Origin of the sequence: Pelosinus baikalensis (genome assembly GCF_020819555.1) — a bacterium.
GTDB lineage: Bacteria > Bacillota > Negativicutes > DSM-13327 > DSM-13327 > Pelosinus > Pelosinus baikalensis.
In genome coordinates this window covers 1-44,148 of sequence record NZ_JAJHJB010000040.1, presented here as the reverse complement: position 1 = coordinate 44,148, position 44,148 = coordinate 1, and the positions used below count along the sequence as shown (strand labels likewise).

Annotated in this window: 46 protein-coding genes, 1 other RNA gene and 1 riboswitch; of the genes, 37 read left to right on the top strand and 10 right to left on the bottom strand. The window is 36.2% G+C overall.

Annotation, left to right across the window (positions count from 1 at the left end; translation table 11 throughout):
* Window positions 1-169: 169 nt before the first annotated feature.
* From rnpB to LMF89_RS20705, 16 genes are all read left to right on the top strand, one after another.
* An RNA gene (rnpB, locus tag LMF89_RS20780) (RNase P RNA component class A) lies at window positions 170-522 on the top strand.
* A 217-nt stretch (window positions 523-739) separates the two neighbouring features.
* Entirely contained in the window at window positions 740-1,063 is a 324-nt protein-coding gene (gene trxA / locus LMF89_RS20775) for a thioredoxin (RefSeq protein WP_007936594.1), read from the top strand.
* Window positions 1,064-1,287: 224 nt separating this feature from the next.
* Window positions 1,288-2,286 carry a putative heme d1 biosynthesis radical SAM protein NirJ2 gene (gene nirJ2 / locus LMF89_RS20770; protein ID WP_229536749.1) on the top strand — a complete coding sequence of 333 codons (999 nt, stop codon included), beginning with the start codon at window positions 1,288-1,290 and terminating at the stop codon, window positions 2,284-2,286.
* Between the two features lie 73 nt (window positions 2,287-2,359).
* Complete coding sequence (locus LMF89_RS20765) at window positions 2,360-3,457, top strand: hydrogenase small subunit (protein ID WP_229536748.1); 1,098 nt, start codon at window positions 2,360-2,362, stop codon at window positions 3,455-3,457.
* Window positions 3,458-3,484: 27 nt separating this feature from the next.
* Window positions 3,485-5,383: a nickel-dependent hydrogenase large subunit gene (locus tag LMF89_RS20760; protein WP_229536747.1), complete on the top strand. Its 1,899-nt coding sequence runs from the start codon at window positions 3,485-3,487 to the stop codon at window positions 5,381-5,383.
* Window positions 5,384-5,409: 26 nt separating this feature from the next.
* Window positions 5,410-6,111: a Ni/Fe-hydrogenase, b-type cytochrome subunit gene (gene cybH / locus LMF89_RS20755; protein WP_229536746.1), complete on the top strand. Its 702-nt coding sequence runs from the start codon at window positions 5,410-5,412 to the stop codon at window positions 6,109-6,111.
* Window positions 6,108-6,593: a HyaD/HybD family hydrogenase maturation endopeptidase gene (locus tag LMF89_RS20750; RefSeq protein WP_229536745.1), complete on the top strand. Its 486-nt coding sequence runs from the start codon at window positions 6,108-6,110 to the stop codon at window positions 6,591-6,593. The genes cybH and LMF89_RS20750 overlap by 4 nt, the downstream gene beginning before the upstream one ends.
* On the top strand, window positions 6,586-6,969 hold the full coding sequence (locus LMF89_RS20745) for a hydrogenase expression/formation C-terminal domain-containing protein (RefSeq protein ID WP_229536744.1): 384 nt from the start codon (window positions 6,586-6,588) through the stop codon (window positions 6,967-6,969). Before LMF89_RS20750 ends, LMF89_RS20745 begins: the two co-directional genes overlap by 8 nt.
* Before the next feature lie 115 nt (window positions 6,970-7,084).
* Window positions 7,085-7,240 carry a DUF1540 domain-containing protein gene (locus LMF89_RS20740; protein ID WP_229536743.1) on the top strand — a complete coding sequence of 52 codons (156 nt, stop codon included), beginning with the start codon at window positions 7,085-7,087 and terminating at the stop codon, window positions 7,238-7,240.
* A 100-nt stretch (window positions 7,241-7,340) separates the two neighbouring features.
* Window positions 7,341-7,643 carry a hypothetical protein gene (locus tag LMF89_RS20735; protein ID WP_007954312.1) on the top strand — a complete coding sequence of 101 codons (303 nt, stop codon included), beginning with the start codon at window positions 7,341-7,343 and terminating at the stop codon, window positions 7,641-7,643.
* The gene (gene aroH / locus LMF89_RS20730) at window positions 7,591-8,109 is read left to right on the top strand and encodes a chorismate mutase (RefSeq protein WP_369412666.1); all 519 of its coding nucleotides are present in this window, start codon (window positions 7,591-7,593) and stop codon (window positions 8,107-8,109) included. Before LMF89_RS20735 ends, aroH begins: the two co-directional genes overlap by 53 nt.
* A gap of 30 nt (window positions 8,110-8,139) precedes the next feature.
* Window positions 8,140-9,078 (top strand): glycosyltransferase family 2 protein, encoded by a 939-nt coding sequence (locus LMF89_RS20725; protein WP_229536742.1) that lies wholly within the window; start codon window positions 8,140-8,142, stop codon window positions 9,076-9,078.
* A gap of 163 nt (window positions 9,079-9,241) precedes the next feature.
* Window positions 9,242-9,388, top strand: a riboswitch (cyclic di-AMP (ydaO/yuaA leader).
* Between the two features lie 4 nt (window positions 9,389-9,392).
* Complete coding sequence (locus tag LMF89_RS20720; protein ID WP_229536741.1) at window positions 9,393-10,061, top strand: C40 family peptidase; 669 nt, start codon at window positions 9,393-9,395, stop codon at window positions 10,059-10,061.
* Between the two features lie 274 nt (window positions 10,062-10,335).
* The gene (locus LMF89_RS20715; protein ID WP_229536740.1) at window positions 10,336-10,758 is read left to right on the top strand and encodes a Fur family transcriptional regulator; all 423 of its coding nucleotides are present in this window, start codon (window positions 10,336-10,338) and stop codon (window positions 10,756-10,758) included.
* A gap of 12 nt (window positions 10,759-10,770) precedes the next feature.
* Complete coding sequence (locus LMF89_RS20710) at window positions 10,771-11,499, top strand: metal ABC transporter ATP-binding protein (protein WP_229536739.1); 729 nt, start codon at window positions 10,771-10,773, stop codon at window positions 11,497-11,499.
* 9 nt (window positions 11,500-11,508) lie between these two features.
* On the top strand, window positions 11,509-12,357 hold the full coding sequence (locus LMF89_RS20705; protein ID WP_229536738.1) for a metal ABC transporter permease: 849 nt from the start codon (window positions 11,509-11,511) through the stop codon (window positions 12,355-12,357).
* Here LMF89_RS20705 and LMF89_RS20700 read toward each other — a convergent pair.
* Window positions 12,334-13,263 (bottom strand): Na/Pi cotransporter family protein, encoded by a 930-nt coding sequence (locus tag LMF89_RS20700; RefSeq protein WP_229536737.1) that lies wholly within the window; start codon window positions 13,261-13,263, stop codon window positions 12,334-12,336. The two genes, LMF89_RS20705 and LMF89_RS20700, sit on opposite strands and share 24 nt — an antisense overlap.
* A gap of 355 nt (window positions 13,264-13,618) precedes the next feature.
* Between LMF89_RS20700 and yyaC the strand changes: the two genes are divergently transcribed.
* Both yyaC and LMF89_RS20690 read left to right on the top strand, forming a co-directional pair.
* The gene (gene yyaC, locus LMF89_RS20695; RefSeq protein WP_229536736.1) at window positions 13,619-14,179 is read left to right on the top strand and encodes a spore protease YyaC; all 561 of its coding nucleotides are present in this window, start codon (window positions 13,619-13,621) and stop codon (window positions 14,177-14,179) included.
* Between the two features lie 276 nt (window positions 14,180-14,455).
* Entirely contained in the window at window positions 14,456-14,914 is a 459-nt protein-coding gene (locus LMF89_RS20690) for a sigma-70 family RNA polymerase sigma factor (protein ID WP_007954301.1), read from the top strand.
* An 11-nt stretch (window positions 14,915-14,925) separates the two neighbouring features.
* On the opposite strand, the gene LMF89_RS20685 is transcribed toward LMF89_RS20690, so the two are convergent.
* Window positions 14,926-16,479 (bottom strand): recombinase family protein, encoded by a 1,554-nt coding sequence (locus LMF89_RS20685; RefSeq protein WP_229536735.1) that lies wholly within the window; start codon window positions 16,477-16,479, stop codon window positions 14,926-14,928.
* 217 nt (window positions 16,480-16,696) lie between these two features.
* Between LMF89_RS20685 and LMF89_RS20680 the strand changes: the two genes are divergently transcribed.
* From LMF89_RS20680 to LMF89_RS20650, 7 genes are all read left to right on the top strand, one after another.
* Window positions 16,697-17,764, top strand: a complete 1,068-nt coding sequence (locus LMF89_RS20680; RefSeq protein ID WP_229536734.1) for a hypothetical protein — start codon at window positions 16,697-16,699, stop codon at window positions 17,762-17,764.
* A gap of 258 nt (window positions 17,765-18,022) precedes the next feature.
* Window positions 18,023-18,211 (top strand): hypothetical protein, encoded by a 189-nt coding sequence (locus LMF89_RS20675; protein WP_229536733.1) that lies wholly within the window; start codon window positions 18,023-18,025, stop codon window positions 18,209-18,211.
* Window positions 18,212-18,462: 251 nt separating this feature from the next.
* On the top strand, window positions 18,463-18,651 hold the full coding sequence (locus LMF89_RS20670; protein WP_229536732.1) for an aspartyl-phosphate phosphatase Spo0E family protein: 189 nt from the start codon (window positions 18,463-18,465) through the stop codon (window positions 18,649-18,651).
* Window positions 18,652-18,793: 142 nt separating this feature from the next.
* Window positions 18,794-19,141, top strand: a complete 348-nt coding sequence (locus LMF89_RS20665) for a hypothetical protein (protein WP_007954295.1) — start codon at window positions 18,794-18,796, stop codon at window positions 19,139-19,141.
* Between the two features lie 523 nt (window positions 19,142-19,664).
* Window positions 19,665-20,123 carry an OmpH family outer membrane protein gene (locus LMF89_RS20660; protein WP_229536731.1) on the top strand — a complete coding sequence of 153 codons (459 nt, stop codon included), beginning with the start codon at window positions 19,665-19,667 and terminating at the stop codon, window positions 20,121-20,123.
* Between the two features lie 542 nt (window positions 20,124-20,665).
* Window positions 20,666-20,995 (top strand): hypothetical protein, encoded by a 330-nt coding sequence (locus LMF89_RS20655; protein ID WP_229536730.1) that lies wholly within the window; start codon window positions 20,666-20,668, stop codon window positions 20,993-20,995.
* A gap of 141 nt (window positions 20,996-21,136) precedes the next feature.
* Window positions 21,137-21,319, top strand: coding sequence for a sigma factor-like helix-turn-helix DNA-binding protein (locus LMF89_RS20650; RefSeq protein ID WP_369412665.1), 183 nt, complete (start codon window positions 21,137-21,139; stop codon window positions 21,317-21,319).
* On the opposite strand, the gene LMF89_RS20645 is transcribed toward LMF89_RS20650, so the two are convergent.
* Window positions 21,308-22,771 (bottom strand): recombinase family protein, encoded by a 1,464-nt coding sequence (locus tag LMF89_RS20645; RefSeq protein WP_229536729.1) that lies wholly within the window; start codon window positions 22,769-22,771, stop codon window positions 21,308-21,310. The genes LMF89_RS20650 and LMF89_RS20645 overlap by 12 nt on opposite strands.
* A 252-nt stretch (window positions 22,772-23,023) precedes the next feature.
* Here LMF89_RS20645 and LMF89_RS20640 point away from each other — a divergent pair, with 252 nt between their 5' ends.
* The 4 genes from LMF89_RS20640 (at window position 23,024) to LMF89_RS20625 (ending at window position 24,852) form a co-directional block, all read left to right on the top strand.
* A complete protein-coding gene (locus LMF89_RS20640; RefSeq protein WP_229536728.1) occupies window positions 23,024-23,191 on the top strand; it encodes a hypothetical protein in 168 nt (55 codons plus the stop codon).
* A gap of 601 nt (window positions 23,192-23,792) precedes the next feature.
* Entirely contained in the window at window positions 23,793-23,933 is a 141-nt protein-coding gene (locus tag LMF89_RS20635) for a hypothetical protein (protein ID WP_007954289.1), read from the top strand.
* A 335-nt stretch (window positions 23,934-24,268) separates the two neighbouring features.
* Window positions 24,269-24,415, top strand: coding sequence for a hypothetical protein (locus tag LMF89_RS20630; protein ID WP_229536727.1), 147 nt, complete (start codon window positions 24,269-24,271; stop codon window positions 24,413-24,415).
* Window positions 24,416-24,501: 86 nt separating this feature from the next.
* Window positions 24,502-24,852 carry an ASCH domain-containing protein gene (locus tag LMF89_RS20625; RefSeq protein ID WP_229536726.1) on the top strand — a complete coding sequence of 117 codons (351 nt, stop codon included), beginning with the start codon at window positions 24,502-24,504 and terminating at the stop codon, window positions 24,850-24,852.
* 50 nt (window positions 24,853-24,902) lie between these two features.
* Here LMF89_RS20625 and LMF89_RS20620 read toward each other — a convergent pair whose 3' ends face one another.
* Window positions 24,903-25,415 (bottom strand): hypothetical protein, encoded by a 513-nt coding sequence (locus LMF89_RS20620; RefSeq protein WP_229536725.1) that lies wholly within the window; start codon window positions 25,413-25,415, stop codon window positions 24,903-24,905.
* A gap of 223 nt (window positions 25,416-25,638) precedes the next feature.
* Here LMF89_RS20620 and LMF89_RS20615 point away from each other — a divergent pair, with 223 nt between their 5' ends.
* Together LMF89_RS20615 and LMF89_RS20610 are read left to right on the top strand one after the other, a co-directional pair.
* A complete protein-coding gene (locus tag LMF89_RS20615) occupies window positions 25,639-27,168 on the top strand; it encodes a hypothetical protein (RefSeq protein ID WP_229536724.1) in 1,530 nt (509 codons plus the stop codon).
* Window positions 27,169-27,230: 62 nt separating this feature from the next.
* Window positions 27,231-27,575 carry a DUF2116 family Zn-ribbon domain-containing protein gene (locus tag LMF89_RS20610; protein ID WP_229536723.1) on the top strand — a complete coding sequence of 115 codons (345 nt, stop codon included), beginning with the start codon at window positions 27,231-27,233 and terminating at the stop codon, window positions 27,573-27,575.
* A 291-nt stretch (window positions 27,576-27,866) separates the two neighbouring features.
* Here the strand turns inward: LMF89_RS20610 and nadE are convergent, their stop codons facing one another.
* Complete coding sequence (nadE, locus tag LMF89_RS20605; RefSeq protein ID WP_229536722.1) at window positions 27,867-29,771, bottom strand: NAD(+) synthase; 1,905 nt, start codon at window positions 29,769-29,771, stop codon at window positions 27,867-27,869.
* 467 nt (window positions 29,772-30,238) lie between these two features.
* Between nadE and ybaK the strand changes: the two genes are divergently transcribed.
* The 4 genes from ybaK to pckA all read left to right on the top strand — a co-directional run bounded on the left by ybaK (window position 30,239) and on the right by pckA (window position 35,040).
* On the top strand, window positions 30,239-30,718 hold the full coding sequence (ybaK, locus tag LMF89_RS20600; RefSeq protein ID WP_229536721.1) for a Cys-tRNA(Pro) deacylase: 480 nt from the start codon (window positions 30,239-30,241) through the stop codon (window positions 30,716-30,718).
* Between the two features lie 35 nt (window positions 30,719-30,753).
* On the top strand, window positions 30,754-31,422 hold the full coding sequence (locus tag LMF89_RS20595; protein ID WP_229536720.1) for a B3/B4 domain-containing protein: 669 nt from the start codon (window positions 30,754-30,756) through the stop codon (window positions 31,420-31,422).
* 56 nt (window positions 31,423-31,478) lie between these two features.
* Window positions 31,479-32,984, top strand: a complete 1,506-nt coding sequence (gene thrC / locus LMF89_RS20590) for a threonine synthase (RefSeq protein ID WP_229536719.1) — start codon at window positions 31,479-31,481, stop codon at window positions 32,982-32,984.
* Between the two features lie 496 nt (window positions 32,985-33,480).
* The gene (pckA, locus tag LMF89_RS20585) at window positions 33,481-35,040 is read left to right on the top strand and encodes a phosphoenolpyruvate carboxykinase (ATP) (RefSeq protein WP_007954265.1); all 1,560 of its coding nucleotides are present in this window, start codon (window positions 33,481-33,483) and stop codon (window positions 35,038-35,040) included.
* A 36-nt stretch (window positions 35,041-35,076) separates the two neighbouring features.
* Here the strand turns inward: pckA and ligD (LMF89_RS20580) are convergent, their stop codons facing one another.
* The 5 genes from ligD (LMF89_RS20580) to LMF89_RS20560 all read right to left on the bottom strand — a co-directional run bounded on the left by ligD (LMF89_RS20580) (window position 35,077) and on the right by LMF89_RS20560 (window position 40,696).
* Window positions 35,077-36,006, bottom strand: coding sequence for a non-homologous end-joining DNA ligase (ligD, locus tag LMF89_RS20580; protein ID WP_229536718.1), 930 nt, complete (start codon window positions 36,004-36,006; stop codon window positions 35,077-35,079).
* Window positions 35,999-36,817 (bottom strand): non-homologous end joining protein Ku, encoded by an 819-nt coding sequence (gene ku / locus LMF89_RS20575; RefSeq protein WP_229536717.1) that lies wholly within the window; start codon window positions 36,815-36,817, stop codon window positions 35,999-36,001. Before ku ends, ligD (LMF89_RS20580) begins: the two co-directional genes overlap by 8 nt.
* A 23-nt stretch (window positions 36,818-36,840) precedes the next feature.
* Window positions 36,841-37,842 (bottom strand): non-homologous end-joining DNA ligase, encoded by a 1,002-nt coding sequence (ligD, locus tag LMF89_RS20570; protein WP_229536716.1) that lies wholly within the window; start codon window positions 37,840-37,842, stop codon window positions 36,841-36,843.
* Between the two features lie 103 nt (window positions 37,843-37,945).
* Window positions 37,946-39,826 carry an oligoendopeptidase F gene (pepF, locus tag LMF89_RS20565; RefSeq protein WP_229536715.1) on the bottom strand — a complete coding sequence of 627 codons (1,881 nt, stop codon included), beginning with the start codon at window positions 39,824-39,826 and terminating at the stop codon, window positions 37,946-37,948.
* Between the two features lie 90 nt (window positions 39,827-39,916).
* On the bottom strand, window positions 39,917-40,696 hold the full coding sequence (locus tag LMF89_RS20560) for an N-acetylmuramoyl-L-alanine amidase family protein (protein WP_007954257.1): 780 nt from the start codon (window positions 40,694-40,696) through the stop codon (window positions 39,917-39,919).
* 151 nt (window positions 40,697-40,847) lie between these two features.
* Here LMF89_RS20560 and LMF89_RS20555 point away from each other — a divergent pair, with 151 nt between their 5' ends.
* Together LMF89_RS20555 and mnmL are read left to right on the top strand one after the other, a co-directional pair.
* Window positions 40,848-42,620, top strand: coding sequence for a B12-binding domain-containing radical SAM protein (locus LMF89_RS20555; RefSeq protein ID WP_229536714.1), 1,773 nt, complete (start codon window positions 40,848-40,850; stop codon window positions 42,618-42,620).
* The gene (gene mnmL, locus LMF89_RS20550) at window positions 42,610-43,551 is read left to right on the top strand and encodes a tRNA modification radical SAM protein MnmL/YtqA (RefSeq protein WP_229536713.1); all 942 of its coding nucleotides are present in this window, start codon (window positions 42,610-42,612) and stop codon (window positions 43,549-43,551) included. Before LMF89_RS20555 ends, mnmL begins: the two co-directional genes overlap by 11 nt.
* Window positions 43,552-44,148 lie beyond the last annotated feature (597 nt).

Here is a 44,148-nt window from a genome sequence, read left to right as displayed (position 1 = left end):
GTTGTCGAGGGAAGGTCTAATATCTAACATTATATGGATTTCCATAATATGGACGGCATTTAAACTTGCAATTTATAATGGTATAAATATATCATAAATCATTTGACTAAATGAATGATATGTGATATAATTGATTTCTTGTTAATTGAATGACAAAAATATAGTGTTGTGAGTAGGAAAGATGATCGCGGATGCCCATAAAGCATACGAGGAAAGTCCGAGCTCCATAGGGCAGGGTGCTGGATAACGTCCAGCGAGGGTGACCTTAGGGAAAGTGCCATAGAAATGTAAACCGCCAGCTATGCTGGTAAGGATGGAACGGTGCGGTAAGAGCGCACCAGCAGTCAGGTGACTGGCTGGCTAGGTAAACCCCACCTGGAGCAAGACCAAATAGGGAAGGGATGAAGCTGCCCGCTGAACCTTCCGGGTTGCGTCGCTAGAGCTGTCAGGTAACTGTCAGACTAGATAGATGATCATCACCGTGTAAGCGGTACAGAACTCGGCTTATTGATTACTCACAACTTTATGCAAATGAAACCTTTTCTATTTTCAATATAGAGAAGGTTTTTTTATTTAATGCCATAAAAGAATGATTATTAAATGAAAATAAAATTGATATGATAAAAAATATCTGATGAGTATTGACTTTTAATTTGATATTTTCTATTATATAAATAAGATAGTAATGAAAATTCAATAATGGTGAATAATAAAATAAAAATATATTGGAGGTTACATAATGAGTGTTTTAAATATTACAAGTGAAAGTGATTTTAAAGAAAAATTATCTCAATCAGGTAAACCTGTACTTGTAGATTTCTGGGCTTCTTGGTGCGGACCATGTAAAATGGTTGCTCCGGAACTTGAAGCTGTTGGATCAGAGTATGAAGGCAAAGCTGTTGTTGTAAAGGTCAATGTGGATGAACAGCAGCAACTGGCTAGTGAATACAATGTTATGGGAATTCCTACTTTGCTTCTCTTTAAAGATGGTGTAGAAGTCAATCGCATTGTAGGGTACCGGCCACGTAAAGATTTAATGGATGCTATTGATAAGGTGATCTAAAGCTTTAGAAGAGGCTTCAAATGGTGAAGTCTCTTTTTTTTGCAATCATATCATAATATTGTAGAAATTTATATTGTCTAAATCTTATTAATTTGCGATAATATGAAGAGGAATAGGATCATCCTATTTATAGTATGCCTATTTCTTATTGCTACTAAGTGTGTATGTTTTTTATTGGACAAGTATACTGTATTATAAATTCGTTATCCGGAAAGGAGTTATATATGATTATCTCATGGAATACTACCCAGGTCTGTAATATTAGCTGTCTTCACTGCTATCGTGATGCAGGAAAGAAAAGGCCTGATGAACTAAGTACAGAAGCAGGCAAAAAATTATTAGATGAAATGAAACGTGCTGGCTTTAAAATTATTATTTTAAGTGGTGGCGAGCCTTTAATGCGTCCTGATATTTATGAATTAATTTCTTATGCTAAAAGTATTGGCTTAAGACCAGTGCTTGGTACGAATGGAATCTTAATTACTAAGGAAGTAGCTATAAAACTAAAAGAAGCTGGACTTGGCGCAGCTGGCATTAGCCTTGATAGCCGCGATAAAAATGTTCATGATAAGTTTCGTCAATCCGAAGGAGCTTGGGATAAAACCATTGCGGCGATGGGGGCTTGTCGTGAAGTAGGACTTCCTTTCCAGATTCATACAACTATCACAACTTGGAATGAAAAAGAAGTTACCGATATCACAGATTTAGCTGTTGAAATAGGGGCCATGGCTCACCATATTTTCTTCTTAGTTCCTACTGGTAGAGGAAAAGATATTGAAGATACGACATTAAAAACAGAGCAATATGAAGCTGTATTAACACGGATTTTGGAAAAGCAAAAAGAGGTACCGATTGAACTTAAACCTACTTGTGCTCCTCAGTTTATGCGTATTGCAAAGGAACGTAATATTCCAATGCGCTTTACCAGAGGCTGCTTGGCAGGTACGGCTTATTGTGTGATCTTACCAAATGGCGATGTACAAGCTTGTCCTTATTTACCGATCAAAATTGGTAACGTAAAAGAAACCGATTTTGATGTAATATGGCGTGATAGTGAGATGTTTAATCGATTGAGACATGAGCCACTAAAAGGTGGCTGTGGAACCTGTGGCTATGATGGTATATGCGGTGGCTGTAGGGCTCGAGCATATTATTACTATGATGGCGACTATATGGCAGAAGAGCCATGGTGTAATCATGGAGTTCGAGAAGAGAAGAAATAAAACTTTTATCTGCGTTTATTAAGACTTGGCGCATAGGCGCCAAGTCTTCTTGTAAAATGAGAGGGGGATAATTGTGAAAGATGTGGAATCTTTATGGGATTTATTTCAAAGAAGAAATGTAAGCCGGCGAAACTTTTTAAAAACTTGTGTTACGATAACTGGAATTTTAGGGTTATCACCAAGTCTGATTTCGGACGTGGTGTCTGCCGCAGAGAAGCAGCCGCTAGTCCCCGTTATTTGGTTACATGGACATGAGTGTACGGGCTGTGATGAAGCCTTCATTCGTTCCCAAAGCCCATTTGCATCAGATGTTCTTTTAAATATGATTTCTATGGAGTACATGGATGTTTTAGCTGCTGCTGCAGGTGAGCCGTTAGAGCATCATTTGCAAGAGGTTATGAAGAAATATAATGGTAAGTATTTGTTGGCAGTGGAAGGTGCAGTGCCTTTAAATGACGATGGTATCCATTGTATGGTTGGGGGTAAAACCTTTGTAAATAATCTTAAAGAGGTAGCTAAAGGAGCTGCTGCAATTATTGAAGTTGGTTCATGTGCAGCTTGGGGAGGGATTCAGGCTGCAAAGCCAAATCCTACAAAATCCGTATCTGTTAGTGATGTTGTTAGTGGAAAAACCATTATTAAAGTACCGGGCTGCCCGCCGATTCCAGAAGTGATTACGGGTGTGATTATGCATTATACGTTATATGGACAGATTCCACCTCTTGATAGTAAAGGGAGGCCTAAACAGTTTTTTGGCAATCGAATTCATGACACTTGCTATCGTCGTCCTTTCTTTGATTCAGGTATGTTTGTGGAAAAGTTTGATGATGCGGCAAGTAAAGCTGGCTGGTGCTTGTATAAGGTAGGGTGCCGTGGACCAGAAACTTACAATTCATGCGGAAATCTGCGTTGGTGGAATGGGCTTTCTTATCCGATCCAATCAGGTGCACCTTGTATAGGTTGTTCTGCTAATAATTTTTGGGATAATGATCCCTTTTATAATCGTATGCCCAATATTCCTGTTCCCAATGCAATTGTGAATGCTGATCAAGTCGGAATCGTAGCAGCAGGAGCACTTACGGCTGGAGTGATTGTTCATGGTGCACTTTCTACGATTCAACATAAAAGGCATCATAAAGAAACCCATGAAACAGAAAAAGATAATGAATAAAGTATATGTATGTGAGGAGGATGCCTTGTGAAACGTGTTGTTGTTGATCCAGTAAATCGAATAGAGGGTCATTTGCGGTTAGAAGTAGTTGTCGATGAAGCTACGGGTAAGGTGCAAGAAGCATTATCTAGTGGCACTGCATGGCGCGGTATTGAATTAATTCTTAAAGATCGAGATCCTAGAGATGCATGGGCCTTTGCTCAACGAATTTGTGGTGTATGCACCACCATCCATTCTTTAAGCTGCTTGCGGGCCGTAGAGGATGCTTTGGGTATTGAAATCCCTAAAAATGCCAACTATATTCGAAATATTATTGAAGCGACGCAAATGGTGCATGACCATATTGTACATTTTTATCATTTGCATGCATTAGACTGGGTTAGTCCTGTAGCAGCTTTAAAAGCAGATCCAGCTGCGACAGCAGCGCTGCAAAATACAGTACTAGAGAAGTATAATCTGAATGTGAAAGGTCCTATTGAATTTGATACAGAAGCATATCCTAAAGAATTTCCTAAGGCTACGACTGTGTATTTTCGAAGCATTCAAGATAAAATTAAAAAAATTGTGGATAGTGGTCAGTTAGGTATTTTTTCTGCACAGTGGTGGGATCATCCTGATTATGATGTTTTGCCACCAGAAGTTCATTTGATGGCAGTTTCTCATTACTTAAATATGCTTGATAGACAAAGGGATATCGTTACTTCTCATGTTGTTTTTGGTGGTAAAAATCCTCATCCTCACTATGTAGTTGGCGGTATGCCTTGTTCTATTTCTATGAATGATATGAATGCGCCAATTAATACAGAACGTTTAGCAGTGGTTGATGCATCTATTAATATGACTATTGCTTTGAATAATTATTTTTACATACCCGATATACTTGCTATTGGTGAGATCTATGTTAAACAGGGTTATGTTGATGGTGGTGGTTTGGCAAAAGAAAGAGTAATTGGCTTTGGTGATTATCCTGATGAAAAGTATTCAGGAACTTCCAATGGCGATTTTCATAAAAATTTACTGCTACGTTCAGATGGAGTGGTAGAAAATTTTGTTCAAGGTGTAGATAAAGCGATATTTTATCCTTTTGAAGCCAAAGATCTTTCCGATCCCGATGTATTAACAGAAGGGGTTGAACATTCTTGGTATGATTACCCTGAAAAAGATAAAGATTTACATCCATGGAACGGTGTGACCAATCCTAAGTTTACCGGGCCTAAAGAAGGGAGTAAAACGGATTGGAAGTATCTTGATGAGAATGGTAAATATTCTTGGATTAAGACGCCTAAATGGAGAGGGAAAATGGCTGAGGTTGGACCTCTGTCTCGTTATATTATTGTATACACAAAGGTGAAACAAGGAATTATTACAGAGCCTACTTGGGTAGAAAAAATGATGGTTGATCAAGTAGATGCAGTATCTAAAATGTTAAATCTACCGCCAGAAAAATGGTTGTTATCCACGGTTGGCCGTACGGCAACAAGAGGATTGGAATCACAAGTAATGGGATATATTAGTAAATATTATCTTGATAAATTAATAAACAATATTAAAGCTGGTGATACTTCCGTTGCGAATACGGATAAATGGGAGCCTAGTACTTGGCCGAAAGAGGCTAGAGGCGTAGGGCTTGTAGAAGCACCTCGTGGTGCATTGAGCCATTGGGTGATTATTAAAGATGGAAAAATTGATAATTATCAAGCCGTTGTACCATCTACGTGGAATGCGTGCCCGAGGGATAGCAAATCTGGTTATGGTGCCTATGAGACAAGTATGATGGATACTAAGGTAAAAATTGCAGATAAACCATTAGAAATCTTAAAAGTTATTCATTCATTTGATCCTTGTCTGGCTTGTGCTACTCATTTATATGATGCTTCTGGGCGCGAACTAACGGTTGTGCATAGTGATCCTTATTTGAGACTTTAGGAATTGGTAGGTAAGGGGGGAGTATAGTGAAAGTTCGTACTGTAGCAGTTTATTACGTTTTTACCATTTGGACGAGAATCTTTCATTGGTTAATGGTAGGTGCTATTGCGGTTTTATTCTGCACGGGCTTATACATTGGGAATCCTTTTTACATTGGTAGCCAAGGGGTAGAGCCAACTTTTGCGGTTAGCAACTGGGCGTCAATGTCAAACATCCGTTTTATTCATTTTGCTGCAGCTTACATACTGATGGCATCGTTTATATTTCGAGTTTATGGTTTTATCCTTCACAGAGGAGACCGTATGTTGCCCAAGCCTTGGACAAAATTATTCTGGACAGGTATGTTAGATATGGGGTTACATTACAGCTTTTTACGCTCGGAGCATCGTCCTTATCTAAGAAATTCAATGGCGCGTGCAGGATACGGCGGAGTGTATGGTATGATATTTTTGGAAGCTTTCACTGGTTTTGCTATGTATGGTCAGATCAATCCTAATAGCTGGTTATCTAAGTTGTTTGGACCTCTTAATCATTTGCTTGTGGATGAATATATTGTTCATATGATTCATCATTACATAGCATGGATGATCATTTTATTTGTAATTATTCATGTGTATATGGCAACAAGAGCTGATATGAGTGAAAAATATGGTGAGATATCGGCCATGTTCTCCGGTGTGAAATTCTATGATAAAGAACCTGATGACGTGGGAGATCTTAAAGAATGAAACAGATCACGGTTTTAGGGGTTGGTAATATATTAATGCAGGATGAGGGGTTTGGTGTGAGAGTTGTAGAACAACTTTTAAAACAATACTCCTTTCCTCAAAACGTTCAGATCTTAGATGGCGGCACACTTGGCATGGAGTTGCTAAGGTTTTTAATTGAGACAGATAAATTGATTTTAGTAGATGCGGTGGCTGGAAGTTTACCGCCAGGATCTCTTTATCATTTTCAAAACAATGAGGTTAAAGCATATTTTAAAGAAAAAGTATCCATGCATGAGCTTGGTATTCAAGATGTCTTAGCGATAATGGATGTAATGGAAAAACCTGTACAAGAAATTATGATACTGGGAGTGCAGCCATTAACGGTCGATATCGGCTTGGAAATGACTCCTATTGTAGCTGAAAAAGTAGATGAAATAGTAGAACAGATATTGTTAGTGCTTCATGAATGGCAAGTAGAGGTTGTGAAAATTGATGAGTAAGGAAATGAATCAATCGCCAAAAGCTAGAGCGATATTGTTTGAAATTTATGGTGCATTGCAGCGTTTTATTGATACCGGTGAAACCTGGAGTATCTTCATTAATAAAATGTCTCTTGTTTCGGAGGAACGACAAGAAATTCGTGATTTTCTTGGGATAGGGCATATTAAGATTGATTTACTAGATAGCGCTGAAGCGGCTGAGTGGATAGAGAGTGGTATTTCAGGGATCTGGTACGGGGTTCATTACGATCAGACGAAGAATCCTATCCTGGAGACGATTGAGATTGGAAGATTTCCTCAGGTAGCTTCTTCGCAAATTGAAGATGTACATAGAAGTTTAAAAGAATTACAACTTGGATTAAACGATAGGGAATGAGAAGCTCATGAAGGCTTTTCATTCCCTATTTCTTTTATATATATTTTTTTTACTTAATGGATAAAGTATAATGCTTTTTTGTATACTAAGATTGAAAAAAAAAGGAGGTGAACTCATGTTAGATGGTGTAAAATGTACGGTTTCGAATTGTAAATATTGGAAAAATGGTGAACACTGTGATGCCTCTGCAATTGAGGTAAATGTGGATGGTGGGGGCAAAGCCGCTAATCAAAGTGAGCAAACAAACTGTAAAACCTTTTATCAAAAATAATCATAGTCATCGGATAAAACCTGGTATAATCCAGGTTTTATCTTTACTATGGTATACATCTTTCTTAAACTTCATATTAATTATGGAGGGGTGAGGGAGTATGAATATTAAAAATTTGTATGTAGTATATACGAAGGACGATAAAAAAGAAAAGATTAAGATCGAAGATTACCGGATAAATCAGGAAACAGGTCATAATGATCTATTATTCACTATAGGGAATGAAAAGACTTGGGTTGATGCTCACGATGTTGTACTATATAGGGACCAAGGCAGTGTGTTTTGCTGGAAGGATCATCATGAAGGAATGTATATAGAACTAAATGAGACGAATTTGGTATGTCCTGTATGTGGCTGGTGGAAATGCAGCCATTGTGGTTCATGCTATTGTAATAAATCCTAACCTTTGTATAATGTATAGAGGATATAAAGCAGTTTATATAGAATTATTTATATCTAAAAATGTAATAACAGAGAGGATGATAAATTTGTTGCGTGGTATCCGAGGTGCTACAACAGTAGTTAAAAATGAATCCACTGAAATTATTGAAAGAGTAACAGAGCTTTTAACTACGATAGTACAAGCTAATGAATTCGAAATGGAGGATATAGGTGCTGTTATTTTTAGTTCGACTCCAGATATTAATGCTACTTTTCCAGCGATTGCTGCTAGAAATATAGGGTGGACAGAAGTACCATTATTCGGAACACAAGAAATTGATAGTCCAAATGGTGTCCCTCAGTGCATTCGGGTACTTATATTATTAAATACAGATTTGCCTCAAAAGGACATTAAGCATATTTATTTAAGAGAAGCAGTAGTGCTAAGGCAAGATCTTAAGCAGGAGAGTCATGTATCGGAATCATAAAGGTGGGCAGCTAAGAATCGAGGCGAGAAGATGAAGTCGATCTCAATTGTTGTACCTGTGTTTAATGAAGAAGAGAACATTCAGGTTTTTTATCAAGAAGTTTGCAAATATATGGAGCCTCTACCGTATTGTTTTGAATTGATTTTTGTAGATGATGGGTCAAAAGATGCGACTCCTTTCATATTGGAAAGATTAGCTCAGCAAGATCATAGGGTACGAGGTTTGATTATGGCGCGTAATTTTGGACACCAATTGGCTTTAACTTGTGGACTTGATTATGCGGAAGGGGACGGGGTGATTACCATGGATGGGGATATGCAGCATCCGCCGGAAATGTTGCCCCTCTTACTAACCAGATGGGAAGAGGGATATGAAGTAGTACAAACCATACGAATTAGTACGGAAGGTGTATCTTGGTTTAAATCCCTTACTTCTGCCTTATACTATAAAATAATTAACAAATTATCGAAGGTACATATACAAGAAGGTGGCTCTGACTTTCGTTTACTAGATAAAGCAGTAGTTCAAAGTTTTCGCCGTTTTAAAGAACGAGCACGCTTTATTCGCGGTATGATTGGAGCCATTGGCTATAAACAGGTTTTAGTAGAATTTGTTGCTCCAAAACGTTATGCAGGGACATCAAAATTTTCTCTAGGTAGGATGATGCATTTTGCTTTAGACGGCATTACATCTTATTCTAAGTTGCCACTTCGTTTCGCCTTTTATATAGGGCTACTTTTCGCCTTGATTAGCTTTAGTGTTACGATGCATGTTATCTATATTAAACTATTTACACTAGAAGCAGTACCAGGCTGGGCAACGATTACAGCTAGTATTTTACTTTTAGGTGGCTTGCAATTACTTGGGTTAGGTATTATTGGTGAATATGTAGGTCGTATATTTGAAGAAGTAAAACAACGTCCTTTATACTTGGTACGGGCAGAATATAAACGGCAGAAGCAGGAATAAAAGAGCTTTTGCTATTTCTTTATATTTAATATGTAATAATGAGAAATAAAATTGTAACCGATGAGTTACATAAAACATAGTATAAAATATAGTATAAAATATGTAAAAAGATGAGATATGTGGCAGGATTTTTTAGAAATAAAGCGAATAATACAAAAGTGCAGTTTTATAAATGCCTAATCAAGGCACAGGACCGGGGGAACCACAGTTTTGGGGTGAAACGTGTAGGGCGGCTTTACCATTGCCTGAAAGTAGGGGGATCTCAACCCTAACCCGTCAGCTAACCTCGGAGGCTAGTGAGAGGGGTATGCATATTGATTAAGTTTTTTCGAGTGGTAGTGTTCTTACTAGTTTTAGTAAGTGCAGGAACTATAACCTGCGCTGCTGCAGCCTATCATCAAGGTGACCAAGGAGACGATATCGCTAACATTCAAGCACAATTGAATGCTCTTGGTTACAATGCTGGTAGTTCTGATGGAGATTTTGGCGAAATGACAGCAAACGCAGTAAAAGATTTTCAAAAAGACAGGGGCTTGGATGCTGATGGAGTGATTGGCATGCAGACATATCGTGCTCTTATGGGCAGAGAAATGCCAGTAAGCCGTGATAGTTCCAGTGCTATCATACGAAGAATCGTACAGACAGCATTGAATTATCAAGGCGTACCGTATGTATTTGGTGGCACGTCACCAAATGGTTTTGATTGTTCGGGCTTTACTCGATATGTATTTGCGCAAGCTGGAGTTTACTTGCCAAGAGCTGCTGATGAACAGTATGGAGTTGGACAGTCTGTATCGTACAGCCGTTTGCAACCTGGAGATACAGTGTTCTTTACTACGTATGAAGCCGGTGCGTCTCATTCTGGTATTTATGTGGGAAATGGAAAGTTTATTAGTGCTACTTCTAGCCGTGGTGTCGTGATCGATCGATTGGACAGCGGTTATTGGGGAGCACGTTACTTAGGAGCGCGCCGAGTCTTATAATGTGGTTTATAGGAGGCAAAATGCCTCCTTACTTTTATTTAGTATTTAAATTAGAAAAATAAAGTACAAGAAGACTAGGTATTGCCAGATAACTTAGGTGGTAATCCTGGATTTTTATTATCTATATAAAATTGGTATGAAATAGGTTATAGTGTCATTAGATAAGGTAGAACAAATAGGTATTCGATTTTTTGTTCTTCAAATATTATAGTAACTTTATTTTTTTGCCGTTCTAATAAGAATCTTATTATTTGTAAAAAAGGGAAAGATATATATGATATATGATGTAATGAAGAAATTAAAGGAAAAAGGTTATCGCATAACACCCCAGCGGCGTATCATTATGGAAAAAATAGTGCAGACTGCAGGTTTATTAACCGCAGATGAAATTTGGAATTTGGTGCGTCAAGAATATAGCGATATAGGCTTAGATACGATTTATCGAAATATTAATATGTTAACAGAGAATGGTGTGCTGATACCGATAACTGGAATGGGGAAAGAACGAACACGTTATGAATTGGCCCATGCAAATCATCATCATCATGTAGTTTGTGTGAAATGTGGTAAAGCCGTTTGTATTGATTACTGTCCAATTGATGATGAATTTATAAAACTGCTTAGAAAGAGTGGATATGAACTTATTCGTCATAATGTAGAGCTATTAGGTTTATGTTCAAATTGTAAAACTCTGTGAGGAGAATCGATAATGTGTGAAGTGAAACTGTCTGATATTCATTTTTCCTATAATACCAATGTTGCGATCGATAATATATCTCTAACTATTTCACAAGGTGATTTTGTTGCTGTTGTTGGTCCTAATGGAGCAGGAAAAAGTACGATGCTCAAGATTATAGCCGGGCTTATAAAGCCAACAAGAGGACAAGTTCAGATTGGTGGGAAAAATATATTTACAGCAAAGGGACACGGGTTAATTGGTTATGTTCCCCAGAACTATGGAAAAAATGCTCAAGGATTTCCTGCAACTGTAAAAGAGGTTGTTGCTTTAGGTCTAACTTTGGGAGCTGCTGCTGCGAAAAAAAATCATCAGGCTGCTAACCATATTACGAATCACATGATGGAATTGGTAGGTGTAGAGCAGCTACGTGATCGGCGTATTGGTGAGCTTTCAGGAGGGCAGCAGCAAAGAGTAATGGTAGCGATGGCGTTAGCTGCCAATCCACAATTATTGCTCTTAGATGAGCCTACTAGTGGAATTGATTATGAAGCTAGTGCCAGAATCTATGAATTATTAGGAACATTAAATAAAAATCTTGGTATTACAATTGTTATGGTATCCCATGATATTGAAAAAGCTGTATCATGGGCAAATAAAGTAGCATGTATTAATCGCAAACTTTGTTTTTTTGGTAGCAGCAAGGAGTTTGATGATACGCATGCCCAAGCACGACATTTGTGGTACTATACAGGGCAGTGAGGCGAAAATATGGAATTTTTTCAATATGACTTTATTCAAAGAGCATTGCTGGCAGGTTTAATTACAGGTATTGTATGTCCACTAATTGGCAGTTTTGTAGTGGTGCGTCGTCAATCTTTGATTGGAGACGGATTAGGGCATATTGCTTTTGCCGGCGTAACAGGTGGATATATGGTAGGGCTGTATCCAGTAATGGGAGCTTTGATTTTAACGATAGCTGGTGCAGTAGGAATTGAATTAGTTCGTAGAAGGCATACCGAGTTTGCTGATATGGGGTTAGCAATATTTTTTTATGCTGGAGCAGCGATGGCTATTATTTTCAGTACTATGACACGAATGCCAAGTACAGGATTATTAAGTTTTTTATTTGGCAGTATTATTACAGTATCACTAACGGATGTAATGACAATAGCTGGTGCTGGTACTTTAGTCTTAGTTATTGTTTATTTTTTATTTGACAAGCTAATGTTAATGTCTTTAGATGAAGATATTGCAAATGTGGCAGGCATCAATACCGGGATGATTAATATGCTATTTAGCATATTAACAGCGTTGGTTGTAGTTGTTGGTATGACGATAGTTGGAATTTTGCTCGTTAGCGCCTTGATGATCGTACCTGTGGCAACAGCCCATTTATTACGAGTGGGATTTAAGGCAACGATGGGATGGGCAGTAATTTTCTCGATGTTATCTGTATTCATTGGGTTAACATCATCATTCTACCTGGATATTGCTCCAGGCGGTACGATTGTCATGACAGCCATATTATTGTATATTATTATGACAATCATTAGACAATGTATCGCTTTCAAAGAAAGGCGAAAAGAGCAAATATTATCTTCTTTTGGGGATGAGTAGCATTACTAAATTAGCATATTGGTGTATAATGGGAAGCACTGCCAATGAAGAAATAATATTAAAGAGTGTATGAACGATGGCCACTTGTCCAGCAAAATCTGCTGTAAGACTAGTGGCTATTTTTGTGAGCACGCCAGTCATGGGGAAAAAAATAATAACGCCCAATACATTAAGAAGAATATGTGCTACAGCTAAGCGTTTAGCAGCTAAAGAGGCGGTAACTCCAACGATAAAAGATGATAAGCAGGAGCCAATATTATTACCATAGACTACATAAGTGGCTGTTGTTAAGTCGATGATACCATCACTGGCTAATACCATTAAAACTCCAGTAGCTGCGCTGCTAGATTGAAATAAAAGAGTAATAATAATGCCGCCGACAATGCCGTAAAGCGAATTTTCTTGAGATGCTAGTAAATAGTCAATGACAGTTGTAAATTCTGAGATATTGCTTAAGGCTTCTGATAAGATGCTCATACCAATAAACATACTTAATAAGCCTGAGATTGCCATACCAAAATAACGAAACTTCCGGCAAAGGATTGTGAACAGCAAAAAAAATAGAAATAAAGGAATGATGAGTTTTTCTGGCATTGCAATTGTCATTAATTGTACCGTTGAGCATGTTCCAATATTAGCACCTAAGATAATGCCTAAACCTTGATAAAATGATAAATATTGAGCATGAACTAAGCCTATAGTCAATAGAGATACGGCAGTACTGCTTTGCATGAAAGCCGCCGCTAAGGTGCCAACCAATAAGCCGCGTAAAGGTGTACTGGTTAGTTGCCCTAAGAAGGCTTGTAGCTTAGTCCATAATAATTTTTGAAGTCCAAAACGCATGAAAAAAATACCACCTAATAACAAGGTTATACCAATTAAAAGCAAAGCGATCATGACATACATTCCATTACCTCCATCTTGCATTATGCAATATAATGTATGATGATAAATGTAATTATAGAAATAAAGAATTTTTTCATATAAATAAAACCTCTTTGCCAAATTGGAGCAAAGAGGTTTTATTGTATGCGAGTATAGGCTATCAAAGTTGTTTATCTTAGACGGGCACGGGTATTTTATCCGATGACTAAACCGCTCTAAGACTCCCATCTTCTACAAGTGAGAGTTAAGAGCGGCTAAGTCCTAAGGATAAGTGCGACTAAGATTCAGGTGGAGTTGAAACTCCATCTGAATCAAGTCTTCTTTATGGGGAGTAAGCATAGATATTTATTGATATATTAGAAGAGGAGATCGTAATATGGAAAAAAAAATCGCTGAAAAATTAATTGTGAATGTAAATGATATTGTTGTTTATCCTAAAATGTATCATTATATGGTAAATCTATTAAAACAGCAGGAGGAATTAGAAAATAGAAAAATTATTATCCTTTGCATTGGTTCAGATCGATATATTGGTGATGCCCTTGGTCCTTTAGTAGGATCTTATTTAGTGGAACATACAATATGTACGGTGTACGGAAGTTTAGAGATGCCTGTTCATGCCGGTAATTTAGTAAAAGTGATTCAAAATATAAAAGAACAATATCATCAGCCGATTATTATTGCAGTTGATGCTTGTTTAGGCAAAAATGATGAAATTGGGAATATTGAAATATGGGAGGGCAGCTTAGAGGCTGGTATTGCCGTTGGTAATAAATTGCCATGCATCGGTACTATTTCTATTATTGGAGTGGTCAATGCCAGTGGATATCTAGGATATTTGGACTTGCAAAGCACCCCTTTGTCTATCGTTATGAAATTAAGTAAATGTATTGGCAAAATGCTGGGGGATGCAGTACATTCCATACAAAATCAATAAGAAAACGCAACCATTAAATGCTGTTATTCGGGGAAGAGTTTATCCCATAACATATAGATGATTATAAGAATGGTTGCTAGTAGTAGCTGAAGATCTCCAATATACGGTTCCATTATATCACTCTCCTTGTGCGATTATATGCTATATAGTCGTAAGGTGCAAGTCTTACAGAAAATAAAATTAATAGTTGTTCTGAAGATATACAAAAATTAACAGGCACAAGAATGACGATTATACCATACAATGAAGCAAGTGATTTGCGGGGGTGAAAAATTGATGTCTTTTTTTATGGCACTGGCGGTTTCTATTGTAAAAAGTCTTTCTGTGCTAGTTTCTTATGTAACCAATAACACATTTCCCTTGCCTCTTTCAGAAAAGGAAGAGCATATACAGCTGGAGCGGCTGAAGAACGGTGACGAAAATGCTAAGAATGTGTTAATTGAACGGAACCTAAGATTAGTAGCTCATATTGTTAAAAAGTTTGACAATACTGGAGAGGATACTGATGATTTAATTTCCATCGGTACAATAGGTCTAATAAAAGCAATTAATACGTTTGATGTTGCTAAAAAAATCCGTTTAGCAACCTATGCAGCGCGGTGTATTGAAAATGAAATATTAATGCATCTAAGAAGCACCCGGCGGACTCGTGCTGAAGTTAGTTTATATGATCCTATCGGCGTAGATAAGGAAGGAAATGAATTAACATTTTATATTTATCGGTATGAGATATAAAGGTTCGGCAATCATCGCGGTAAACGGGGGCGTAAGACCAATGTAAATGTGTCCCCTTTTTGCCATTTTTCTTTTCTGTATGTGGCATGTTCTAAAATTGATTTTAAGAATTTATTCTTTTCTTTAGGGTCATTGGATTTCTCATAGGTTTTTAAAACTTTTTCGATTTTAGGAATAATATCTTTTCTACTTTCTTCCTGTTGTATTTCCTTAGACAATGCAAATGCTGCTTTGTCTAAGTTTTTTTGTACAGTGGTAATTCTTTCCGAGAGCTTAGTTAATCTTTCCAGGTATGTAGCAGCATTATAAATTCCTTTTTCTAAGAGGTCATGTAAGTTATCTTTTTGCTGCTCTAATTCTTTCAGTTCTTTTTTGAGATTTTGATGGACTTTTTCTTTACTATTAACAGTATTACGCTGCTCTTTTGGTATAAAAATATCCCATTGAGTGCGATAGTCATTAAGCCATAGCTGTAAACCTTCGAGCAGTTTTTTCTCAACATATTCAAAGCGGCAGCTTTTATTAATACAATTCCTGTTGTAACACATTAAATGTGGAAACTGCTGATGCTGATAAGGTCGATAAATCATAGAACCGCCACATATATCACATTTAATTAATCCAGCCAGCGGATTCGTAACTCCATTCAGCAATTGATAGGGTGGATGATATTTTTTGGACAGCATATCTTGTACCTGCTCGAATTCTTCAAGGGTTATATATGGTTCATGACAATCATATATCCAGATTTGTTCTTCCCTGGGGCGATGCCTAGTTTCTCTGCCAGTGCGCGTTGTAGATTTCTTGGATGCTACTTTTTTCCAGGCGTTTACACCTGCGTAGGCTGGATTTTTTAAAATGGCTAGAACTGATGAAGCAGACCATTTTTTACCTGAATAAGACAGATATCCCATTTGATTTAGTTCATTAGCGATCTTGTTTGCTCCCATGTCAAGTTTATATGCTTTCCATATTAAGGATGTAGGTTCACGTTGTTCTGGATGTTTAATCAAGTATCTCTTACGATCTTTTTTCTCAATAAGGTATCCATATGGCGGAACTGCTCCAAGATAATTGCCTTCTTCGAGTGAGCGAATTCGACCGCCTTGTAAACGCCTGGTAATAATCTTCAACTCTTTGCGGGCCATAAAGGATTCAAACTCTGTGTATTCTTCATCCCATTCATTGTTTAAATCATATATTTTGCGTGGTGTTACGATCTTAGTCTGTGCTTGTTTAAAGGTTTCTATAATTAGGCCTTGATCCTGCATTTTGCCACGACCAAGACGATCGATGTCCATGCAAAAAACAGATTTCCATTTTCTTAATTCAATTTCCTTTAGTAGATTTAACATCTCAGGTCTATGAATGATACTTTCTCCAGAGACAACTTCTTCAAATATTTTGGTGATGGTTATACCGTGTTCTTTAGCTATTTTAAATAATGCTTTTTTGTGCTTGGCAAGTGTTTCACCATCGCCTCTTGCTTCTGCCTCTTGATCTTCTCTCGACTTGCGAAGATAGAAGCAAGAAGGCTCTAGGTCTTTATTATGCTGATTGCTCAAGTTAGCACCTTCTTTGTTGCCATATGGCTGTTAGTCGATCTTATAAACATATGACATTTGACAGTGATCTAGAATGGAAATATACTTATACCTAGGAAAATCTGACATTAGGGTAGTTGTGTAATTCTCCCCTACGATACGTTGTTAGGGGGGATTTATTTATAAGCAAGACCGTTTTATACATTGGAATTATACATTACAGATTTGGAGGCACAAGATGAAATATACAATAAAGTTAGTTTGGATTACAATGATGATCGTAATCATGGGACATGAATCCATGCCTGTGGCCTATGGAGAAATTAGGATGGATAATATAGAAAGGCTTCCAGAGTGGGAAATGAAGAAGAGCTCCCTTGGTGGTACACTTCTACTTTCTGATAGTCCTGAAATGGTAGAAAGTGATGGGATTTTGTATCAGGATAAAGTAGAAGGAAGTGTTCGTCTCTTTTTTTATCATGTAAACGCATCAAAGACGGCTAAGAAAATGGAAGTAGTTTTAGAGAACAAAGGTAAAGAAGTTGCTCATGTTAATGTAAGTAAGTTTAGTTTGGGCGGTCCAGGCTATGCCTGGCTTGCAGTAGGAAAAGAAACACAGATGTCATATTTTACTGGAGGAGCAGCGGAATATCAAATCGATATTCCGCCAGGCGGTGTAATACCCTTAGCAGCAGAAATAAGCGCTACAGCAGTTTTGCCTAATATGTTGATTAACGGTATCTATGACTTCACTGTTGACCGCCAAATCAATGTTAAAGTCATGATGCTGCCTTTATTTGAAGAGAGTGTTACATTTTCTAAAATAGCTCAAGTACTGCCTGCAGACCAGTGGCATTTGCGTGGTACATTTGAAGGAGCAAATCGAAAGCTTTACTCAGTGGATCCTTATAATCCAGTTCTATATAGAGCTGTGGGGATAACGCTGGCTGATAATGTGATCGATCCTTATTTGCAAGGGATTGACGCTATAGATGGAACAAAGGTCGTCAATTATGGAAATTACGGTGTAGTTTATGACATTAAACCCCCTGGGAAAAATACTCGGAGAATTTCCTATTATCTTGTACCGCTGGGTGGGTATTATGCTGGTGCTATAGGGATACACCATCCAGAGGTAAATTGGAGTCCTTTAGCAACACCGCGGGAAAAGATTCATTTTGAGGATAATAAATGGAAAGAGTTCTCGTTCTTAGGCACTTATGATAGCAGTGAGTCGTTATCATTTACTTTCAGCCCCCCAGGTGCATCAAATTTACCAGTGAAATTAGTTATTTTGTCGCAATGAGTTTAGTATATCAGGGGTTCTATCGGTTAAACAGAGCGAGTATCATTGCAAGATCCTACAATTAGTTTTTGGAGTTTGACAAAGACACAGCCTAGCCATTTATTGGAATCGTGCTGTGTCTTTTTGTTCGCTATTTATAATTTGTTTACTCAAAAAATGCATTTATGTAACCAAAAATTGAAAAATGTGATGATAATGACCGTTTATAGGGTCGTCCTTAGGTATCATCCTCATATATATAATCGAGGTGATGATTCTATGGAAGAAAAATATGATGCTACATATTGTCTGGAAAATACGATCGTTCATGTTGTTGCTCCTCCTTCTATGACGACAGCAGAAAAGGAAAGGGTGCTTCGTGAGCTTTATCGTCATGCATGGGATATTTGGAACTCGTTGCCAGTGGAGGAACGGCTGCGAATTAATGCTGAGTATGATAGAAAGTAACCAGCGAGAGCTAATTAAAAAAAATGGCAACATTAAGCATCATAGATGGGTATGATAATCCACATTATTTTGATAACTTCTTTAGCTGAAGAATCTTATAATACACCATATGTCCAGTTAGTACATAGACATATTCTATAATCATTGCTATGGACGTCCAAGCAAACACCAATAAGAAACATCGTAAAGCATGAATCTTCCGAATAAAAAAAATCTTTATCGTCAACACTATTATAAAGGATGGTGTTTATATGCCTGAAATAGAAGAAATTTTAAACAAGGTTGAAGAATTAAGGGAAAAATTAAATGAATTGGCTCAAAATAAAAATGAAAAACTTACAGATCCTAAGATCATTGCTGTCAGTAGGGAGCTAGACGTTTTGCTTAATACATATCATAAACTAATGACAAATAAAATGATAAAGTTTAGAAGCAAATAAATTGATTTTACTGAATTTTTTATTTATTAAAGGAAAAAAAACATATTTGCAGAAGTTCTATAAAATAGAATAAAAACCTAAACAATGAAGTCATAAAGATGACTTTTACATAAAGTAAAGAATATTAGGGGGAGAAGAAGACATGGAACATGTAGTTAGCATTGCAAATACCTTAACGTCAATATTTAGTGGATGGCAGAGTAAAAAAGAAGATCATCTCATGGCGTATCTAAATACATATTTATTTTTTCCACAATGTGAAAAATTTATCATTAACAGTATTAATGAGTTACAAAGTGGGAATACAAAAGGATTGGAGCGAATTTATAAGGAGCTAATGCAACAAGGTGATGTCACCTTAGCTCAAAGTGTAGATTCTTTGGTAAGTGGGAAATTTACTGTATCGAAAGAATCATGTATGTTGTTAGAGTCATATGTTAAGAGTGAAACTTTTTATAAAGAGGTAGAGAAAACATTAGTGAATCATTGATGCTAACAGTGATACGAAAGTCGCCTAGATAAAGGTATATAACCTACATAATCGTATCCCTTGCAATAGGAAAAGGCTCCTATCAAATTTTATGAAGATAGGAGCTTTTTGATTGATGAGTTTAAAATCGTTACCCTGAATTTAGTCGATTGTATTCAGAAAATAATTTAATATTTTCACTTATTGTCACCAAATTGTAACAAAAATATTGTATAATTATTTAAGAATAAAATGAGAGGAGTAATTGAATAAAATTCTTGTAAAACTAATTAGTGTTATAGTTGGTATAACATGAGAACAGAAAATATTCTGTAAGGTGAATGACACTTCATTTCGGCGCTCAATATTGCTAAGGCTATTAACCAAATTACTGAAGTTGGCGAGAGACGCTTTGACAAAAACATACATATGGGATATGCACTGATCTATGTAAGTCAGATGATTAATCATTCAGTTACTTATTGAACAAATCATCATAAATTATTTAAAAAAGTCATTCTAATGACGGAAAAGAGGACCAGCGATGAAAATCATCAGCAAACAATTGAAAAATATCTTCCTAGGAGCTTTCTTACTCTTGAGCATAGTAACAATTGCTCAACCGAGTACAACGTATGCCGCCTCAAAGAGCAATGTTTCTCAAGTTGGAGTAGTGAATTATCAACTGCTAGTCCAACAGCATCCTGATGCAGCTAAATCCCAAGAAACAATGAATGCTGCAGTTGTGCAAGCAAAAAGCGATTTAGATTCCAAATCAGTCAATATGAACGACCAAGAGAAACAAGCGTATTATCAACAGCTTCAGCAAGGTCTTGCAATTAAAGAGAAAGAGCTGTTGGGAGCCCTGCAAAATAAAGTAGATGCCGCCATTGCAGCAATTGCTAAAGCTAAAGGTTTAGCAACTATAGTGGATAAAGGCAGTGTTGTTTATGGTGGGCAGGATATAACTGATGATGTAATGAAAAAGATTACAGGTAAATAATGGTGGCTTTTGCGGTTTCACTAATGCCTGATCATAGCTTGCTTAGCGAGTGATGTAAATAGCATGAAAAACAAAGAGCCTATTGCGGTAGAAAAAACGCGATAGGCTCTTTGTTTTTTACAAAAAGGATACTCATTATAAATGATGAGTCTAAGTCTACATCATAAACTAGTATTAAAATGGATTTTTAAAACCCTACTCCTGATGTACAGGGGCACGTTGTAATCAATGTTCAAACGTTGGTGGTCCTGACTCTAGAAGTAATACAAATGTAGATAATCTGTAACAATATTGTTACATTTGTATTGTATAATAAAATTATATAAATGACTAAATTCAGCCCTTAATTTCAGACACAGACTTATAATAGGTATGAATCAGTTATCGCACTTCATCAAGCTTAGAGCATGAGTCTATGATTCATGCATACATCTATCTCATATTTTAATGAGATTAAAGTTGCGAAGGCAGCTGATAGAGTAAATGCTTGAGAAAAAATTAGGTCGTTTATAGATTATACTAATAAATAGGAGTGATTTCTTATGAATAATGTAGTTAAAAAAATGGTTATTTTCTCAATGATAGGCATAATTCAGATTGGCTCTAGCGCATCACTATTAGAAGCTTCACCATTACATAATGAACTAACCCCGCAGCAACAAGGAGGAGATCGGCATGATCGACATGACCAAGATCAAGATCGTCGTGAACGAGAACGTATTGAAAATGAACGGCATGAACGTGAAATGAAAAGGCGCCCAAATGAAAATGATCGAGAATGGCATGAACGTCAGCGCCACGAAAATGAACGGCATGAAGAAAATCTGAGACGGATTGCTCATGATATTTTAGAGCTAATTCTTGATAAATAAGAATATTTTCTGATTAAAAGTAATGAAAATTTTATAAACAGATAATATGATAAAGGAAATGAAATTACATTAATTGATGTTTTAGGAACAGCACCTGATGTAGTAGCTGAGGCGGTAGAAACGCAATGTGAACATGAACGATTGAATAAACAAATTAATCGCTTGAGCAGCAGAGAAAAATGGGTATTGGAAATGCGGTTTGGTATGCCTAATGGTAATCGAAAAACTCAGAGAGACATCGCAAGGATGCTGGGAATTTCTCGATCCTATGTCTCGCGAATTGAGAAACATAGGATACTAATGACAAAAAAATTAATGACCTAGGTACCAATCAAGATGATTCTTAGTTTTTGTTACATAAACAGTATAGTGAAGTTTTAATAAAATATCACGTTTCGTTTGAAATGTAGTATTAGCCATGATCTGGTCAGCGGTTATATTTGATGTTTCTACGAAAAAATCTGTTTTTTTACCCGAGATAGTCGCTAGAGCGGTTGCTGTTGCGACTATCTCTTTTTGTACCTCTTGTAACTCTTTTTCTGCAATGGTGCTATCGATAACATTGTCTCGAAACCAACGCATAATAGCAGAGCGTTTTTGGGATAACTCGTCATAATAGGAAGTCATACGTTCTATTTGTTTGGTAGTGGTGTCTATTTTTTTTACATTAGGTATATATAATGCGATATCGTGATCATCTTTTATAAAAGAGCATAAAGCTTTCCAAACAGATTCTTCAATTAAAGAAGCTGGAATATGCATTGTAGTGCACTTATCTGTTTTTAGATACCAATTCTCCATATTTTTATTGCACACATAATATTTATACTCAATCCCTTTTTGCACACGACAAACGCCTGTCATAGAGCGGTTGCAGCACCCGCACTTTATAATACCACGCAGTAAATAGTCGCGTTTGGTATTACGTGTAGCAAGGAATTTATTCTTAGTAAGTACTTTCTGAGCTGCCTCCCATAGCTCCTTTGTTACAATTGCAGGAACTTGTATGGGGATCCACTCTTCTTTGGGACGAGGGATTATTTTTGTTTTGTATTGACTCATTTTCTTTCCATAATGCTTAAAAGACCATTTTGTCCCTGCGTACATTTCATTTATGAGAATTCGATGGATATTTGAAAGGGTAAAAGGCTTATACTTCCGATTTACGATTCCCATACTTTTAAATTCCAGCATAATATCTCGCAGACTGTATTGTTTGTTACCACAGAGATTATACATTAATTTGATGATATTTGCTTCTGCTTCATTAATGATATACATACTATTTTCTTTATCATAATCATAGCCAAAAGCTTTGTCATTAAATACAAGCTTACCAGAAAGAGCTTTTGTTCTTTTTCCTCTCATAGTACGTTCGCGAATCTTTGCTTTTTCAAATGCAGATATGGCACCGCGAATAGAAAAGAAGAGACGTCCTTCAGGAGAGGCATCATAATCATGAGTAATAAAAATCAACTTGGTATCGGCCTTTTCCATCTCATCGGCTAAGAGTAATTGATTGGTAAGATTACGGCTTAATCGATCAGGATCGTAGATTACAATATATTCAATGCGTTTATTTCGTATATCTTCTCGTAAGCGATCTAGAGCGGGACGCTCTAAATACTCGCCGCTATAACCATCATCAATATACTCTTCTATCTGAAGTGCATTCATCGATAGTAAACGGCTGCGGCAAGAAGATACTTGATCTGTTAGTGAATAGCCTTCTACTTGCTCAAGTGTTGAGACTCTGGCATAAATTGCGTTCATCATAACACTCCTATAATTTAAATTTGGGATATGACTTACTAATCCTATTTATATGTACACGATTTTTTTTCTTTTATGAATCTTTATCGTAAGGGAAGAGTGGTTTTAAATAAAGCAGCTACTGAAGGAGAATATTTCAGTAGCTGCTTTATTTTGCTGGTTTACGTTGTTGATGGGGTCTCTTTTGGATTTCTCAAGTAGCTATAGTAATGTTGGAAAAGCCGTAAAGCATAGATTGTGTGGGAGGTGTGGGAAATGAATGAAGAGAAAAAAGGAAAGTATATAGTCCGGTGGCATGGTGTTAAAGATGAAAATGATAGGATGTATTCTCCAGATCAATTGCCAAAAGACATGGTAGATTTAATTATAGATATAATTTTAGAAGAAACGGCGATCACTAGAAGCAATTGCGATATTAATTAATTTTTCAAAGAAGAAATGGGTCGATATAAGTTCTAAGAGCTTTTTCTTTCATGAATAAACAGTGCAAGATGAACTGCTAATGCACCGCAAAGTATAAAGGGAGTTATAAAAGCGATTGATGTTAAAGCCTCATCTAGAACGACAAAATCCATTAATTATTTACCTCCAAAAAATCAAGATAAGACAGTATATGCTTAAGTCTCGAAAAAGTTTCATATTCAAAAAAAGAAAAAACCACGTTTTTTTGACGTGGTTGCAAAAGATAGGATTTGATCGTTTAGGAATTTAACAATTGGAAGAAAAATCATCCGATGAGAAGCAGAATAATAAGATGATTATAATGATAATGACAACCCAATTACCACCACGTCCGTTGCCGTTCCCGCCAAAACCGAACCCCATAAGTATTTCTCCTTCTAGTAATTTATTCTTATGACGTAATGTATTGTATGCTGCTTAAACACAGGAGGTACTAATGCTGTTATAGAACATTCTTATAATAAGAAAGGGTAGATGTTTTTGCTTGGAATGGGTATATTTCACTTAGAATTGGCGCAATTGAGCTGCTATTCTCATAGGATAATACAAAGGAGATGATTAGATGAAGAAGACAACGAAACCACCCCATAAAACACAGGATGTCTCTTCTAAACAAGGCGAAAAAGGGAAAACAAAGGCCTCATGGCCAAGTTCCAAAGTAAATACAACATCTTCAGCAAAGCCTAGACAACCTGAAAAATAAGTAATAGGGCGACACCTTGGAGGTGCCGTCTTCTTTGTGATCCATTTGGATATATCTTTATCATTTGAGTCTCGTGTATTGAGAAGAAAGCCATCGGTAAATTAGGCAAAAGTCTATCAGCAGAGGATAGCTAATACATTGAAAAGTAAGAATTAAAAAAATTCACTCTTAGAGCCTTATTTAGAAAATCAAGGCTCTAAGAGTGAATTGGTTATTAAAAAGTTTACAAAGAAAAATGGGCATGTATTTCTTTTAGCTTGTTCGTTATGTTAAAAATGCAGGAAAATAACATCTTTTGCTGAAACCTTAACTAAAATAGTAGGAGGCGAGAGATTATGCCTAAACAAGAAACTCTTAAGACCTGTACAAAATGCCATCTGGGTAAAATGCATAAGATTAGTCTTAATGAAAGTTTTACTGATGATTGGAAATGTGATGAGTGTGGTTACACGGAAAGTAAAAGTCCTTTGATATTATTATAAAAAATCAAACCGATAAGAAATAAATATATATTTAAGAAATATGATACAAGCACTTATGAATATTGAATCGCTAAAGGAGAAGAGATATGTTCGCACTAAATTTTTTATCGCCTCATAATGAAAAATTATTGATGAATCGCAAAAAAAACGTTACGATTCGACTAGGGGATATTAGAGACACTTATCCGGAAAATTCTGTAGTTTGGCTTACTGTAGGAAAAAAGAATAGTGCCAAAAGAAGAATATATACAGCAATTATTGATAAAGCAATCACCAAGAAATTTTCGGAACTTACTACACAGGATCTAAGCCAGCAAAATCCTGATATAAAAACGGTAGAAGAACTAATCAACTTTTTTGAAATTATCTATGAAAAAACAATACATATTGAAGATACAGTAACAGTAATTTATTTTTCTGAAATTATTAAAGAATAATAAGAAAAGAAATCCTATTCACTTTACATTAGCGAATAGGATTTCTTTTCTTAAGAATGGATCGTTTGAAAGATTTGAGTAATTTGCTCGCCGATCATAGATGAAAAGGTATCAAGGACTGATAAAGCTTCTGTGCCATCAGGTTTAGTTAAGGATTTATCAACAATACATGAGTTAGTTGCTGATGAAAAGGCCTTAAGATCCAAAGAAACATCTAGAGGATGAATGGTAAAAAGCATAACATAATTAACATGAGCTGCACTTGCGTATGTAGATAATAAATCAGGGGTAGCTGATGCCGTATTGGTAATGCCAGAACGGGTAAGATCACGTAATACAGCATTTCCTGATTGTACTTCACTACCCAGAAATAAAGCATTAATTTTAAAACGAATCACTTCATTCAGTGCTTTGGTGAGAAAATCAGTTCCGGGGACATAGTAGCCTGAGGTGTCAACATATAGAGCAACAGCAATCATTGCATTATCATCAGGAGATGCTAAGCATAATGATACATTCAGTAGAAATATAATTAAAAAGAATAGGATTGATTTTTTTAACATGATAACACCTCAATTTACTCAAAATCGCCAATTCACGAGGAATATTATAACATATTCCCGTATTCTTAGATATATTTATAGACGATAAAAATGTAATTCTAATAATTGAAGAAATATCATCATGCTTTTTACTGGTTGAGCATCAGGAAAAATGTTATAATAACCTGTAATGCTGCAATAACTGTTTGTGGAAGCTATGCTTTAAAGGAGAATTTTATACTTAATGAAAAAAAACGTGTATGATCAGGTACAAATTTTTTATGATGAAGCCATTGTGTGGGAACCTATTATTCAGCAAGAATGGGTAGAAGGATTCTTACGCCAAAAGGCTTGGCAAGGAATTAGCGATGATAAGCTTAAAGATACATGGCACCAAATACAATTTTTCATTCTTTATTTAACTCATTTTAACAATGAGAACTTAGATGAAATCAGTTTGGAAGAATATAGTTTTATTGTTAAATGGTTAAGTGAAAATATAAGTGGTTTCAAAATAACATTAAAATCAGTTCGTCATTTTTTCAGTATTCTTATTGAATTTTATACGTATTTATATACAAAAAAAATGATCATAAATCTAGATGAAATCAAAAAAGCAGCACACGAAATCAGCGGGGGCAAAAAAATAAATATTCTTAAGTCTCAATCTATTATAGAAGGATTAAAGAATATGGAAGATGTTAATGAGCATTTTGATGATAAAGTCCTTTTTGGTATCGTTATTGGTGAAGCCGTCGAGAGCCTAATGCTTAAACTGGGGAAATATTTTCAACAACAAGAGTTTACGGAAGATTTTGAACGTGCTTTATATTTATACACAGGCCCTTTTGATAATGCAGCAGAAGAAGTTGAAGAGGATTTTTGGTTAGGATTTTGGGATTATTTTTTATTTGATTATCATTTATTAGAAAATGATTTGAAGCCCTTAGAATATTTTAATACCACCTGCGGTGAACGTCTTACTCCAGATGAATATAAAATTTTACAAAGCTTATTAGGATCTAGCTTTACAGTTTTTTATATAAACAGAATTATAAGTCAGGATTTGGTGGAATGTATTAATTTGTTTACCAACGAGACATTCCAATTACCAACACCTGATTTTAATTATAAAATATTGAAAAATTTATTGTTTTTTGGACATATTTTTTCTCAAGGTTTAGTAATGATTAATTATGTAACAAGCTTGGAAGTCAGTATAAATCTTAGAAAACGCATTAAAGATGAAGTAATGCGGCAAAAAGAAATATTTATGATACAAGAGCCAAAAGCTACTTTAGCAGATTTTTTTAAGCGGCATGCGCTTGTTGTTCGACATACAATCAATATTCTAGTTACCCTTGCTAAAGTCAACGTGACACCCTTGAGTCAATTAGAACGTAGTTATCCGATCATTAAGGAAAAGCGCATGGCAAAGGAGTCGGTAACGAGTTTATTGCATAATTTAGTAGTCGAATATGGACTTTCTCGCTTTGATGAACGGTTGCTTGAAAAAATGTGGTATGATTTTTGTCAATTGAGCGTTGTTAATGTGCGTAAACCTGAAAATTGGGCAATTGGGTTACTTTTAGCTTACGCCCAAATTAATGGCGTTATTAACATTGCTCTGGACCAAGTTGTAGAAAAGAAGGGCATTTCACTAGCCAGTATCTATAAAACAAGGACGCAATTATTTGAGGTATTGCAGTTGGAAAATTTTGATCCACGCTATTTAAGTGAGGATGGATTTGTAATTTGTTTATTTGCAGAATAATATAGGTAGCGAATTCAATACCAATAGCAGAGGTGGAATCTTTGCTATGCTAGGAGGTAATCATGAAATGTAGCGTTTGTGGAGTTGCAATACAGCCAGATGAGCAGCTATGTTCTAAATGCAGCGAGTTAGAAAGTAAAGTTCAAATACTGACTCCAGAGGAAAAACAGGATTTTGCGGGTCTTACTATTGAGCAAGATCAAGAAAAGCAATCTGCAGGATATAATGATTATCGTGAGAACCAGCGAATTTATGTAAAACATGTAAATTTCAATATGAGGCAGACGGGTATGCTTACGAAAATAATCTTTGGTATCATTATTGTGGGATTATTAATTGTTGCGCTACCTATTGCACTCTTTATTATCAGTATAGTAATGTTCACCTTATATTTTATGCGTAAATAAAGAAGACTTGATTCAGATGGAGTTTTAACTCCACCTGAATCTTAGTCGCACTTATCCTTAGGACTTAGCCGCTCTTAACTCCCACTGGTATAAGTGAGCCTTGGATTCGAGAATCCTTAGAGCGGTTTAGTCATTGGATAAAATGTTTCTATGAACGATATGACATATAGCGCAAAAAAGCTAGAGATTCTAATAAGTTGCAACTTATTAGAATCTCTAGCTTTTTTGTATGTGTTCAAGCGACTTTAAGACTCGGATACGATTCATACTAGAGCTGAACTCAGTACTGCTTTATTTGTGCAATAATCTTTCTTTTATTTGCTGATAGTTCATAGTAAAATATACTCCATTTTGAGCTTCGCGATGATCGAAACCATAAGCTCTTCGACTTATGGCCAAGACGGGAGGTGCTTGGATTCTTTTGGCAACAGCCATACCAGTATAGAGTTTCCACCACTTTTCTAAATCGTTAATAAACTCTTGAGAAGTGGGAAACAAAGTAGCTACGAGACCTGATTGACAACCAATTTTTTCTTCCAGCACACCTTGCTCGTACCAAAGGAGTATATCTTCAGGAGTTCTGCGATTCCAATGTTCCATAAAAGCTCTGAATAGATAATCATGATAAGGATAAATAATGGGATCTCCTTTACCTTCATCAACAGATTGATCAAAAGAAAGCTCGGCACTGGGAACAAGATTGATGATTTCTTGAGGAATTACTTCCTTCTTGTAGACTTCATTGTTTAAAAAGCGGGCTAATTCATAGATTTGATATTTCCAGAGGTCCGATAAAGCAGCAAAAAATCCCCCCAGATCTCCATAGAGAGTGGAGTAACCAACTGTCATTTCACTTTTATTAGCATTGCAGGTAAAGCCAGCTCCAAAAGCAGCAGCAACACCTGCCAACACACGAGAAGAGCGGTCACGAGCCTGAATATTTTCGAGGACAAAAGGGCTTATTACTAAACTTTGTTTTTCTCCTCCCTTCAGATCAACAATAGGACTATTGCTAAGTTGCTGTATCGTGTCATCAACAACTTTTTGTATTGGTATGATCGTGTAGAGGCAACCTAGATTTTGTGCTAATTCTGCAGATAAATCCTGTGTTGTTTTTGAATTAAATATGCTAGGCATATTTACTAGTAAGACATTTTCTGGTCCGAGGATTTTCGTGTAAAGAGCTGCACTGACAGCTGAATCAATACCCCCAGAGGAACCAATGACTACTTTTTTTAATCCAATTGAATTTAAAAAAGACTTTGTACCATACGCAATGCTTTGATAAATAGTACGAATGCTCCGATCATCATTTGGGATGGCAGAGGATGAGCATGTTACATTGTCTGCTGTAAGGTGTAAGTCAATACATGTTAAGGCAGAAGAAAAACTGGGGCAATATTCAATAATATCACCTTTATGATTATAGACCGTACTGCATCCATCAAAGGTATAAATCGTTTTTCCGTTATTTTGTATGCCTATATTATTGACATACACCAAAGGGGCATTTACGCTTTTCGCTTGAGCGGAGAAAATTCGGTTACGTTTGTTGTTTTTACCAATGGTGTAAGGCGAACTTGAGATATTGACAAATAAATCAACAGGACCATTTTGCTGAAGGACAGTGATTGGCTTTACGGCATAATCATCACTCCAACCATCTTCACAGAGTAAACATCCAAGATTGAGTTTTTTATTGTCGATATCGATAGTTACAGGTTGTAAAAGCTGACTCACATTTAACTCTAATTCAATTGCCAGCTTACGTAAACTGTAAAAATGACGTGAATCATCAAATTCCCGATAATTAGGTTGTAGTGTTTTAATGCGAAAGGGATAGGGGAAATTATCATTACCTAGAAGTCTGCCTTGATATGCGATAAAACATGCATTATATTTGCGAATTCGACCATCATCATTTACTCTCGTCCAATCCACGGCAATATTGCCAAAAATAATAAAAATATCGCTAGAGGCTGCAATAATTTGTTGACCATAGGTTTCGCAATCCTTTAAGAAGGTAAGTTGCTCCCATGTATCGCCCAAGAAATAACCTGGGATGGACATTTCAGGGAATATAATCATTTGGGAGTGCTGCTGACGAGCTTGATGAATTTGAGTGAGCATCGTTCTAGTATTGATATCTGGTCTGCCAGGAATAATTTCGATTTGTGCTAATGCTATTTTAAGCAAAGTTAGATCACCTCTTCTTTTTAAGTTGCCTATAGTTAAGTGATTCACGATACAGAATACAGTTTTTAAAAATCTCATTTTGTAAGGTATAGTAATTCTATATTAGACAGTGATATCCTGCCCAAATATAGGAAAAGGGAGAAGCTTAAGATGATTTTTAAAGAAATATTTAAAAGTAAAGGCAGAATACTATATAAATAAGCAGGATTTTTGTACAACTATTTATAATTTATAATAGTAAATAAGCATAGGTTTTAGAAGAATATAGTTGTAAGTGAAAATGCTAAGTCTTATGCTTCAATTCAAGGCTTGTCATGGATCTGTTTTTCTTTTAAATACATTTTCTATCGTTATTGACAAGTAGAATTAAGAATACTATACTGTGTAAAATGTGAAATTTTTAATACCTAAAAAATATAGTAAATATATAATATACTTTACTGTATTGAGTGAATGAGGGAGATCTTTTGAAGAAAACGAATGCTGCTCGTATTTTAGATGGATTAAAGATTAGTTATGAATTACGTGAATACAAAGTAGATGAGAGTGATCTAGGAGCGGAAAATGTTGCAAAAAAAATAGAAGTTCCGTTAAGGCAGGTTTTTAAAACATTAGTCGTTAGTGGTGATAAAACAGGAGTAATCATGGCTTGCATACCGGGTGGTGCTGAGCTTAATTTAAAAGCATTGGCTGCGATTAGTGAAAATAAAAAAGTGGAGATGGCTCCTTTAAAAGATGTGCAAAAATTGACTGGATATATTCGAGGTGGTGTTTCGCCTTTGGGAGGGAAAAAACAGTATCCAATTTATATTGATAATAGTATGATAAAATGGTCGTATATAGCGATTAGTGCCGGAGTTAGAGGGTGTCAAATGTTGGTGTCTCCTAATGATTTAGTATCTGCAACAAAGGGCGAATTATGTGATATCGCTCGTGATATGGAGTAGTAATAATTTGTTTATTTTTCGCATGGAGGCGTATTATGAAGTTTGATATTCATGACAATGTAAAAACTGTTAATCCTAAATGTACTTTAGGCTATTTAGTAATTCGTAATATTGTAGTACATGGCACACCTCCTTCTTTGGCCCAAGAGTTTTTTCATTTACAAGTGGAGGCTGCTAAATTTTATAACATAGAGGAATTAATGGATATTCCTCCCATACTTGGTGTGAGGAGTATATATAAAAAAGTGGAATTTAATCCTTTAAGGCATAATGCTTTTTCAGAAGGTGTAGTCCGTCGTGTGATACAAAGAAAAGGATCTGATTATGTAAATAGTGCTGTGATGATCAATCAATATTGTGCGATCAAGTTTTTGTTGCCATTTGGTTTATATGATTTAGACAAGATTGATGGAGATATACGTTATGAATTGGGGGTAAAGGGAGTTTTGGTAAATCTGGATGGCAATCCTGTTGCTGGAGATGAAATACCATTTTTAGTCGACGCCAAAGGAGCATTTGGCAATTTTAGTTCCGATGCTTTTCGTACGAAGGTAACATTGGCAACGCGTAATATTTTGGTCGTAGTATACGCAGATGAAGAAGTAGAGACGGATGAACTTAACAATATACTTGACTTTACAAAGAATATGATTCTTTGCAATGATGGTGGAACTGTGGAGAAACAAGGGATTATTAAAGTATAAAAGATGATATGAGTAAATAAAAAAAGGCTTTGCTTTAGAGGAAAGGGAGTTTGTTTATGTATTGTAGTACTCGTGGAAGTAATGATATATTATCTGCGGCTGAGGCCATAAAAAGAGGAATTGCTGCTGATGGTGGATTATTTGTGCCTACTGTTCTGCCGAAAATTGATGACAAGTGGCTAGCTAAACTGGTAAATCTCGACTATAAGGAGCGAGCATTTGAAGTTTTAGGCCTATTTTTAACTGATTATAGTGAGGAAGAACTAAAAAACTGTATTGTTGCTGCTTATACTACTGAGAAGTTTGATGATGCCGCTATTGCGCCTGTTGCAGCGATTGATCATAATACTTTTGTACTTGAATTGTGGCATGGGCCAACGAGTGCTTTCAAAGATATGGCATTACAAATCTTACCTCATTTAATGTCCAAAGCTTTGAGTAAAACCCAGGAAGAAGCTGAAATCGTAATATTAACGGCAACATCGGGTGATACCGGAAAGGCAGCTTTAGAAGGATTTGCTAATGTTGATCAAATTAAAATAATTGTTTTTTATCCGGAGGAAGGGGTTAGTCCTATTCAACGTTTGCAGATGGTTACTCAACAGGGGGGGAATGTTTCTGTTGTGGCTGTCAGAGGAAACTTTGATGATACCCAGACTGGTGTAAAAAATATTTTTAATGATCCCTCCTTTAATGAGAATTTAGCTGCAAAAGGCTTTCAGCTATCATCAGCTAATTCAATTAATTGGGGGCGATTAGCACCACAAATTGTATATTACTTTAGTGCGTATGCTGATTTGTTGGCTAAAGGTCACTTGCAATTAGGGGAAGCCGTGAATTTTGTCGTACCTACTGGGAATTTCGGTAATCTATTAGCAGGTTATTATGCAAAAACAATGGGGCTGCCCATTAGAAAACTAATTTGTGCATCCAATAGCAATAATGTATTAACCGAATTCCTTGATCAAGGAATTTATAATAAATTGCGTACTTTTCATAAAACTCTGTCTCCTTCTATGGATATCTTGATTTCTAGTAACTTAGAGCGTTTGCTGTATCACATTACAAATGCTGACACCGTACAAATCAAGAATTGGATGGAAGAACTTAATCGTAATGGACAATATTGTGTAGACGAAAGGTATTTAGAGAGTATTAAGGATATTTTCTGGGCGGATTGGGTGGATGATGTAAAAACGTTAGAAAAGATTACAGAGGTTTTCAAAAAATATCAGTATGTTGCTGATCCCCACACAGCAGTAGCTTGGCAAGTAGGAGAGCGATATCGCCAACAAACAGGAGATATGACGCTGCAAGTTATTGTATCCACTGCCAGTCCGTTTAAGTTTAATGAGAGTGTGTTAGATGCAATTAGGGATTCGAAGAATAGTGATATAAATGATGAATTTTCTATGCTATATGAATTGTCTCAGGTAAGTTGCTGGTCTATACCTCCAGCATTAGCAGCCTTGGAAAAAGCTCCTGTTTGCCATAATATAGTATGCGATAAAGAAGAAATGTCTCTTGTAATAAACGATATATTAGAAAAGAATAAAGGCTAAAGAGTATCTATCTACAAAAGAGTATCTATCTACAATGGAAGCGCTTTTTTAAATTCATGCTAGTACATTACGTCATTTAAAACAGTGGATAAGTTTGCAAGGATTTTTTCGATCAGCGAGGGGAGGATCCGACCAAGGTGACGATAACGAAGGCAGGGCGGAAAAAGACTGTAAAATTATCATTGCTTTTAGGTGACGCAATGTACTAGAGTAAGGAGCGACTAAATTCCGGATAGATGGGACTTATATAAGATGAAGTAAAACTTCCTTTGATGTTAAGTTGATCTTAGTATAAAGAGTAGCAGTCATGTTATTTGGGCGAAGTCCTGGTACAACGCAAAATAAAATAACATAGCTGCTATTCTTTATTAAATTGTTGATTTCTTATGAATTATTTTTATCACAGAGAATAACAATAGAAAGTTATCCATATATTGTTATGGATAAAATAGTTTTTTATTATGTGAAAATAATTACATATGAGGGGGAGTATATCATGAAAAGCAGTAACATATTGCAAAGTGCAGCTCAAGTCCAGTGGAATTTAACACCAACAGAGTTAGTTGAATTTTCCTTAAGGCGAAAAGAAGGAATATTAACTGAGAAGGGTGCTTTACGGGTATCAACAGGTAAGTATACAGGGAGATCTCCTAATGACAAATTTATTGTAGATTCACCATCCGTACATGATGATATAGACTGGAAAAATAATCGTGCATTTACCGTAGAGCAGTTTGAAAAATTATATAATCGTATGCTAGCTTATATGGCAAATCGTGAACTGTTTGTGTTTGATGGATTTGCCGGAGCTGATGATAACTATCATACCAGTGTAAGATTTATTAATGAGTTTGCTTGGCAAAATCTATTTATTCATCAATTATTAGTACGCCAAGATCAAATCAATCCAGATTTTAACCATGAGTTTCTCATTTGTTGTATGCCTGGATTTAAAGCTGTTCCAGATATTGACGCAACTAACTCCGAAGCATTTATAGTGATTAATTTTGAACAAAAAATGATTATAATTGGTGGGACCCATTATGCGGGGGAAATGAAAAAATCGATTTTTTCTGTTATGAATTACTTACTGCCTCGTCAGGGAATTTTGTCAATGCATTGTTCGGCTAATATGGGGAATGGTGGGAAAACCGCATTGTTCTTTGGCTTAAGTGGTACAGGTAAGACGACGTTATCTGCAGATCCCAATCGACAGCTCATTGGTGATGATGAGCATGGATGGAGTGATAGTGGCATATTTAATATTGAGGGCGGGTGTTATGCAAAGTGTATTGGTTTGCGCCATGAAACAGAGCCGCAAATTTGGGATGCTATAAAATTTGGCGCTGTGCTGGAAAACGCTATCATGGATGATAAAAGCAGAATCGTGGATTTTGACGATCAAGCCATTACGGAAAATACTCGGGTTGCATATCCTGTAAATTTTATTCCTAATGCCCGTATTCCAGGTTTAGGCGGTCATCCGAAAACCGTTGTATTCCTAACAGCCGATGCCTTTGGTGTTTTGCCGCCGATTTCTAAATTGAATAAAGAACAGGCTATGTATCACTTTTTATCAGGTTATACTAGTAAATTAGCTGGTACAGAATTGGGGATTACAAAGCCGGAAGCTACTTTTTCAGCCTGCTTTGGTGCACCTTTTTTACCATTATCCCCCTTGACATATGCGAATCTTTTAGGAGAAAAGTTGGAAAAGCATAATACAAATGTGTTTCTTATTAATACAGGCTGGTCAGGTGGACCCTATGGAATAGGCAGTCGCATGAAATTATCATATACTAGGGCTATGGTTACGGCGGCGATTGAGGGACAACTGGATGAGATTGGGTATGAACTTGACCCTATTTTTAATGTACATATCCCTACGGCATGTCCAGGAGTACCAACCGAACTTCTTAAACCCATTTATACTTGGCAGGATAAAGAAGCTTACCTTTCCAAGGCAAAGGAATTGGCTCAACTATTTAATAAGAATATTTTGAAATTCGGCAGTTCTATACCATCAGAGGTGATTAGCGCTGGACCGACTGTTTGAAGCTAAATTTGTAAGAAAATGGTCTGAAATATTATTTCAGACCATTTTCTTGATCTTGAGGTTCGGTAGTGTCTGCTGAAGCTCAAGAACAGGTGCAAACAAGTCCCCCATTGTCTGAACTCTTTCTAATACTTGATCGGTAGTGAAAGAGAGTAGATCAGGAGCTTGTTGTAGATACGCTGCTTCTACTTCTTCCCAAGTCACTGGAGTAGATACGGTAGGGTACTTTTTTGCTCGTAGAGAGTAGACACAAACCGTCGTTTTATGATCGTCATTTTGGCTCCAGTCTATAAAAATTTTTCCTTTGCGTAAATCTTTTTTCATTTTAGATACGACAAGGGAAGGATTCTGTTGTTCTAATATTTTTGCGAGTGTATGGGCAAATTCTTTAGTTTGGGTATAGGTTATCGTCCGTGTATTAAGAGGTATATAGACTTGGATGCCTTTTGAACCAGATGTTTTAGGAAAGCTTTTAAGGTTGCTCTCTAATAAAATTCTATGTAGTGTAAGAGCTACCTCAGCGCAATGTACAATTGTTGCTGGGTGACCAGGATCGAGGTCAAAGACTAACATGGTAGGTCGGAGTATATCTTCAGAGCGTGATAAGGAAGTATGAAGTTCAATGGCAGCTAAATTGACAGCCCAGATCAGTGATGGCAGATCTTGGGCGAGACAAAAATTGATGCTGCGTTTCTTGCTTTCACTCCACACCGGTACGGTTGATAACCAATTAGGGCGGAAGGATGGGCATTCTTTTTGATAAAAAAACTTTGCTGTTGCACCATTAGGGTAACGCTTAAGAGTAAGTGGGCGACCTATAAGGTGAGGAAGTAAAACAGGTGCAATACGGATATAGTAGTCAATTACTTGTGCCTTTGTAAAATTACTGGCAGTATAAAAAACTTTGTCTAAGTTGGAAAGTGCTAGATTCAGTTTGTTAATTTCCATGACAGTATGATTAGGCATGTGCTTTTTTCCTCCTGCTTTTGGTAGGCGTTTTCTTCTTTAAAGCCGATAAGCTTGCTTCTAGTGCTGCCATCAAATCAACGACTTTTCCGCCTTGCTCGATAATCGGTTGCTGGGTAATCACTTGACCTTCTGCTTTACTTTCTATCATGGATAATAGCTTCTCTCTATATTCATTATGATATTTTTCAGGGGTAAAACTACTTGAAAGAGATTCAATTAGCTGTAATGCAATGCTAAGTTCTCGTTCATTTGGCTGATGCTCTTCAGTTGGCAGATCTTCTAATTTTTCTTGAGAAATGATTTCATCGGAAAAGAACATGGTTGACAAAGTGATAACATTGTTAGTTGGACGAATGGCAGCAATATATTGCTTATTACGTAGGACAAAGCTGGCGATTGCTGTTTTTTGTGATTTTTTCATTGCAATCAGGAGGAGGGAGTAGGCTTTTTCCATCCCTTTTTCGGGAGTAAGATAATAAGAATGTTCAAAGTAAATAGGATCAATTTGCTCTAAGTCTACGAAGTCGGCAATTTCAATCCGACGAGAACTTTTTGGATATACGTTCTCTATTTCTTCTGGAGATATGATGACATATTGTTCTGGTGCAACTTCAAAACCTTTGACAATCTCTTCTTTTGGCACTTCATTACCGTCATTGCTGCAAACACGCTTGAGTTTGATACGACAGCCGTCACTTTTACGTAGTTGGTGAAATTGTAGTGTTTTCTTTTTAACAGCATTGAATAATTTGATTGGTATATTGACTAATCCAAAGCTGATCGTGCCACTCCACATCGGCCTGGCCATATTATACACTTCCTTTTTACGAATTAAATCGTTATAGAGTTCGTGTTCTTTGTTTCTTGTACTACATCATGGGCAGCTTTGTCATTTCGTAGACCTTTAAATGACGGATGACGAAGGGTGTTATTCGGTGTCCATTCTGTGAATTCAAATTCGCCGACTAAACGAGGCTCTACGAACACGGTTGTATTAGGAAATTCATTTGTGGTAAAAGGGCTAGTATTGCGATGCAGAGGAATAAGCAGGGTATAAAGTTTATGAAGCATATTTTTTGTAAAGCCTGTACCCACTTTTCCGGCATAAAGAAAGTGTTGTGGTTTATTTTCTTTTTTAGCTTCCTGGAGAGTCCTATCATAATAGCCTAATAGCAGGGAACCGATTCCTCCAGAACGTTGACCTTGACCAGGCAGCCAGCCACCAATTACTAATTCCTGACGGTACTGATTTTTTATTTTAAGCCAATCTTCACTGCGTGCTCCAGGAATATAGGTGCTGTTTAAGCGTTTGGCAATAATACCTTCTAGGTTTAAGGCAGAGGTTGCGGCTAGTATTTCTTTACCGCTGCCTTGTTGATAAGCTGGAGTCTGCCAATTGGCATCTGAAAGCTGTAAGCTTTCTAAAAGGGATCGGCGTTTTATATAGGAAAGCTCTAATAGGGATTGGTTAAAGTAGAGAATATCGAAGATAATATAGGTTACAGGTGTTTCTAGCATTTTCCTATGGATAGCGGTAAGGGAACTAAGACCCATGCGTTGTTGTAAGATAGGAAAGGAAGGTAGACCTTTCTTATCAAATGTAATAATTTCTCCATCAAGTATAATTTTTTGCCGAATTAATTTCTTTTTCAATTGTTGAAGTTCTGGATATTGATGTGTAATATCATTTAAATTGCGGCTTCTTATGGTTAATTGTTCTGCGTTATAGTAAAGCATTGCACGGATTCCATCCCACTTGATCTCAAAACTGTATTGGGCATCATCAAGTGGCAATTTAGCAGGTTTAGCTAACATAGGTTTAATTAATTGCATAAAATATCACCTCTATTATAATAGTATTTTTATATCATTGGTTAACTATACTCTTAATAAAAAAAAGACTGGTTATCCAGTCTTTTTTTTATAACGCTTCTATTTATGTTAATAGCTTTTCCATTTGATCCAGCATGGTCGAGAAATTATTTAATGTTATTTCAATTGGTTTTGGTGAAGACATATCAACGCCAGCCTGCTTTAAAATATTGAGGGAGTAATCAGAACCACCGCTTTTTAGAAAATTAATATATTTTTCTTGAGCTGGCTGCCCTTCCTTAAGTAATTTATCCGCTAAGGTTGTGGCGGCAGAATAGCCTGTAACATATTGATACACATAAAATTCTGAGTAAAAATGTGGAATTCTTGCCCACTCTATGCCTAATTCTTTGTCAACAACGATATCAGAACCATAGTAGGCTACATTAAGATCATGCCATAACGTATCGAAACTATCTGCTGTGAGAGTTTCGCCTTCTTCGGATATTTCATAAATCATTTTTTCAAATTCAGCAAACATAGTTTGACGGTAAACAGTAGCTCGTACTTGCTCTAAATACTGATTGATGAGATAGAGTTTTATGTTCTTATCTGTTGTGGTATTAAGCATATGATGTAATAGGAGTATTTCATTGGTAGTGGAAGCAACTTCGGCACAAAAAATCGTATAAGATGAAGTGGCATAAGGCTGATTTTCCTGACTGTAATAACTATGAATGGCATGCCCCATTTCATGGGCCAATGTGGAGACATCATCATAGCGATTATTATAATTGAGTAATACAAAAGGGTGGGTTCCATAATTTCCCCAGGAATAGGCACCTGTCTGTTTTCCCTTATTTTCGTAAACATCGATCCATCCAGAAGTTAAGCCTGTATCTAGAATTTGGGCATATTCTGAACCTAGAGGCTTAAGAGCCGTACAAACCAGTTTCAGCCCTTCCTCATAAGGAAAAGGGAAATTTACCTCTTTAACTAGGGGAGTATATAAATCATACATATGAATGTCAGTTAACTGCAGAAACTTCTTCTTAAGAGCGACATAACGATGCAAGGGGGCAAGATTCATGTGGACAGTAGCTATTAAATTATCATACACCTCCGTTGGTACATTGTCACCCTTTAAAGCAGAATCCAATGTGGAGGCATAATTACGGGTTTTTGCATAAAAAACATTTTGTTTCACATTTCCACTTAATGTAGAAGCAAAGGTATTGCGGTAGCGGTTGTAAGTAGTAAACAAATTAGTAAAAGCTTGTTGACGAACATTTCGGTCACTGGAACGGATAAATAGACTATAACGTCCCTCGCTTAATTGTACCATTTGGCCTTGCTCATCAATTGTTTGTGGAAATTCCATATCTGCATGTGCTAACATGTTAAAGGTATTTTCAGATGCTTGTGTAATATCTGAAACCCTGGATAAGATGGCTTCTTCCTTAGGAGATAACACATGTTCTTTTTGTCTGGCAAGGTTATCAAAGTAAAAACTATATTCTTTTAATCCCTCTTCCTGCTGACGAAACGTGGTTAATGTTTCATCAGGTAAAGCCAATATTTCAGGTTCAATAAATGCAGTAGCTGCACCTGCTTCTGCCAGTAATGATTCTAGTTTTCCTGTCATCCCTTGATATTTGGTGTCCGATGTATTTTCATCTTTATGCATACGGGCAAAGGCATATAATCTGCCGCTGATTATACCAAGCTCATCCCGTTCTTTAAGGCACGCTAATAAATCTTGAGATGAGTTTTTTAATGTACCAGCATATTGAGTGATTTCTTTTAAACTGCTCTTTAAGGTATTAAAATCTTGCTGCCAAAGCTCATCGTTTGCATAAATATCTTCTAGATGCCATTTATATTGATCGGGTATTTCACTGCGAGGCGGCACATGGGAGGTTTCGCCAGTAGCGGCGCCACCGCTAGTATTGCTGTACTTAATTCTAGTAAGAGATAGTGGAAGGACTCGAAGCATTTTAAACATGTATACACTCCTTTGAATAATATAGATATAGTTGTATATATTAGCAAGATAGTTTAAGATTCCTGTATAGCATATGGAAAAATATCTTTCTTATACTTTATAAAAGTTTACGATGCCCTGAAAAATACTTTCAGCTATTTTCGTTCTACCATCAATACTCGATAGTAGAACTTCTTCCTCTGGGTTTGAAATAAAGGCTGCTTGGATTAAAATAGCGGTCATTTTTGTATAGCGAATAACATAAAAACTTGCAAATCGAGATGAATGGTCTTTAGTTCCTAGCTCTGTTACTAAGTTTTTCTGTACAAGAGCAGCTAATTTGATGGATTGGGGATCACCATAATGAAAAGTAGTGGTCCCTACAGCTGTGTTGCCGGTAAAGGAATCATTGTGTATACTGATGAAGATATCAGCATTTGAATCTTTGGCAATTTCTACTCGGGCAGCAAGTTCTTCTCCATCGGAAGCATCAGGCAAAGACACATTGCGATCACTGTCACGAGTCAATACTACTGTTGCGCCATTATTTTCTAGCATATCCCGCAAAAGTAATGTGATTGCTAATGTGTTATCCTTTTCCATTGTTCCGGATGGACCAATAGCGCCAGGATCGTTTCCGCCATGCCCAGCATCAAGACAGATGATTTTACCCAATAAACGTTGACTTTCGGGTTCATCGATCACTGGTGCAGGACGATCTAAAGATCCAGGGGCTACATAATTAGGGGAGTAAATATACACTAATTCATTGGCTGTGTCATAAGTGATCCGCCAATGAAGTGTTTGTGACATCGCTTTTAGTGTCATTAATAAGTCTCTACTAACTCGGACATTAACAGGTACTTTTTGTCCATCTATGACTATCCGCATTATGGCACCTTCCTTTAAAGGTTACTTTTATTTTATAGTATTCAAAACACATGCAGGTGGTGAATATTAAGGAAAGAAGAGCGTATAAAGGGGAATAACCCATAAGTAGGAAACTTAATATTTGAATATATATATATGGAGTGATTATATAGTGAAAGTAGTTTTATCAACGTTGAATGCGAAGTATATTCATTCATCATTAGCTTTGAAATATCTAAAAATGGCTTGTAACATAGTGGATTCTGAGATTGTGGTAAAAGAATATACAATTAATAATGAATTACTTGTTATCTTGAGTGATATCTATAGTGAAAAACCTGATATTATTGGGTTATCCTGTTACATATGGAACATTGATATGACTTTGAAATTGGTTGGTCTGCTTAAGAAAGTATTACCTAAAGTGGTCATTATATTGGGAGGACCAGAAGTATCCTATGACCCTTTGGATGTGATGAAAACTAATATTGGGATCGATTATGTGGTGCAAGGAGAAGGAGAAGAAACTCTTCAAATATTATTGACGGCCCTAGCCTCTAATACAACGATTCATACTATTGAAGGTTTGTCATTTCGCCAAAAGGAAGAAATTATTGTGGGCAAGCCGCAAGTTATTGGAAATGTAAATACAATACCCTTTCCTTATTATGATAGTGATATGGAGCATCTTAAAGATAAAATCATTTATTATGAAAGTGCCCGAGGATGTCCGTTTTCTTGCCAGTATTGTCTATCAAGTGCTACCTCAGGTGTACGTTTTTTAAATTTAGATCGTGTATACAAAGAATTAGAATTTTTTATTAGACATAATGTAAGGCAAGTCAAATTTGTTGATCGGACTTTTAATGCTAAGAAAGAACACTATTTACCTATATTACGTTTTTTAGCAACGCAAGATTGTCGTACTAATTTTCATTTTGAAATTGCTGTTGATCTTCTAGATGATGAGGTATTGACATTTTTAAAAGACGTACCTGCAGGAAGATTTCAATTTGAAATTGGTATTCAATCTACTTATGAACCTACACTTAATAAAATTTCCAGGCATAATAATTGGTCTAAAATCGTTGAACACGTAACGCGTATTATTTCAAATCAAAATATTCATGTACATTTAGATTTAATTGTAGGACTACCTTATGAAAATTATACACAGTTCGGGCAGTCGTTTAATGACGTCTATCAACTACGACCACATATGCTGCAAATCGGTTTTTTAAAAATGTTAAAAGGGGCTGGGCTTCGTAATATTGCCAATGAATGCGGCTACGTATTTTTGGATGAAGCACCTTATGAAGTATTAAGTAATGATAGTTTACCTTATGGGGAAGTAAGAAAACTTAAAATAGTAGAAGAAGTTTTTAATCAGGTGTATAATACAGGACGCTTCAAGTATACGTTAGATTTTTTAATTCGATTGCACGGCGGTAATGCTTTTCATTTTTACCATGATTTATCCACCTATTGGGAGGAGGAACAGCTGCATTTAGTCGCTCATAGTAGTAAGTCAATCTTTAAATACTTATTAGATTTTTGTTCGATTCACCATGAAAAAGAGAGAAGCATATGCCAGGAATTTTTAAAGTTTGATGCTCTTATGAGTGAGAAAGGCACAATACAACCAGAGTTTTTGTCTTGGAATCAAGATCAATGGATGGAAGAAAAGAATGAGTTTTGGCGCAATGCAAATGTGGTGCGTAACTACATACCTGATTATATCTTCACTACTTGGCGGGATCTTAAAAAGAAATATCGTATTGAAGTTTTTTCAATTGACCTACTGGAATACATAAAACAGCCAGGTAAGATTAGTTACAGGAAAAAGCCCATACTCTTTTCGTATGGACAGGATAGTACTCAATATCAATATATTGCATGTGATGACTTTAAGAAAATTGAAGGGCGGGATTATCATGCGCTATAACGCTTATTCAGATTTTCTCCGCCAACGTTATGGTGAAAAGGTATATAAATTGCCTGTCAGTTTACCTGTTACTTGCCCTAATCGTGATGGCAGTTGTGGACAGGGAGGATGTGTATTTTGTGGCGAAATTGGTGCTGGATATGAAAACTTACCTGCTTCTATGACTGTAGCAATGCAAATTGCAGCAAATCGTGTTCACATTGCAGCAAAATATAAGGCGAAGAAATTTATTCCTTACTTTCAGAATTTTAGCAACACCTACTTGCCGGTGCAACAACTTGAACAGTATGTTCATGAAGCTTGTCAGGAAGATGTAGTGAGTATTGCGCTGGCAACTCGGCCAGATTGTGTGAATGATCAATATCTAGAAATGTTGTCAAACATTAGCCGAGTAAAAAATGTTGACATCAGTATTGAATTAGGGCTTCAAACTGTAAACTATCATTCATTAAGAAAAGTAAATAGAGGACATACATTAGCAGAATTTCTGGATGCAACGCTACGGATTAAAAAGCATAATATTGAAGTTTGTGCTCATATCATATTGAATTTACCTTGGGATGATGAACTAGATGTAATTGAAAGTGCCAAAGTATTGTCAGCTATGGGAGTCAATCAGGTAAAGCTTCATGCATTGTATATTGTAAAAGATACAACAATGGCTGACTGGTATCAAAAAGGTGAAATAAATCTAATTTCAAAAGATGAATATGTAGAAAGAGTAGTAACCTTTTTAGAATATTTACATTCCGATATCGCAGTACAGCGCTTAATCGGTCGAGCTCCAGAGAAAAACACTTTATTTACGAATTGGCAGACAGGTTGGTGGAAAATTCGTGATGACATTGAGAAGACATTGGTAGATCGCGATACTTGGCAAGGGAAGCGCTGTGACTATCTCAATGGTAGTGCTGTACAAAAATTTCTTTAAACTTATCTATCCAATTTTTTCTTTACAAGAAAAGCTTTCGTTGGTACAATAAGCCTTGTGACTTTAAAAATAGAGGTGTAAGTTAAGTACATGGAAAAATTAGAGCTGTTATCTCGTATTGGAAAATTGTCTTCGGTGTTACATAGTGATGATTTAGCTAAATATAATTTAACTAATGAAAGCATAGTTGAAATGAAGCGAGTATTAGATGAATTGAGTGAGACCTACATTACTACATATTGTTAATCTTGTGAAAATGTATAGCAATTAGCGAGAGGTATTGTCGTTAGAATTGAATTGTAATCTTTAAGTCTAACGGATCATAACCTCTGCTAATATTTTTCTACATAAAAAATATTCATTCTAGTCGATTTACATATACGTAATTAAGATGTATGCCTTCATTTAGAAGCCTAGTAATAACACGACTATTTAAACTTATAAAATATTAAAAAAAAAGTTGACAATATGAAAGTGGTTATGTTACTATATAGAAGTTGCTTACGAGCGATGAAGAACTTCCTAAAATAAAAGTCTTAGTGTATCTCATGTGTTCCTTGAAAACTAAACAATGTAAGTAAGGTTAAAATAAGCCAG

Coding starts and splice junctions, on each gene's coding strand:
- LMF89_RS20680 (WP_229536734.1), top strand. CDS start 16,697: ATGAAATATACAATAAAGTTAGTTTGGATTACAATGATGATCGTAATC.
- LMF89_RS20715 (WP_229536740.1), top strand. CDS start 10,336: ATGATATATGATGTAATGAAGAAATTAAAGGAAAAAGGTTATCGCATA.
- ku (WP_229536717.1), bottom strand. CDS start 36,817: ATGGCCAGGCCGATGTGGAGTGGCACGATCAGCTTTGGATTAGTCAAT.
- mnmL (WP_229536713.1), top strand. CDS start 42,610: ATGCGCTATAACGCTTATTCAGATTTTCTCCGCCAACGTTATGGTGAA.
- nirJ2 (WP_229536749.1), top strand. CDS start 1,288: ATGATTATCTCATGGAATACTACCCAGGTCTGTAATATTAGCTGTCTT.
- LMF89_RS20595 (WP_229536720.1), top strand. CDS start 30,754: ATGAAGTTTGATATTCATGACAATGTAAAAACTGTTAATCCTAAATGT.
- LMF89_RS20615 (WP_229536724.1), top strand. CDS start 25,639: ATGAAAAAAAACGTGTATGATCAGGTACAAATTTTTTATGATGAAGCC.
- yyaC (WP_229536736.1), top strand. CDS start 13,619: ATGGAAAAAAAAATCGCTGAAAAATTAATTGTGAATGTAAATGATATT.
- LMF89_RS20660 (WP_229536731.1), top strand. CDS start 19,665: ATGAAAATCATCAGCAAACAATTGAAAAATATCTTCCTAGGAGCTTTC.
- trxA (WP_007936594.1), top strand. CDS start 740: ATGAGTGTTTTAAATATTACAAGTGAAAGTGATTTTAAAGAAAAATTA.
- LMF89_RS20560 (WP_007954257.1), bottom strand. CDS start 40,696: ATGCGGATAGTCATAGATGGACAAAAAGTACCTGTTAATGTCCGAGTT.
- LMF89_RS20665 (WP_007954295.1), top strand. CDS start 18,794: ATGGAACATGTAGTTAGCATTGCAAATACCTTAACGTCAATATTTAGT.
- ligD (WP_229536716.1), bottom strand. CDS start 37,842: ATGCAATTAATTAAACCTATGTTAGCTAAACCTGCTAAATTGCCACTT.
- LMF89_RS20670 (WP_229536732.1), top strand. CDS start 18,463: ATGCCTGAAATAGAAGAAATTTTAAACAAGGTTGAAGAATTAAGGGAA.
- LMF89_RS20630 (WP_229536727.1), top strand. CDS start 24,269: ATGCCTAAACAAGAAACTCTTAAGACCTGTACAAAATGCCATCTGGGT.
- LMF89_RS20700 (WP_229536737.1), bottom strand. CDS start 13,263: ATGTATGTCATGATCGCTTTGCTTTTAATTGGTATAACCTTGTTATTA.
- LMF89_RS20725 (WP_229536742.1), top strand. CDS start 8,140: ATGAAGTCGATCTCAATTGTTGTACCTGTGTTTAATGAAGAAGAGAAC.
- LMF89_RS20745 (WP_229536744.1), top strand. CDS start 6,586: ATGAGTAAGGAAATGAATCAATCGCCAAAAGCTAGAGCGATATTGTTT.
- LMF89_RS20710 (WP_229536739.1), top strand. CDS start 10,771: ATGTGTGAAGTGAAACTGTCTGATATTCATTTTTCCTATAATACCAAT.
- LMF89_RS20655 (WP_229536730.1), top strand. CDS start 20,666: ATGAATAATGTAGTTAAAAAAATGGTTATTTTCTCAATGATAGGCATA.
- LMF89_RS20625 (WP_229536726.1), top strand. CDS start 24,502: ATGTTCGCACTAAATTTTTTATCGCCTCATAATGAAAAATTATTGATG.
- LMF89_RS20620 (WP_229536725.1), bottom strand. CDS start 25,415: ATGTTAAAAAAATCAATCCTATTCTTTTTAATTATATTTCTACTGAAT.
- LMF89_RS20735 (WP_007954312.1), top strand. CDS start 7,341: ATGAATATTAAAAATTTGTATGTAGTATATACGAAGGACGATAAAAAA.
- LMF89_RS20675 (WP_229536733.1), top strand. CDS start 18,023: ATGGAAGAAAAATATGATGCTACATATTGTCTGGAAAATACGATCGTT.
- LMF89_RS20610 (WP_229536723.1), top strand. CDS start 27,231: ATGAAATGTAGCGTTTGTGGAGTTGCAATACAGCCAGATGAGCAGCTA.
- LMF89_RS20750 (WP_229536745.1), top strand. CDS start 6,108: ATGAAACAGATCACGGTTTTAGGGGTTGGTAATATATTAATGCAGGAT.
- LMF89_RS20645 (WP_229536729.1), bottom strand. CDS start 22,771: ATGATGAACGCAATTTATGCCAGAGTCTCAACACTTGAGCAAGTAGAA.
- pckA (WP_007954265.1), top strand. CDS start 33,481: ATGAAAAGCAGTAACATATTGCAAAGTGCAGCTCAAGTCCAGTGGAAT.
- ligD (WP_229536718.1), bottom strand. CDS start 36,006: ATGCCTAATCATACTGTCATGGAAATTAACAAACTGAATCTAGCACTT.
- LMF89_RS20635 (WP_007954289.1), top strand. CDS start 23,793: ATGAAGAAGACAACGAAACCACCCCATAAAACACAGGATGTCTCTTCT.
- LMF89_RS20740 (WP_229536743.1), top strand. CDS start 7,085: ATGTTAGATGGTGTAAAATGTACGGTTTCGAATTGTAAATATTGGAAA.
- LMF89_RS20690 (WP_007954301.1), top strand. CDS start 14,456: ATGTCTTTTTTTATGGCACTGGCGGTTTCTATTGTAAAAAGTCTTTCT.
- thrC (WP_229536719.1), top strand. CDS start 31,479: ATGTATTGTAGTACTCGTGGAAGTAATGATATATTATCTGCGGCTGAG.
- LMF89_RS20640 (WP_229536728.1), top strand. CDS start 23,024: ATGAATGAAGAGAAAAAAGGAAAGTATATAGTCCGGTGGCATGGTGTT.
- LMF89_RS20705 (WP_229536738.1), top strand. CDS start 11,509: ATGGAATTTTTTCAATATGACTTTATTCAAAGAGCATTGCTGGCAGGT.
- pepF (WP_229536715.1), bottom strand. CDS start 39,826: ATGTTTAAAATGCTTCGAGTCCTTCCACTATCTCTTACTAGAATTAAG.